48 protein-coding genes and 2 tRNA genes (1 of these 50 cut by a window edge) are annotated in these 56,425 nt (G+C 64.0%); 29 read left to right on the forward strand and 21 right to left on the reverse strand.

Annotated elements, in window-relative coordinates; translation table 11 throughout:
• Window positions 1-83 precede the first annotated feature (83 nt).
• Window positions 84-1,352, reverse strand: coding sequence for a multidrug effflux MFS transporter (locus AC1Q5P_RS16870; RefSeq protein WP_039336505.1), 1,269 nt, complete (start codon window positions 1,350-1,352; stop codon window positions 84-86).
• Window positions 1,353-1,438: 86 nt separating this feature from the next.
• Between AC1Q5P_RS16870 and dinB the strand changes: the two genes are divergently transcribed.
• Window positions 1,439-2,575 carry a DNA polymerase IV gene (gene dinB / locus AC1Q5P_RS16875; RefSeq protein WP_492519574.1) on the forward strand — a complete coding sequence of 379 codons (1,137 nt, stop codon included), beginning with the start codon at window positions 1,439-1,441 and terminating at the stop codon, window positions 2,573-2,575.
• Here the strand turns inward: dinB and AC1Q5P_RS16880 are convergent.
• The 5 genes from AC1Q5P_RS16880 to AC1Q5P_RS16900 all read right to left on the reverse strand — a co-directional run bounded on the left by AC1Q5P_RS16880 (window position 2,554) and on the right by AC1Q5P_RS16900 (window position 7,724).
• On the reverse strand, window positions 2,554-3,039 hold the full coding sequence (locus tag AC1Q5P_RS16880; protein WP_492519575.1) for an NUDIX domain-containing protein: 486 nt from the start codon (window positions 3,037-3,039) through the stop codon (window positions 2,554-2,556). The genes dinB and AC1Q5P_RS16880 overlap by 22 nt on opposite strands.
• Before the next feature lie 40 nt (window positions 3,040-3,079).
• Entirely contained in the window at window positions 3,080-4,372 is a 1,293-nt protein-coding gene (locus tag AC1Q5P_RS16885; RefSeq protein WP_039336420.1) for a cytochrome P450, read from the reverse strand.
• A gap of 14 nt (window positions 4,373-4,386) precedes the next feature.
• Complete coding sequence (locus tag AC1Q5P_RS16890; protein WP_492519576.1) at window positions 4,387-5,937, reverse strand: acyl-CoA synthetase; 1,551 nt, start codon at window positions 5,935-5,937, stop codon at window positions 4,387-4,389.
• 158 nt (window positions 5,938-6,095) lie between these two features.
• A complete protein-coding gene (locus AC1Q5P_RS16895; protein ID WP_193827576.1) occupies window positions 6,096-6,656 on the reverse strand; it encodes a fasciclin domain-containing protein in 561 nt (186 codons plus the stop codon).
• Between the two features lie 30 nt (window positions 6,657-6,686).
• Window positions 6,687-7,724: a hypothetical protein gene (locus tag AC1Q5P_RS16900; protein ID WP_492477322.1), complete on the reverse strand. Its 1,038-nt coding sequence runs from the start codon at window positions 7,722-7,724 to the stop codon at window positions 6,687-6,689.
• A gap of 76 nt (window positions 7,725-7,800) precedes the next feature.
• Here AC1Q5P_RS16900 and AC1Q5P_RS16905 point away from each other — a divergent pair, with 76 nt between their 5' ends.
• The 3 genes from AC1Q5P_RS16905 (at window position 7,801) to AC1Q5P_RS16915 (ending at window position 11,754) form a co-directional block, all read left to right on the forward strand.
• Complete coding sequence (locus AC1Q5P_RS16905; RefSeq protein ID WP_492519577.1) at window positions 7,801-8,484, forward strand: spermidine synthase; 684 nt, start codon at window positions 7,801-7,803, stop codon at window positions 8,482-8,484.
• 140 nt (window positions 8,485-8,624) lie between these two features.
• Window positions 8,625-9,569, forward strand: a complete 945-nt coding sequence (locus AC1Q5P_RS16910; RefSeq protein ID WP_492519578.1) for a fumarylacetoacetate hydrolase family protein — start codon at window positions 8,625-8,627, stop codon at window positions 9,567-9,569.
• Between the two features lie 64 nt (window positions 9,570-9,633).
• Window positions 9,634-11,754, forward strand: a complete 2,121-nt coding sequence (locus tag AC1Q5P_RS16915) for an acetate--CoA ligase family protein (protein WP_492519579.1) — start codon at window positions 9,634-9,636, stop codon at window positions 11,752-11,754.
• 26 nt (window positions 11,755-11,780) lie between these two features.
• Here the strand turns inward: AC1Q5P_RS16915 and AC1Q5P_RS16920 are convergent, their stop codons facing one another.
• From AC1Q5P_RS16920 to AC1Q5P_RS16930, 3 genes are read right to left on the reverse strand one after another with little or no spacing between them, the layout of a single operon-like run.
• Window positions 11,781-12,452: a phytanoyl-CoA dioxygenase family protein gene (locus AC1Q5P_RS16920; protein ID WP_492519580.1), complete on the reverse strand. Its 672-nt coding sequence runs from the start codon at window positions 12,450-12,452 to the stop codon at window positions 11,781-11,783.
• A gap of 6 nt (window positions 12,453-12,458) precedes the next feature.
• On the reverse strand, window positions 12,459-12,995 hold the full coding sequence (locus AC1Q5P_RS16925; RefSeq protein ID WP_492519581.1) for an adenine phosphoribosyltransferase: 537 nt from the start codon (window positions 12,993-12,995) through the stop codon (window positions 12,459-12,461).
• Window positions 12,996-13,020: 25 nt separating this feature from the next.
• The gene (locus AC1Q5P_RS16930) at window positions 13,021-13,665 is read right to left on the reverse strand and encodes an HAD-IA family hydrolase (protein ID WP_492519582.1); all 645 of its coding nucleotides are present in this window, start codon (window positions 13,663-13,665) and stop codon (window positions 13,021-13,023) included.
• Between the two features lie 146 nt (window positions 13,666-13,811).
• Here AC1Q5P_RS16930 and AC1Q5P_RS16935 point away from each other — a divergent pair, with 146 nt between their 5' ends.
• The 3 genes from AC1Q5P_RS16935 to AC1Q5P_RS16945 all read left to right on the forward strand — a co-directional run bounded on the left by AC1Q5P_RS16935 (window position 13,812) and on the right by AC1Q5P_RS16945 (window position 17,833).
• Window positions 13,812-14,591: a universal stress protein gene (locus AC1Q5P_RS16935; protein ID WP_039336435.1), complete on the forward strand. Its 780-nt coding sequence runs from the start codon at window positions 13,812-13,814 to the stop codon at window positions 14,589-14,591.
• Between the two features lie 50 nt (window positions 14,592-14,641).
• A complete protein-coding gene (locus AC1Q5P_RS16940; protein WP_052242580.1) occupies window positions 14,642-15,121 on the forward strand; it encodes a COG3650 family protein in 480 nt (159 codons plus the stop codon).
• Window positions 15,122-15,514: 393 nt separating this feature from the next.
• The gene (locus AC1Q5P_RS16945) at window positions 15,515-17,833 is read left to right on the forward strand and encodes a CDC48 family AAA ATPase (protein WP_039336436.1); all 2,319 of its coding nucleotides are present in this window, start codon (window positions 15,515-15,517) and stop codon (window positions 17,831-17,833) included.
• Window positions 17,834-17,854: 21 nt separating this feature from the next.
• On the opposite strand, the gene AC1Q5P_RS16950 is transcribed toward AC1Q5P_RS16945, so the two are convergent.
• Window positions 17,855-19,177 carry a sensor histidine kinase gene (locus AC1Q5P_RS16950; RefSeq protein ID WP_052242581.1) on the reverse strand — a complete coding sequence of 441 codons (1,323 nt, stop codon included), beginning with the start codon at window positions 19,175-19,177 and terminating at the stop codon, window positions 17,855-17,857.
• Window positions 19,178-19,346: 169 nt separating this feature from the next.
• Here AC1Q5P_RS16950 and rpmH point away from each other — a divergent pair, with 169 nt between their 5' ends.
• From rpmH to dapE, 7 genes are all read left to right on the forward strand, one after another.
• Window positions 19,347-19,481, forward strand: a complete 135-nt coding sequence (gene rpmH, locus AC1Q5P_RS16955) for a 50S ribosomal protein L34 (RefSeq protein ID WP_039336437.1) — start codon at window positions 19,347-19,349, stop codon at window positions 19,479-19,481.
• A 37-nt stretch (window positions 19,482-19,518) separates the two neighbouring features.
• Complete coding sequence (rnpA, locus tag AC1Q5P_RS16960; RefSeq protein WP_039336438.1) at window positions 19,519-19,920, forward strand: ribonuclease P protein component; 402 nt, start codon at window positions 19,519-19,521, stop codon at window positions 19,918-19,920.
• Window positions 19,917-20,126, forward strand: coding sequence for a membrane protein insertion efficiency factor YidD (gene yidD / locus AC1Q5P_RS16965; protein ID WP_084278662.1), 210 nt, complete (start codon window positions 19,917-19,919; stop codon window positions 20,124-20,126). Before rnpA ends, yidD begins: the two co-directional genes overlap by 4 nt.
• Before the next feature lie 48 nt (window positions 20,127-20,174).
• Complete coding sequence (gene yidC, locus AC1Q5P_RS16970; protein WP_193827583.1) at window positions 20,175-21,965, forward strand: membrane protein insertase YidC; 1,791 nt, start codon at window positions 20,175-20,177, stop codon at window positions 21,963-21,965.
• Complete coding sequence (gene yihA, locus AC1Q5P_RS16975; RefSeq protein WP_492519583.1) at window positions 21,962-22,615, forward strand: ribosome biogenesis GTP-binding protein YihA/YsxC; 654 nt, start codon at window positions 21,962-21,964, stop codon at window positions 22,613-22,615. Before yidC ends, yihA begins: the two co-directional genes overlap by 4 nt.
• Before the next feature lie 428 nt (window positions 22,616-23,043).
• On the forward strand, window positions 23,044-23,718 hold the full coding sequence (locus AC1Q5P_RS16980) for a glutathione S-transferase family protein (protein ID WP_492519595.1): 675 nt from the start codon (window positions 23,044-23,046) through the stop codon (window positions 23,716-23,718).
• Complete coding sequence (gene dapE / locus AC1Q5P_RS16985; RefSeq protein ID WP_492519584.1) at window positions 23,718-24,845, forward strand: succinyl-diaminopimelate desuccinylase; 1,128 nt, start codon at window positions 23,718-23,720, stop codon at window positions 24,843-24,845. Before AC1Q5P_RS16980 ends, dapE begins: the two co-directional genes overlap by 1 nt.
• A gap of 93 nt (window positions 24,846-24,938) precedes the next feature.
• On the opposite strand, the gene msrA is transcribed toward dapE, so the two are convergent.
• Window positions 24,939-25,475, reverse strand: coding sequence for a peptide-methionine (S)-S-oxide reductase MsrA (gene msrA / locus AC1Q5P_RS16990; protein WP_492477329.1), 537 nt, complete (start codon window positions 25,473-25,475; stop codon window positions 24,939-24,941).
• Between the two features lie 77 nt (window positions 25,476-25,552).
• Between msrA and AC1Q5P_RS16995 the strand changes: the two genes are divergently transcribed.
• The 4 genes from AC1Q5P_RS16995 to AC1Q5P_RS17010 all read left to right on the forward strand — a co-directional run bounded on the left by AC1Q5P_RS16995 (window position 25,553) and on the right by AC1Q5P_RS17010 (window position 27,941).
• Window positions 25,553-26,410 carry a class I SAM-dependent methyltransferase gene (locus AC1Q5P_RS16995; RefSeq protein ID WP_492519585.1) on the forward strand — a complete coding sequence of 286 codons (858 nt, stop codon included), beginning with the start codon at window positions 25,553-25,555 and terminating at the stop codon, window positions 26,408-26,410.
• Between the two features lie 62 nt (window positions 26,411-26,472).
• Entirely contained in the window at window positions 26,473-27,321 is an 849-nt protein-coding gene (aguB, locus tag AC1Q5P_RS17000) for an N-carbamoylputrescine amidase (protein WP_039336450.1), read from the forward strand.
• A 17-nt stretch (window positions 27,322-27,338) separates the two neighbouring features.
• A complete protein-coding gene (gene folK, locus AC1Q5P_RS17005) occupies window positions 27,339-27,827 on the forward strand; it encodes a 2-amino-4-hydroxy-6-hydroxymethyldihydropteridine diphosphokinase (RefSeq protein ID WP_492519586.1) in 489 nt (162 codons plus the stop codon).
• Between the two features lie 38 nt (window positions 27,828-27,865).
• Window positions 27,866-27,941 (forward strand) — tRNA-Lys (locus AC1Q5P_RS17010).
• Between the two features lie 134 nt (window positions 27,942-28,075).
• Here the strand turns inward: AC1Q5P_RS17010 and AC1Q5P_RS17015 are convergent.
• From AC1Q5P_RS17015 to AC1Q5P_RS17025, 3 genes are read right to left on the reverse strand one after another with little or no spacing between them, the layout of a single operon-like run.
• Window positions 28,076-29,029: a TauD/TfdA dioxygenase family protein gene (locus tag AC1Q5P_RS17015; RefSeq protein WP_427467256.1), complete on the reverse strand. Its 954-nt coding sequence runs from the start codon at window positions 29,027-29,029 to the stop codon at window positions 28,076-28,078.
• A 36-nt stretch (window positions 29,030-29,065) separates the two neighbouring features.
• Window positions 29,066-30,427, reverse strand: coding sequence for an MFS transporter (locus tag AC1Q5P_RS17020; protein WP_092960293.1), 1,362 nt, complete (start codon window positions 30,425-30,427; stop codon window positions 29,066-29,068).
• A 10-nt stretch (window positions 30,428-30,437) separates the two neighbouring features.
• Window positions 30,438-32,846, reverse strand: a complete 2,409-nt coding sequence (locus AC1Q5P_RS17025) for a TonB-dependent receptor (RefSeq protein WP_492519587.1) — start codon at window positions 32,844-32,846, stop codon at window positions 30,438-30,440.
• 696 nt (window positions 32,847-33,542) lie between these two features.
• On the opposite strand from AC1Q5P_RS17025, the gene AC1Q5P_RS17030 reads away from it, so the two are divergent.
• Together AC1Q5P_RS17030 and AC1Q5P_RS17035 are read left to right on the forward strand one after the other, a co-directional pair.
• The gene (locus AC1Q5P_RS17030; protein WP_062347540.1) at window positions 33,543-34,955 is read left to right on the forward strand and encodes a sulfatase family protein; all 1,413 of its coding nucleotides are present in this window, start codon (window positions 33,543-33,545) and stop codon (window positions 34,953-34,955) included.
• A gap of 168 nt (window positions 34,956-35,123) precedes the next feature.
• The gene (locus AC1Q5P_RS17035; protein WP_492519588.1) at window positions 35,124-36,497 is read left to right on the forward strand and encodes an alginate export family protein; all 1,374 of its coding nucleotides are present in this window, start codon (window positions 35,124-35,126) and stop codon (window positions 36,495-36,497) included.
• A 69-nt stretch (window positions 36,498-36,566) separates the two neighbouring features.
• On the opposite strand, the gene AC1Q5P_RS17040 is transcribed toward AC1Q5P_RS17035, so the two are convergent.
• The gene (locus tag AC1Q5P_RS17040; protein WP_039336463.1) at window positions 36,567-37,184 is read right to left on the reverse strand and encodes a TetR/AcrR family transcriptional regulator; all 618 of its coding nucleotides are present in this window, start codon (window positions 37,182-37,184) and stop codon (window positions 36,567-36,569) included.
• A 164-nt stretch (window positions 37,185-37,348) separates the two neighbouring features.
• On the opposite strand from AC1Q5P_RS17040, the gene AC1Q5P_RS17045 reads away from it, so the two are divergent.
• Window positions 37,349-39,679, forward strand: coding sequence for a TonB-dependent receptor (locus AC1Q5P_RS17045; RefSeq protein WP_492519589.1), 2,331 nt, complete (start codon window positions 37,349-37,351; stop codon window positions 39,677-39,679).
• Between the two features lie 168 nt (window positions 39,680-39,847).
• Window positions 39,848-40,603 (forward strand): YkgJ family cysteine cluster protein, encoded by a 756-nt coding sequence (locus tag AC1Q5P_RS17050; RefSeq protein ID WP_052242583.1) that lies wholly within the window; start codon window positions 39,848-39,850, stop codon window positions 40,601-40,603.
• Here AC1Q5P_RS17050 and AC1Q5P_RS17055 read toward each other — a convergent pair whose 3' ends face one another.
• Window positions 40,604-41,569: a complex I NDUFA9 subunit family protein gene (locus AC1Q5P_RS17055; RefSeq protein ID WP_492519590.1), complete on the reverse strand. Its 966-nt coding sequence runs from the start codon at window positions 41,567-41,569 to the stop codon at window positions 40,604-40,606.
• A 222-nt stretch (window positions 41,570-41,791) separates the two neighbouring features.
• Here AC1Q5P_RS17055 and AC1Q5P_RS17060 point away from each other — a divergent pair.
• From AC1Q5P_RS17060 to AC1Q5P_RS17070, 3 genes are all read left to right on the forward strand, one after another.
• Window positions 41,792-41,878, forward strand: a tRNA-Leu gene (locus AC1Q5P_RS17060).
• Window positions 41,879-42,044: 166 nt separating this feature from the next.
• A complete protein-coding gene (locus AC1Q5P_RS17065) occupies window positions 42,045-43,271 on the forward strand; it encodes a tyrosine-type recombinase/integrase (RefSeq protein ID WP_287213238.1) in 1,227 nt (408 codons plus the stop codon).
• Window positions 43,272-43,549: 278 nt separating this feature from the next.
• Window positions 43,550-44,350, forward strand: coding sequence for a hypothetical protein (locus AC1Q5P_RS17070; RefSeq protein WP_007683848.1), 801 nt, complete (start codon window positions 43,550-43,552; stop codon window positions 44,348-44,350).
• On the opposite strand, the gene AC1Q5P_RS17075 is transcribed toward AC1Q5P_RS17070, so the two are convergent.
• Window positions 44,316-44,702 (reverse strand): hypothetical protein, encoded by a 387-nt coding sequence (locus AC1Q5P_RS17075; protein ID WP_492519591.1) that lies wholly within the window; start codon window positions 44,700-44,702, stop codon window positions 44,316-44,318. The two genes, AC1Q5P_RS17070 and AC1Q5P_RS17075, sit on opposite strands and share 35 nt — an antisense overlap.
• Between AC1Q5P_RS17075 and AC1Q5P_RS17080 the strand changes: the two genes are divergently transcribed.
• Window positions 44,634-47,663, forward strand: a complete 3,030-nt coding sequence (locus AC1Q5P_RS17080) for a DEAD/DEAH box helicase (protein ID WP_492519592.1) — start codon at window positions 44,634-44,636, stop codon at window positions 47,661-47,663. The genes AC1Q5P_RS17075 and AC1Q5P_RS17080 overlap by 69 nt on opposite strands.
• A gap of 60 nt (window positions 47,664-47,723) precedes the next feature.
• Here AC1Q5P_RS17080 and AC1Q5P_RS17085 read toward each other — a convergent pair whose 3' ends face one another.
• A complete protein-coding gene (locus AC1Q5P_RS17085; RefSeq protein WP_421885328.1) occupies window positions 47,724-48,737 on the reverse strand; it encodes a hypothetical protein in 1,014 nt (337 codons plus the stop codon).
• 132 nt (window positions 48,738-48,869) lie between these two features.
• Here AC1Q5P_RS17085 and AC1Q5P_RS17090 point away from each other — a divergent pair, with 132 nt between their 5' ends.
• On the forward strand, window positions 48,870-49,046 hold the full coding sequence (locus AC1Q5P_RS17090) for a hypothetical protein (protein WP_492519593.1): 177 nt from the start codon (window positions 48,870-48,872) through the stop codon (window positions 49,044-49,046).
• Window positions 49,047-49,195: 149 nt separating this feature from the next.
• Here AC1Q5P_RS17090 and AC1Q5P_RS17095 read toward each other — a convergent pair whose 3' ends face one another.
• The 3 genes from AC1Q5P_RS17095 to AC1Q5P_RS17105 form a co-directional block, all read right to left on the reverse strand.
• On the reverse strand, window positions 49,196-50,425 hold the full coding sequence (locus tag AC1Q5P_RS17095; RefSeq protein ID WP_226019592.1) for a phospholipase D family protein: 1,230 nt from the start codon (window positions 50,423-50,425) through the stop codon (window positions 49,196-49,198).
• A gap of 262 nt (window positions 50,426-50,687) precedes the next feature.
• Window positions 50,688-51,269 (reverse strand): thermonuclease family protein, encoded by a 582-nt coding sequence (locus AC1Q5P_RS17100; protein WP_226019591.1) that lies wholly within the window; start codon window positions 51,267-51,269, stop codon window positions 50,688-50,690.
• Window positions 51,270-51,329: 60 nt separating this feature from the next.
• Window positions 51,330-51,887, reverse strand: coding sequence for a lytic transglycosylase domain-containing protein (locus tag AC1Q5P_RS17105; protein ID WP_370631727.1), 558 nt, complete (start codon window positions 51,885-51,887; stop codon window positions 51,330-51,332).
• A gap of 270 nt (window positions 51,888-52,157) precedes the next feature.
• Here AC1Q5P_RS17105 and AC1Q5P_RS17110 point away from each other — a divergent pair, with 270 nt between their 5' ends.
• On the forward strand, window positions 52,158-52,967 hold the full coding sequence (locus AC1Q5P_RS17110; RefSeq protein WP_492519594.1) for a DUF7146 domain-containing protein: 810 nt from the start codon (window positions 52,158-52,160) through the stop codon (window positions 52,965-52,967).
• Window positions 52,968-53,041: 74 nt separating this feature from the next.
• Window positions 53,042-56,425: the 5' portion of a strawberry notch-like NTP hydrolase domain-containing protein gene (locus AC1Q5P_RS17115; RefSeq protein ID WP_226019588.1), read on the forward strand. 858 nt of this gene lie beyond the right edge of the window; only the first 3,384 of its 4,242 coding nucleotides appear in the window; it begins with the start codon at window positions 53,042-53,044; the stop codon falls past the right edge of the window.

Consider the following 56,425-nt stretch of genomic DNA (forward strand, 5'->3'; position numbering starts at 1 on the left):
CACCCATTCAGGATACTTGCGTGGGTGGCCGGGCGGGGGAGCGGGCCGGTGCCGCACGAACCTCGCCGGTGGCGAGGTTCAGATCAATGCTCCAGCACGATCGGGCGCGGCGTGCCCGGCGGGTGCAGGCGGCGGAACAGTTTCCCCTTTTCGCTGAACAGCACCAGCAGCAGGCTGAGCACGCCTGCTGACAGCAGCGCGAGCGCCAGCGGATGCGCCGTGCCGTCGTAGGCCTGGCCGACGAAGATCCCGATGACCGAGCCGATCACCATGCGCAGGAAGGCGTGCATCGAATTGGCGCTCCCTGCCGTGCGTTCGAACGGCTGCAGCGCGATCGAGCCGAAGTTCGCGCCGATGAAGCCGATCAGGATCATGTTCGTGATCATCAGCGGCATGAACTGCCACAGCGTCTGCCCTTCCAGACTCGAGGAGAAGGTCTGCAGCGCGCTGACGAGGATGAACGCGATTACCGCCGTGTGCGAGACGCGGCGCGCGCCGAAGCGCTCGACGATGCGCGAGTTGGAGAAGCTGGCGCAGGCCATCATCAGCGCCGAAAAGCCGAACAGCACGGGGAACATCTTGCCCGCGCCGAAGTGTTCGCCGACGAGCTGCTGCGAGGAGTTCACATAGCCGATCATCGCCCCGAAAGTGAGCGAACCGCCCAGCACGTAGCCGATGGCCGAGCGGTTGGTGGCAGCGTGCCCCATGTTCTTCGCGATCGTCATCGGGCGGATCGCCTGGCGATATTCGGGGTGCAGCGTCTCAGGCAGGCGGATATACAGCCATGCCGCCATGCCCGTGGCCAGAACGGCCAGCAGCACGAAGATCCAGCGCCACCCGGCAAACAGCAGCACGACCTGCCCAATGCTCGGCGCAAGCATCGGCACGACCATGAAGATCACCGAGATGATCGACATCTGCTTGGCCATCTGATCGCCCGAGAAGCGATCGCGGATGATGGCACCGGGCAGAACGGCAAGCCCGCCGCAGCCGATCGCTTGCCCCACGCGCATCGCCAGCATGCCGTCGAACGAAGTGACGAGCGCGCAGGCCAGCGAAAACAGGATGTAGATCGCCATGCAGGTCAGCAGGACCGGGCGGCGGCCATAGCGATCCGCCAGCGAACCCGGGAGCAGTGAGGCAAAGCCCGAGGCGAGCAGGAACGTGCCGACCACCAGCTGGCGGCGGTTGGGATCGGCAACGCCAAGATCCGTCGCAATGTCGCCAAGCGCGGGCAGCATGGCATCGACGGCGAGCGCCTGCATCGCCATGACGAGCGCCATCATCGCGATGGTCTCGCGCTCGCCCATCGTGCGCGGCGCGCGCAGGGTGTTGGAATCGTTAGCGGGCATAATCACCCTTTGAACGAGAATGGCTTCAAATCCCATCCCCCAAAACCGGGTTTATGTTGCAATGCGAAACGGAGTATCGTGGGCACATGGAATTTGCGCGAGACCAGGACGAGCCTGACCGTCAGGCGATTGCCTTGCGCAAGATCATCCATGTCGACATGGACGCCTTCTTCGCCAGCGTCGAGCAGCGCGACGATCCCTCGATCCGGGGCCTGCCCGTGGCGGTCGGCGGATCATCGGGGCGCGGCGTGGTGGCTGCGGCGAGTTACGAGGCGCGCAAATTCGGGGTGCGTTCGGCCATGCCCTCGGCCCGTGCGGTGCAATTGTGTCCGGACCTGATCTTCAGGAAACCGCGCTTCGATGTCTACAAGGCAGTGTCGCAGCAGATCCGCAGCGTTTTCCTGCACTTCACGCCGCACGTCGAGCCGCTCTCCCTTGACGAGGCCTACCTCGACGTGACCGATGATGTGCGCGGGATCGGTTCGGCCACGCGTATCGCCGAGCTGATCCGCCAGCGCATCAGGGCCGAGACCGGCCTTACGGCAAGCGCCGGGGTGTCCTACAACAAGTTCCTCGCCAAGCTCGCCAGCGACCAGAACAAGCCCGATGGCCTCTGCGTGATCCGTCCGGGCGAAGGGGCGCAGTTCGTCGGCTCGCTTCCGGTGCGGCGCTTCCATGGCATCGGGCCGCGCGGCGCTGAGAAGATGGCCAGGCTGGGCATAGAGACCGGCGCTCACTTGAGGGCCAAGGACCTGGCTTTCCTGCGCGCCAACTTCGGGAGTTCGGCAGACTATCTCTATCGCGCGGCACGGGGGATCGACCTCAGGCAGGTCAAGGCAGACCGGCCGCGCAAGTCGGTCGGCGGCGAGCGGACGTTCGAGCGGGACATCTCCTCCGGCCCCGCGCTGCGCGAGACACTGGAGCGGATCATCGAGATCGTGTGGGAGCGGATCGCGCGCAGCGGGGCAACCGGGCGAACGATAACGCTCAAGATGAAGTTCAACGATTTCACCCCCTGCACGCGCGCCAGGTCCCTGCCGCGCCCGATCGCAGGGAAGGAGGAGTTTGCCGCACTCGCCCGCGACCTGCTCGATGCGCAATTGCCGCTGCCCAAGCCGATCCGGCTGATGGGGCTGACGCTCTCGGCGCTGGAAGGCGAAGAGGCCGAGGACGGCGACGAGGGCGCCGCAGCGCCGGTGCTTCAGGCCGAACTGCCGTTCTGATCGGCCAGCCAGCGCGCAACCATCTCTCGCACCGGGCCGCTGGTGTTTGCCGGGAGCGCCTCGGCCGCAAAGAAACGTGCTTCCTCGATCTCGCGGTCATCGGCGGCGGGCAGGTCCCCTGTCGTCCCGACGACGAGTTCGATCGCATTGGTCCAGCCCTTGCGGTCCAGCACCACCGTGCCAAGGTGACGCGGCGCATCAAGGATGCAGCCGGTCTCCTCCAACAGTTCGCGTGAGGCTGTCACTTCCGGGCGCTCGTCACGGCCCAGCCCTCCGCCTGGCAGCATCCACGTGTCGCGCGCGTGGTAGCTGTGCCGGACGAGCAGCACTTCGCCTGCGGCATTGACAGCGATCACGTTGCAGCCGCGCACGCGCTTGCGCGTGATGCGCCAGTACCACAGCCGCGCGGCATGGGCAGTGCGCAGCAGGGTGCGGTGGAGCGGGCCGGGAAGGAAGTGCAGCACCAGCCCATTGTGAGGCCGGTGCTGCCGGTTGTCACCCCGGTTACGCCGCCTTCCAGCGCAGCGGCAGCGCCTTGAACCCGCCGACGAAGGTTGAATTCACGCGGCGCGGGCTTCCCGCCAGTTCGAGGCTCTCCACCCGGTCGAGCAGCACATCGAGCAGGATGCGCATTTCCAGGCGGGCGAGGTGCAGGCCGAGGCACTGGTGGGACCCCGCACCGAACGCAGCGTGCCGGTTGGCCGGGCGCGTCGCGTCGAACTTGCGCGGTTCCGGGAACTGGGCGGGGTCGTGATTGGCCGCGACGTAGTTCAGCATCAGCCAGTCACCTTCGGCGATCTGCTGGCCGCCAAGTTCGGTGTCGCGTGCGGCGGTGCGCATGAAGTGCTGCACTGGCGTAGTCCAGCGGATCGCCTCTTCCACGATGCCCGGCAGCAGGCTGCGGTCGGCCTTGGCGCGGGCAAACAGGTCAGGGTCGCGGGCAAGGGCAAGCACGGCTCCTGCAGAGGAGGCCGAGGTGGTGTCGTGCCCGGCGCTGGCGACGATGATGTAATAGCCCGCCGTATCGCGATCGCTCATCGGTTCGCCATCGATCACGGCATTGGCGATCACGGTGGCAACGTCCTCCCCGGGGTTCCGGCGGCGCTCGGCAGCAAGCCCGGCAAAGTAGCGCTCGAACTCGGCCACGGCGCCGGCGACGATCTGCGAAATCTGTTCGGGCGGCAGGTCCTTGATGCCGGACTTGTTCATGTCCTCGTCCTGCCCGCCGAACATCTGCTGGGTCAGGAACAGCATCTTCGGCTCGTCCTCCGGCGGCACGCCGAGGATCTGCATGACAACGTGGAGCGGATAGGGCGCAGCGACCAGCGGGATGAAATCGCCTTCCTCGCCCGCCGCCAGCATCCGGTCGATCGATTCGTTGGCGATCTTGCGGATCTCGCCATCAAGCTTCGACAGGTTCTTGGGCATGAACCAGTCCTGCGTCAGGCGGCGCAGCTTCGGGTGCTTGGGCGCGTCCATGGCGACGAGCGAATCCACCAGATGCGGGCTCCCGCCGGTGATCGAGCGGGCCAGCATGTCTCCGACGCGCAGGGTGAAGACGGCCGACTTGGGCCGGTTGAGGAAAGTCGCGTTGTCCTTGCTGACCTTCATCACTTCGTCGAAGCCCGAAACCAGCCAGAACGGCTCGTGCTCGTCTTGCGGCGCGACGACCCGGGCCACGGGCGCCTTGGCGCGAAGGGCATCGAACTGGTCGAGCAACGGGTCCCACGTGCCGTAGGACTTGGGGTCGATGACGGCGCGGCCCACTTCGGCCGGAACCACTGGAACGCTTGCCATTGTCCTGTCCTCCCTCAGACCGTGGCCGCTTGCGCGGCTTCGTAGGCCTGCTTGTATTCGTCGCGGAGCAGGCGCTTGAACAGCTTGCCGGTGGGTTCGCGGGGCAGCTCCTCGCGGAAGTCGATCTGGCGCGGCATCTTCACGCGCGAAAGCTGCGGGTTCAGCCACTCGGTCAGCTCGGCTGCAAGTGCCGGACCAGCCTCGGCCATGTCGCGCGGCTGGACGACCGCAACGACTTTCTCGCCCATGTCGGGATCGGGCGCGCCGATCACGGCGACGTCGGCCACCTTGGGATGGGTGACGAGCAGGTTCTCGATCTCCTGCGGGTAGATGTTCACTCCACCCGAAATGATCATGAAGCTCTTGCGGTCGGTCAGGAAGAGGTAGCCGTCCTCGTCGACCCAGCCCACATCGCCAAGGCTGGTCCAGCCGTGCTTGTTGGTGGCGTCGCGCGTCTTGTCGGGGTCGTTGTGGTAGGTAAAGGCATTGCCGCCTTCGAAGAACACCTGGCCTTCGGTGCGCGGCGGAACCTCGTCGCCCTCCTCGTTGCAGATGCGGATCGTGCCAAGAATCGCGCGACCGACCGAGCCGGGACGCTGCAGCCAGTCCTCGCTGGCGATGAAGGTGAAGCCGTTGCCTTCGGTGCCGGCGTAGTATTCGCGCAAGGCCGGCCCCCACCACGCGATCATCGCCTGCTTTACCGGCACCGGGCAGGGCGCAGCGGCATGGATCGCGCACTTGAGGCTGGAGATATCGTACTTCGTGCGGACGTCATCGGGCAGCTTGAGCATGCGCACGAAGTGCGTCGGCACCCACTGGCTGTCGGTGACCTTGTACTTCTCGATCAGTTCGAGGGCATACTCGGGATCGAACTTCTCCATCGCGACCACGGTGCCGCCCATGCGGTGAATGGTCATCGACCAGCGCAATGGCGCGGCGTGGTAGAGCGGAGCGGGCGAGAGATAGACCGCATCGCCGGTGATGCCGAAAGCCTGGTTCGCAATGCCGATCAGCGAATTGACCGCGCCGATCTCGGGGTCTTCGGGAAGCGGAATGCGCACGCCCTTGGGCTTGCCCGTGGTGCCCGAGGAATAGAGCATGTCGCAGCCGGCGCGCTCGTCCGCGATGGGCGTGGCAGGCTGCGCCGCCAGCGCGGCGTCGAGTGAAAGGGGGCCTTCGGTATCGAAGCGCAATTGCGGCACCTCAGGGGCCAGCTTTGCCACTTCGTCGAGCACCGGGGCGGTGTATGCCGAACCGATCAGCAGGCGGCTGCCACTGTCCTGCGCGATATAGGCGATCTCAGGCGCGGCTAGGCGGCACGAGACGGCGACGTAGACGAGGCCAGCCCGCTGCGCGCCCCAGGCCAGAGCGAAGAAATCGGCCCGATTTTCAAGGCACAGTGCGATCGTATCGCCGATCTGGAGCCCGTGCGAGCGCAGCAGCTGCGCGAACTGGTTCGATTTGGCCTCGAGCTGCGCATAGGTGACCACCTCGCCGCTGCCGCCCATGATCACAGCGGCGCGATCGGGATTGCGGGCGGCATGATACTTGGGGTGGAAATGCACCGGCCTTGTCCTCTCGCAACTGGCGGACTCAGGCCGCCATTTGCGAGGAAGCTTAACCGATCAGTTAAGGGGTGCAACCGGGATTTGCGAGTCCGGTTGCACCACCTTGCTGCAATTCTTGCCCGATCCTTTCACAGCGGAATCATCCGCTAAGGCCGTTACTGCGGCGCGGGCAGGACGCGGTCGATCGGATAGATCACGCCATTGCGGGCAACGATCGGTTCGCCGACCAGTCTGGGCGCGTCGTCTCCGCTGCCGAGGCGGATGGTGTCGCCGCTGCGGGTGAGCGTGAGAGGCTGCCCGCCGAGACTGGCGAGGCGCACCGTGCCGTTGGCGCGCTCGATACCCTGCTCCAGATCGGCCCGCGCGACATAGCCCGGCGAGAGGTGCTGGCTGACGAGAGCGAGGAGTTGCACCTTGCCGTCCTCGCTTTCCAGCGCCTTGCGATCGGCTTCGGGCAAGGCCTTGATCGCTTCGTTGGTCGGCGCGAACAGGGTGTAGCTGCCGACGCCCTCGAATGTCTTCTCGAGCCCTGCTGCCTTGATCAGCCGGGCCGATTCCGAAAGATCGCTGCTGTCGTCGAGAGCATCGAACAGGTCCTTGCTCGACGCCTCGGCGACTGCGCCGCTGCTCTTGGCATCTGGCACATCGCTCTTTCCGCAGCCGGCAAGGGCGAGCGCTGCGACCAGCACAGTCCCCATCATCTTATGGCGCACCATGGAAATCCCCTTCGTGTCTTCGAGTGCAGGTCAGGCGATCAGTTCGATCACGGCGCGGACCAGCTGGGTGGTCGGGTCGACTTCGTAGACGTAGCCGTCGCTATAGCGGTACCAGCTGTCGGGCGTGTCGGCGTAGCGGCCGCGCCAGTCAGGGGGTACGTTGTAGAAGCCGTAGCCGGCCGGCATCGGCTGGCCCACTACCCACGGATCACCCGTCAGCAGCGCGGCAATGCCCTCGATCACGTTGGACTGCGGATTGACCTCGAAGATGGCGTTCTGTGCGTAACGATAGTCATAGCCATCGCGGAAGCCATAGTAGCGGTCGTAATAGCTGGGTACGGCGTAGTCGCTGTACTGCGTGGGCCAGACCTGCCCGCCGAACAGGGCACCGCCAAGCAGGGGCACGATACCCGAGACCAGCCCGCCATTGCCGACGCGGTACATGTAGCCGTTGCCGTAGCGCCAGTCATAGTTGTTGCCGAGGTAGCGCACCGGGTACCAGTCACCCCAACTGCGCGAGTCCCGGATCTGGCGGGCCTGGCCCGGCGGCAGGCAGCCGTTGTTCTTCTTGGCAAGGCCGGGAGGGCAATCGCTCGCGACCGGAATCAGGAAGCGGCGGTCGTCGTAACGATAGCGGCCGTCCTGCCATTGGCGGCTCGCCACGCGGATGACGTTGCGGTCGTCCCCTCGGTCAACGCGGCCGTCGCCGCCGCGGTTGACCTGGCGTTCGACCTTATCGAAAGCCTTCGCACCGTTGTCGCGGCCCCAGTCCTTCCCGGGGTCCTTGTCATTGTTGCCGCGCATGGCCTGCTGGGGCATTTGCCGCGCGTCGTTGCCGCGGGACTTTTCCGGGCGCATTTCGGCGCGCTTGTCAGGGCCCTTCGCCCTGTCAGGACCCTTGGCCTTCTCGGGGCCTTTCTGGCCCCCGCGATCCATTTTCTCGGCCTTGGCCGGGCCGCCGCCGCCCTTGCTGTGGCCGTTTCCGTTGCCGTTCCCATTGCCTTGGGCGAGGGCCGGGGCACTGGCCGCGAAAGCGGCGATACCGGCCATGAGCATCATCTTGCGCATCGTCTTGTCTCCGAATCCGTCGGTTGAGGCAACGTGCGCCTTGTGGCTGCGGTTCCCGCAGACTAGGGCTTCAGAGATGATAGCACGCGAACTTCTCGGCACGGCTCGAGTGCCCGATGGTGAAGAGCTGAAGCTCTACAGGCACGACCGCGATTTCATGATCGTGCTCGGCCACAACGAACTGATGAGCACGCGGCAGAACGGTTCGGAGATTGCACTCGCCACGCAAAGCATCGCCCGGATTGTCAGGGCGCAGCGGCCGGCGATGCTGATCGGCGGCTATGGCATGGGCTTCACCCTTCGCGCCGCGCTGGAGAAGCTTCCGGCCGACGCGCACGTGACCGTGGCCGAACTGGTGCCCGAAATCATCCAGTGGGCCAAGGGGCCGATGGCGGAACTGGAAGCAGGCTGCCTCGGCGATCCGCGCGTGCGGCTGGTGATGACCGACGTGGCTGACGTGATCTCGGCCAATGCGCTGTCGGTGGGCGGGACCGGGTACGATGCCATCCTGCTCGATGTCGACAACGGACCTGATGGGCTGGTGCGGGCGGGCAACAACCGGCTTTACACGATGCGCGGGCTGCGCACGGCGATGGATGCACTGCGCCCCGGCGGCGTGCTGGCGATCTGGTCTGCGGCAAGGGATGCCAATTTCACCCAGCGCCTCAAGGCAGCAGGATTCAACGTCGATGAAGTGGAAGTGCGCGCCCGCACCAATGGCAAGGGTGCAAAGCACGTGATCTGGTTTGCCAGCGCTTGAGGGGTAGCCCAGGGCGAGACTGCGCACGCGAAGGCTCACGTTTCATTCACGGCGTTTATGCCGGGCAATAAATACCATTCCTTTGCTGTCTCGCCCGGCGCGGACTAGGCGTCGGGGCAAGACAGCATCGGGAGAATGACATGCGCCTCGCCACAATCGACAACGGTACTCGCGACGGGCGGCTGATCGTGGTCTCGCCGCAAGGCGATGCCTTCGCCTATGCTCCGGCCGCGACCTTGCAGGAATTGGTCGAGGGCTGGGAGGCGTTCTCGCCGGCATTGCAGGCCATCGCCGCGTTTCCCGAAGCGCTTGATGATGCAAGGCTGCTCGCACCGTTGCCCCGTGCCTGGCAGTGGCTGGATGGTTCAGCCTTCCAGAGCCATGGGGACTTGATGGACGCGGTGCTGGGGATCACCAAGCCCAAGACCGACGTGCCGCTGATGTACCAGGGCATGTCCGATACCTTCATGGCGACGGGGACCGAAGCGCGCTTCCCTTCGACCGACCTCGGCATCGATTTCGAGGGCGAGTTCGGGGTGATTGTCGATGCCGTGCCGATGGGGACAGGCGCTGCCGAGGCGATGCAGCACATCCGGCTTGTCGTTCAGATCAACGACTGGTCGTTGCGCACGCTCGCGGGGCCGGAAATGAAGACCGGCTTCGGCTGGGTCGGTGCCAAGCCAGTCTGCGCGATGGCGCCCTTCGCCGTGACGCCCGATGAACTCGGCGATGCGTGGAGGAACGGGCGCGTCTGCCTCGACCTGCTGGTCGACTGGAACGGGAAGCGCTTCGGCGCCGCCAATGGCCATGCGATGGGCTTTGGATTCCACGAACTCGTCGCCCACGCCGCGCGCACGCGCGATCTGGTGGCGGGCACGGTGATCGGATCGGGTACGGTCTCCAACGAAAACTTCCGCGAGATCGGCTCGTCCTGCATTGCCGAGCGGCGCGGAATCGAAGTGCTGGACGAAGGCGAACCCAGGACCGCATTCATGGCCTTTGGCGATACGGTGCGGATGGAAGCGGTCGATGCCTCGGGCCGCGCACCGTTCGGTGTCCTGCACCAAAGGGTCGTGCAGGCCTGACCACAACGCCCACTTGCCGTCCTTCCGATAATTGTTATAGCGCATAGCGAAATCGGAGGATGCCATGGCCGTTGTTGCGAGTCTGTCCCACGCTGCGCTTGATCGTTTCCTGCGCCCGAAGTCCGTCGCCGTCGTCGGCGCATCGGACAAGCCCGGCGCGCTTGGCGCAACGCTGCTGACCAATCTCGATCGCAACGGCTATGCCGGTGCCGTCTATCCGGTGAACCCCAAGCGTGACGAGATCATGGGCAAGCGCTGCTTCGCCTCGGTCGACGCGCTTCCCGAAGGTGTGGATGTGGCCGTGCTGGCGATCCCGCGCGCCGGCGTGCTGGATGCCGTGAAGGGCCTGGCGGAGCGCAAGTGCGGCGGCGTGGTGATCTTCTCGGCCGGCTTTGCCGAGGGCGGCGAGGAAGGCCTGGCCGAACAGCGCGAGATCGCGCGCATCGCGCATGAAGCGGGCATGGTGGTCGAAGGGCCGAACTGCCTTGGCCTGGTCAACTATGTCGATCGCATTCCGCTGACCTTCGTGGAAACCAATGCGGTGCCCCCTGCCGGCAAGCGGGCGATCGGCATCGTTTCGCAATCGGGCGCGATGGCGGCGGTGCTCGGCACGATGCTGCTCGCCCGCGATGCCGGCGTCTCCTACTCGGTCTCGACCGGGAACGAGGCAGCCAGCGGGGTCGAGGACTATGTCGATTGGCTGGTCGACCAGGACGATACGCACGTGATCGCGATGATCGTCGAACAGTTCCGCAAGCCGCAGGCGTTCCTCGCTGCGGCGCGGCGGGCGAAGGCGGCCGGCAAGCCGGTGGTCCTGCTGCACCCCGGCAAATCGAGCGCGGCGCGCGAATCCGCAGCGACGCACACCGGCGCAATGGCGGGCGACTACAAGCTGATGCGGGCCATGGTGGCACGTGCCGGCGTGATCTTTGCCGAAACGCTGGAAGAACTGGGCGACATTGCCGAGATCGCGGTGCGCTGTCCGGCGCTGCCTTCGGGCAAGACCGCGGTGCTGGGCGAATCCGGGGCCTTCAAGGCGCTGACGCTCGACCTCGCCGAAGAGCTCGACCTTCCGCTGGCCGATCTGCACGACGAGGATTCGCCACTGCTGCGCGCGGCCCTGCCGCCGTTCGTGCCGGTGTCCAATCCGCTCGACATCACCGCGCAGGGTCTGTCCGAGCCGGCTATCTACACCCGCTGCGTCGAGGCCCTGCTGGACGACGACCGCGTCGGCACGGTCTTCGCCGGGATCATCCAGGCCGAACCGATCACCTGCAAGATCAAGTTCCCGCCGATCCTCGCCGCTGTGGAAGGCAAGACGCTCACCAAGCCGGTGATCTTCGCCGGGCTCGACGAAGGCGCCGAGGTTCCGGCCGAGCGCATCGCCGCGCTGCGGGCGGCCGGCATTCCGTGGTTCCCCACCACCGAACGCGCACTGCGTGCCGTGACCCGGCTGACGCACTGGTCCGCTCAGGACCTTTCCGCCAACGACCTTCCGGCAACACCGCTGCCCGGCCTTGCCGATGTCCACGGCGTGATCCCGGAATACAAGTCGAAGGAACTGCTCGGCCCGCTGGGCGTGAGCTTCCCCAAGGGCGGCTTTGCCGACAGCGCCGATGCCGCGGTAGCGGCTGCCGATGCCGTCGGCTACCCGGTGGCGATGAAGGCGCAGGCCGCAGCGCTTGGGCACAAGAGCGATGCCGGCGGCGTGATTCTCAACCTTGCCGATGCCGCTGCCGTGCGCGAGGCGTGGGACCGCATCCATGCCAACGTCGCAGCCTACTCCGCGTCGATCCGCTTGGATGGCGTGTTGATCGAAGCGATGGGCAAGCGCGGCATGGAGATGATCGTCGGTGCCAAGAACGATCCCGAATGGGGTCCGGTCGTGCTCGCAGGTTTCGGCGGCGTGACCGCGGAGATCCTGCAGGACGTGCGCCTGCTGACTGCAGACCTGACGCAGGCTGCGGTCGAGGCCGAACTGATGAAGCTCAAGAGCTCAGCGCTGCTCAGCGGCTATCGCGGTTCACCCGCGCTGGACGTTCCGGCGCTCGCGGCCCTGATCGTAAAGGTTGGCCAGGTCCTGCGCGCCGAACCCTCGATCCGCGAGATCGACCTCAACCCGGTGATCCTGCACCCCAAGGGTGAGGGCGTGGTAGCACTCGACGCGCTGATGCTGGTGGAATGAGTAGGCGCGATGTGGTCGCCGGAGTTTCAGACTCCGGCCCACTCAAGGCCGTTGGGTAAAGCCAAGGCCGAGTAATCGACTTGCAGCACCCGGCGATGCATCGGCTGGGTGGCAGCGTCTGACGCGTGAAGAATGAGTGTCGAATAAAGCCAGACGTCTCCCCTCTCGGCGAGGCACGTCAGGATTTGGCTTTGCTCGACGATCGCAGCCACTTGCCGTTCCGGGATTCGACCAAGCCGATGTGATCCGGAAGCGACCAGCAACGGCGCATTGGTTTCCGGCACGGCATCCAGATGAATGCGCAGCGTGACCATGTCCCGCAAGATGCTTTCAGGCGGGGCGACGTGAACCATGCCCTGCTTGTTGGTCCAAGGACCGAAGCCGGGCGTCTCGATTCTCTCGGCCACACAAATCGTTCGGTCCTGATGCCAGCCCAAGGCCCAGTTCGTCCGTTCGCTCTTGTCGAAGAGGAGTGCGCGGACAGGTTGGGCATGCGCTCCAAGCGCGTGACATGCCGCTTGTCCTATCAAACTCCGATGATCGAGCAGTGGCCGCAGGCCAGGTTGTCCGTTCAGTCGCAGTCCTGCGCGCTCGGTCGGTAGATCGCAGACCACAGCCTCTATCGCTGACAGTAACGGCAGAGCCAGTTGCGGCAGTCTTACCGCGCCTGTCAGCTGCAGTTCTTCCAGATCAAACACGGCAGTTCAGTGCCCTGGAAAATCCATCAGCGCCTCTACCGTCAGCCCGGCGTCGCGCAGGCGGGCGGCGCCGTGGAGGTCGGGAAGGTCTATCACGAAGAGCGCGTGAGTGACGTGCGCGCCTGCCGTGCGCAGGAGTTCCGTTGCCGCAAGGGCAGTACCGCCCGTGGCGATCAGGTCATCTATGATGAGCACGCGCTGGCCTGCGGGAATGGCCGTAGGATCGATCTCCAGCCGGTCGCGCCCGTATTCGAGCGCATAGTCGATGCCGATGGTCTTGACCGGCAGCTTGCCGGGCTTGCGCACCGGCACGAAACCGAGGCCCATGTGCGCCGCTACCGCAGCACCGAAGATGAATCCGCGTGCCTCCATCCCGGCGATTGCCTCGGCACCGGCGTCCTGCGCCATCCGCGCCAGGTGGCCGATGCTGGCGGCAAGCCCGGTCCCGTGCGAGATCAGCGTGGTGATATCGCGGAACAGGATGCCGGGTGCGGGAAAGTCCGGCACGGTGCGGACAAGGGCCTTGAGCTCTTCGGGTGTCATGCCTCCAGCCTAGCCGCCATGCAGGTCAAAAGGAAAGGCCGAGAACCTGCCCGAGGTCGGCCAGGGCCTGTTCGCCGCTGGTCACCTTGATCGCCTGCATCCCCAGCGCGGCGGCCGGTTTGCAGTTGATGCCGAGGTCATCGAGGTAGACGCATTGCGCCGGGGCGAGGCCCAGCGTCTCGCACATCATCAGGTAGATGCGCGGATCTGGCTTGCGCACGCCCGCCTTGCTGCTTTCGATGACGTGTTCGAAGCGGGCGAAGATCTGTTCGAGCTCGTCGTGCGCGTCGGCGCTGCGGGCCATGCCGGCGCCGTGGCCGGTGGGCACGTTGTTGGTGATGCAGCCAAGCCGGTAGCCTTCTGCCTTCAGCCGATCGAGCGCCGACACCATCGCCGGACGCACCGCGCCGGCAAGGACGGCCAGGACCGACGCGCCATCAAGCTCGTGGCCAAGCGCCCGGGCCTCTTGCGCAAAGCGGCGGTCGAATTCGGCGCTGTCGATCTCGGCGCGTTCGAACAGCGCCCAGGCGTTGGTATCGCCGTTGCGGGCATTGACGGAACGGACGAAGTCCTGCGGCAGGCCCCGTTCCGCCTCGAGCCGGTTGAACGCCTCGAACGGGGAGGAGGTGATCACTCCGCCAAAATCGAAAATCACCGCTGCGTACGCCATCGTGCCTCCCTTTGTGTGGCGCGCAGCCTTAACCGATCGGTGAAATCGGACAAGGCCATCGGATTTTTCCTCCGTTTTGATGTGGATCATCGTATGTTGACGGCGGCGAAGGCAGACTTTTCCCATTGAAGGACAGGAGGATCCCGATGCGCTCCATTCTTTGCCCCGTCGAAAAGTCCGAAACCCTGAACGACCGCGTGGAAACTGCGCTGGCGCTGGCCCGCAAGACCGGAGGGCATGTCACCTTCGTGATCGCGACTCCGTTCGCGCAAATGGCGGCGTGGGAGCCGTTCGGCGGTGCCGCCATTTCCGCTGCCGCAATCAACGAAGCGCGTGAGGCCGACGAGGCGTTTGCGCGCGAGCTCGATGCCCGGCTGGCTCCGCAGGACGTCGCTTTCGACGTCGCGATAGACGACAACGGCCGGGTCGAAGCTGCAGCGGCCGCCGCGCGCTTTGCCGACCTGATCGTGGCCACGCTGGACGATCCCAGCGTCGAGGAACTGGTTCTTGGCGTGCGCAGCCCTGTGCTGGCGGTGCCACGCGGCGTGCCGATGCTCGATTTCGCGGCACCGGTGCTGATCGCCTGGGACGGCGGGCATGAATCCGCCAACGCCCTGCGCGCTGCCTTGCCGTTCCTGGCGATGGCGAAGTCGGTGCATATCCTGACCGTGCGCGAGAAGGACGATACCTTCCCGGCGGTCGATGCGGCCTGCTATCTCTCGCGCCACGGAATCCATGCCGAAGTGCATGAACAGGAGCGCAACGGTTCGATCGCCTTCACGATCGAGGAATGCGCCCGCAGTCTCGGCGCCGGCCTCGTCGTCATGGGCCTGTTCGGGCACAGCCGCCTGCGGGAACTGCTGATGGGCGGCGTGTCGCGCGAAATGCTCGACCGGTCGCAGATTCCGCTGCTGCTGGCGCATTGACGCCTGGGGCCCGGTTGCGACGCAGCCCGGGTGCGAGCCAGAATGCGGCAATGACAACGATCCGCTCGCTTCCCGCGCTCGCCCTGATGGTCACTGTCTCGCTTGCGGCCTGCTCTCCGGAGCCGGCAACCGGACCGACCGGCGTGGCGGGGGAAAGTGCAGCCGCAGTCGAAGCCGATTCCATGCCGCCTGCCGAGCCGCCTGCGCTGGTAGCAACCGAAGCGGCCGCAGTGATGCCAGCGCCGGTGCCGCCATCTTTTCGCGCCATCGGCACCGAGCCGTTCTGGTCTGCGCGGGTGGACGTGGACAAGCTCTCGTGGTCCACGCCCGAGCAGCCCGATGGACTGGTCGTTCCGGTGAAACGGCAGGATGTCGAAGGGAAGGCGATTCTCTCCGGCCAGGTCGAGGGGAGGGCGCTGGTGCTTGAAGTCAGTGCAGGGTCCTGTTCGGACGGCATGTCGGACACGGTCTATCCCTTCACCGTGACACGGCGTCTCGGCAACGACACCCAGCGTGGCTGCGCGCGCTGATGGTATCCAAATCACGCTTGTGCGCTGCACAACGACGAGTCGCACGACATGCCTGCAAACAATTGCGAACGGAACGACCTGGTATCGTTACGCTTGAAACAACTGCAAAATCCCTGTGAAACAGCGGTTTATGCGATAAATTGCAAAAACTGCAACCAATCCCGATCATTTCGCAATTGCACAATATGTGTGTGCAGTGCATACAGAACCTGCCTTTCAGGCATCCTCTCCCAAAACTTTCCGACCCGGCGGGCAACTGCCGGGTCTTTTTTGCCTGCGTTCCGGGCGGAGCGACGCTCTTCGCAACCTTCGCAGGCCTCCCGCGTTTGAAATCCTGATTGCCGGTTCCCACATCGGAACCCGTCGATAGCTCAAGGGGATTTCTTAAAGCTCATGGCAGATGCGGCAACCGAAGCCCGGACCGATGCGCGCACCGTGCGCCTTCAGGTTGCGGGTGCTCGTCAGGAAGAAAGCGGCCACGGCATTGCCCGCATCAGTCGGCATGTGATGTCGCAGCTGGGCGTGACCGAAGGCGACGTCATCGAGATCGTCGGCAAGCGCGCCACGGCGGCGCGGGTGATCCAGCCCTATCCCGAGGACGAGGGGCTGGAACTGATCCGCCTCGATGGCCTCCAGCGCGCCAACGCCGATGTCGGTTCGGGTGAGCACGTGGAAGTGCGCAAAATCGATTCGCGGCCTGCGCAGCGCGTCGTCTTCGCGCCCGCGCAAAAGGAACTGCGCCTGCAAGGACCGGCCGTGGCGCTGAAGCGCAACTTTGCCGGGCGTCCGCTGGTGACGGGCGATCTCGTGGCGACCGCCGGGCAGCAGCAGGTCAACCGCACCGACATGCCGCCACAGCTGCGCCAGATGCTCAATGCGCCTGCCTTCGCGCTGACCCAGATCCGCCTGACCGTGGTCTCGACCAGCCCGAAGGGCGTGGTCCATATCGACGAGAACACCGAGGTGGAACTGCGGCCCGAATACGAGGAGCCACGCTCGAGCCGTGCCGACGTCAATTATGACGACGTCGGCGGCATGGGCGATACCATCCGGCAACTGCGCGAGATGGTCGAACTGCCGCTGCGCTATCCCGAACTGTTCACGCGCCTGGGCGTCGATCCGCCCAAGGGCGTGTTGCTGCATGGCCCGCCGGGGACCGGCAAGACGCGTCTGGCGCGTGCCGTGGCCAATGAAAGCGATGCCTCGTTCTTCACCATCAACGGCCCCGAAATCATGGGATCGGCCTATGGCGAGAGCGAGAAGCGCCTGCGCGAGGTCTTCGAGGAAGCGACCCGCAACGCGCCCTCGATCGTGTTCATCGACGAAATCGATTCGATCGCGCCCAAGCGCAGCGAGGTTCACGGCGAGGCGGAGAAGCGGCTGGTTGCGCAGTTGCTGACGCTGATGGACGGACTGCACAGCCGGTCCAACCTTGTCGTGATCGCGGCGACCAATCGCCCCGATGCGATCGACGAAGCGCTGCGCCGGCCCGGCCGGTTCGACCGCGAGATCGTCGTCGGCGTGCCGGACGAATCCGGTCGCCGCGAGATCATCGGCATTCACACCCGCGGCATGCCGCTGGCCGAGGACGTCGATTTGCAGGAACTGGCCCGCACCACGCATGGCTTCGTCGGTGCCGACCTTGCCGCGCTGGCCCGCGAAGCGGCGATCGAGGCAGTGCGCCGGATCATGCCGCAGCTCGATTTCGAGCAGCAGACGATCCCGCAGGACGTGCTCGACAACCTGCGCGTGGAGCGCGACGACTTCCTGCAGGCATTGAAGCGCGTGCAGCCATCGGCGATGCGCGAAGTCATGGTGCAGGCGCCAACCATCGGTTGGGCCGACATCGGCGGCCTCGACGATGCGCAGGACAAGCTGCGCGAGGGCGTCGAACTGCCGCTCAAGAATCCCGAGGCCTTCCACCGCCTCGGCATTCGTCCGGCCAAGGGCTTCCTGCTCTATGGTCCGCCCGGCACCGGCAAGACGCTGCTGGCCAAGGCCGTGGCGAAGGAGGCAGAGGCCAACTTCATCGCGATCAAGTCGTCCGACCTGCTGTCAAAGTGGTACGGCGAGAGCGAGCAGCAGATTGCCCGGCTCTTTGCGCGCGCGCGCCAGGTCGCACCTTGCGTGGTGTTCATCGACGAGATTGACAGCCTCGTTCCCGCGCGTGGCAGCGGGCAGGGCGAACCGAACGTCACGGCGCGGGTGGTCAACACCATCCTTGCCGAGATGGACGGGCTGGAGGAACTGCAGTCGGTGGTGCTGATCGGCGCGACCAACCGCCCGAATCTGGTCGATCCGGCGCTCCTGCGTCCGGGCCGCTTCGACGAGCTGATCTATGTCGGCACGCCGAGCGTCGAGGGCCGCGAGCACATCCTTGGCATCCACACCCGCAACATGCCGCTGGCTGGCGATGTGGACCTTGGTCGTATCGCGCGCGAGACCGAGCGCTTTACCGGTGCCGATCTCGAAGACGTGGTGCGTCGCGCTGGCCTTAACGCCATTCGCCGTGCGGGCGGCAATGTCGATCAGGTCACCGCGGAGGACTTCGCCGGTGCACTGGAGGCGTCACGCGCGACGGTGACCGAACAGATGGAGGAAGAGTACGGCCGGATGAAGGGCGAGCTGAAGAAGCGCGCCATGAATCCGGGACCGCTTGGCTTCATCACGCCGGGAATGGTCACGCCCTTGCGCGAATCGAAGCACGGCTGACGGCAACGCGGGCGGAGAGGTTCAGGCCTCTCCGCCTTCCAGCGTGAAGTCCATTTCCACGACGATGCCGCGTGCTTCGAAGCGGCGGACGATCGTTCCGCCCAGCTGACGCTCGGACGAGCGGATCAGGGCTGAGCCGAAGCCTTCGCGGCCTTGCTCTGTCGGTCCAGCCGCTTCGCCGGCGGCAATCTCTTCCCAGATCACCTTGGCGCGCGAGTCCTCGCTCTCCCAGCGGATGCGCAGCAGGCCGCCGGGAGCGGACCAGGCGCCGTACTTCACGGCATTGGTCGCCAGTTCATGCAGGACGAGGCCCAGCGGCACCGCGTGCCGACCCGGCAGGTTCACCGTGCCGCCGTCGAGTTCGCACCGCTCGCTGGAAGAACGGTACGGCGCGATGACCTTGCCGATCAGCTCGGCCAGGTCGACCGTCTGGTCCTTGCCCGACCCTTGCGTGACCTCGTGCGCGGTGACGAGCGCGTGGATGCGCTTCGCGATGCGATCCACCGCGGGGGCGGCCGCAGCATCGCCCCGCGCGCTCATCTTGACGATGGCGAGGATCACCGCGAACAGGTTCTTGACGCGGTGGTTGAGTTCCTTGGCCAGCAGGTCGGCCCGGTCGCGCGCTTCGGCAATGGCGGCGGCGCCCTCTGCCAGAGCCTCGGCCTCGGCCTTGCGGATCGCCTGCCACAGCCCCAGCGCCAAGGCGCAGACGATCACCACGAACAGCGCGGCCAGCGAAGGCAGGATGCGCGCCTCGGCATTGGCCGCGCGCTGCGCCGCCTGATCCAGACGCACGCGCTCGATGTCTTCCAGCCGGGCCACGGCCTTGCGCAAGCCGTTCATGGCGAGCTGGCCTTCGTCGGACAGCAGCCGGGCGTGGGCGTCGGGAATGCGGCGTTGTTCGACAAGGTCGACCACGCCGGCCATCTCGGCCCACTTGGCGTCGCCCAGCCGCGCAATCTCGGCAACGAGATTCGCCTGCTCTGCCGGCAGGTCCGGCCCCATGCGGTCACGCAATGCGCGCATGCCGGCGGCATAGCGGCCCTGGCCTTCGCGGTAGGGTTCGAGGTAGCGGGTGTCGCTGGTGATGAAGTAGCCGCGCTGGCCGGTCTCGCCGCTCATCGTGGCGCGCACGATCTCGTCGAGCGAAGCGATGATGCCGCTGGTGCGGGCGGCCTGCTGGCGCTGGGTGCGTTCGACCTCGACCGTGGCAATGATCAACGAGAAGGTGCCGATCAGCGCCAGGGCGACGACTGCGAACAACGCAAGCGTGGGGATCCGCGGCGCGCGTTGCCACCAGTGCAGCCTCATCTCCTTGAGGAGGGATTCGTTTTCCCTGTTCATCCGGGGGGCCTAGACCCTATGGCTTGCATCGGCAATGTATTGAAGCGCTTGTGCCTTTGCCTGCAGGGTTGACGCAAATCGCCTTGTCGCCTATCGGCCACCCCCTGATTCCGGCGCTTTGTCCCGCGGCAAGTGCCAGTCCACAGATTCGATATAGAAGAGAAAAGCCATGAAGCGCACTTTCCAGCCCAGCAACCTCGTGCGTGCCCGCCGCCACGGCTTCCGCGCCCGCACCGCCACTGTCGGTGGTCGCAAGGTTCTCGCCGCCCGCCGTGCGCGTGGCCGCAAGAAGCTGTCGGCCTAAGCCTTTCAGCATAGATCCGGTTCCGGCGAAGGCGGGGATGACCCGAATCGCCACCATCCGGAAACGGGCAGACTTCGTTGCTGCCAATCGCGGAATCCGGGTCGCAAGGCCCGGATTCGTGCTGTTGGTGAACCGCGACGTCGTGCCTGCCGAAGAGGCCGACCTTCGCTTCGGCGTTACCGTCACCAAGAAGATCGGCAACGCGGTCGTCCGCAACCGCATGAAGCGCCGCTTCCGCGCCCTGCTGCGCGAAGCCCTGCCTGATGCCGGCATTGCCGGCGCAGACCACGTGATGATCGGCCGTGAAGGCGGCGTCGAGCGCGACTTTGCCCTGCTGCGCGAGGAACTGGCCGTCGCCCTGTCCCGCGCCGCTGCAGGCAAGGGCGACCCGCCGAGAAAGCGTGGCGGTCAGCGTTCCAGCCACGGCAGGGGCAAGTGAAGCGCCTGCTCATCCTCATTGCCCGAGGCTGGCAGCTCGGCCCTTCGCGCGTGCTTCCGCCATCCTGCCGCTACAGCCCTTCGTGCTCGCAATATGCGATCGAAGCGCTCGAAAAGCATGGCGCGATTAAGGGTGGCTGGCTCGCGGCGAAGCGGCTATTGCGCTGCCATCCCTGGGGCGGGCACGGCTATGATCCCGTACCTTAGGCCGGGTGCCCTGACCAAGACGACTTCTAGATTTAGGACGCGAACACGGTGCAGAATCAGCGCAACGTCATAATGGCAGTGATCCTGACGGGTCTGCTGCTGATCGGCTGGGAAGCGGCCATGCGCTGGTTCTACCCCGCGCCGCCGGCAAAGCCACAGGCGGCAGCGACCGCTGCCAGCACCGATGCCGCAAAGCCCACGCGCGAAGGCGGACTGCAGAACGCGGCTGACATCGCGCTCGAGAAGAAGGACTTGCGCGCCGAACTCGCCGCCGGCAACCGTGTCGCCATCGACGCGCCGGGCCTCAAGGGTTCGATCAACCTCAAGGGCGCGCTCGTCGATGACGTGACGCTGGTCCGTCACCGCGAGAACGTCGACAAGAACAGCCCGCCCGTGCGCCTGTTCTCGCCTGCGGGCACGCCAGCGCAGCACTATGCTCAGATCGGCTGGGTGGGCGAGGGCGTAGCGACGCCCGACACCAACACCGTCTGGCAGGCCGATAGCGCAAGGCTGACACCGCAGACCCCGGTCACGCTACGCTGGACCAATCCCACCGGCCAGACTTTCGCGATCAAATACGCTATCGACAGCGATTACATGATCACCGCAACGCAGAGCGTCGCCAACACCGGCGCCGCACCGGTCGTGGTCAAGCCCTTCGCGCTGGTCAATCGCACCGACAAGACGGCAAGCGTGGATACCTGGCAGCTCCATTCGGGGCCGATTGCCGCGCTCGATGGCTCGGTGAACTTCGACAACAACTATTCCACCGTGACCGAAGCCCCCGGCCAAGCCGTCGCGCTCAAGGGTGCAACCAACTGGATCGGGTTTACCGATATCTACTGGCTCTCGGCGCTGATCCCGGATGCCGGGGCCAAGGCCGAAGGTTCGCTGCGTTCGCTTGGCAACAACGTGTTCCGCGCCGACCTGATCTATCCCGGCGTGTCCATCGCCCCGGGCAAGGCGCAGAGCCAGACGGTCCGTCTGTTTGCCGGTGCCAAGGAAAATTCGGTTCTCGAGAAGTACGAAGCCACTGGCGTCACCAATTTCAGCCTCGCGATCGACTGGGGATGGTTCCGCTGGTTCGAAAAGCCGATCTTCTGGCTGCTCGATTCGCTGTTCAAGCTGGTCAAGAACTTCGGCGTGGCGATCATCCTGCTGACGCTGATCGTGCGCGGTGTGATGTTCCCGATCGCCCAGCGCCAGTTCGCCTCGATGGCGGCGATGCGCGCGCTGCAGCCCAAGATGAAGGCGCTGCAGGAACGCTACAAGGACGACAAGCAGACCCAGCAGCAGAAGATCATGGAGCTGTACAAGACAGAGAAGGTCAATCCGCTGGCCGGCTGCCTTCCGATGTTCCTGCAGATCCCGGTGTTCTTCGCGCTCTACAAGGTGCTGACGCTGGCCATCGAAATGCGGCACCAGCCGTTCGCGCTGTGGATCAAGGACTTGTCCGCGCCCGATCCGCTGCACGTGCTCAACCTCTTCGGCCTGCTGCCGTTCACCCCGCCCAGCTTCCTCGCCATCGGCGTGCTGGCGATCCTGCTCGGCATCACGATGTGGCTGCAGTTCAAGCTGCAACCGGCGGCGATGGACCCGGCGCAGCAGCAGGTCTTCGCGATCATGCCGTGGATGATGATGTTCGTGATGGCGCCGTTTGCGGCGGGCCTGCTGATCTACTGGATCACCTCGAACATCCTGACCATCGCGCAGCAGAAGTACCTCTACAGCAAGCACCCGCAGTTGAAGGCCCAGGCCGACAAGGACCAGCTCGATGTCGACCGCTCGGTTGCGCGTGAGCAGAAGCCTGCTGCCAACCGGAAGCCGAAGACGCGGTGACACCTGAAGAACAAGCTGCCCGCGCCGAACTGATCGAACAGGCGCGCCTCCTCTTTGCGGGGCGCGTCGAGTTCCTCAAGTCGGCCCCTGCGCTCAAGCACCTGCCCGATCCTGACGTGCCCGAGATCGCCTTTGCCGGCCGATCGAACGTCGGCAAGTCGTCGCTGCTCAACGCGCTGACCGGGCGCAAGTCGATTGCGCGCACCTCGGTCACGCCGGGGCGCACGCAGGAACTGAACTACTTCGAAGTGGGCGAGCCGACGCGCCTGCGCCTGGTCGACATGCCGGGCTATGGCTTCGCCAAGGCCCCGCCCAAGGTGGTCGAGCAGTGGCGCCGGCTGGTCCGCGATTTCCTGCGCGGACGTGTCGTCCTGAAGCGCACGCTGCTGCTGATCGACAGCCGCCACGGCGTGAAGCCGGTGGACGAGGACATGATGCAGATGCTCGATGAAGCGGGCGTCGGCTATCGCGTCGTGCTGACCAAGGCAGACAAGATCAAGGCCAGCGAACTCGAAGCCGTCACGGCCGAGACCATCGCTGCAGCGCGCAAGCGCACGGCCGCCTATCCCGAAGTGCTCGTCACCTCTTCCGAAAAGAAAATGGGCATCGAGGAACTGCGCGCAGCCGTGCTGAAGGATTCGTTAATCTAACATCTCTCTTTTCTGAATGACGAGCGCGTCAGTTATTCCTCCCCGGCCGCAGGCGGGACGGGCCTAACGCAATCTCCCCTCCCGCAAGCGGGAGGGGTCGGGGGTGGGCAAGCGGCGAAAACCGCCGACCATTTCCAACACCGCACCATTCCGGAACGATAAGCGCTGTCCTACAGCCGCGCGCATGACGCAGCCTTCGCGCCATGCCCTACCGCGATCCGCTCCTCCCCGCCCGCATTTCCTTCGGCCAAACCTTGCGCGAAGCCGTGACGGCGCCCGCTATGCTGGCCGAATATCGCCTCCACGAAGCTCTACGAGGGATCGAGACGATACACGCCCTGAACTGTGTAAACCGTGTAAACCCGTTCACGGTCGACACAGCGAACCTGAACGGCTACGCGGCTCGCAGGCGTAACAGGGCGAATACGATGAAGCTGATCATCGGCAACAAGAACTACTCCAGCTGGTCGCTGCGGGGCTGGCTGGCGTGCAAGCAGTCCGGCCTGCACTTCGAGGAAATCACCGTCCCGCTCTACGGCGAAGACTGGGACGAAGCGCGCCGGACGGACGAACTTGCACCATCTTCGGGCAAAGTGCCGATCCTGTGGGACGGCGATGGCGAAGACGCACCTGTGGTTTGGGACAGCCTCGCGATCATTGATTATCTTGCCGACAAGGTCGGGCGGGATCGCTTCTGGCCCAAGGACGAAACCGCGCGCGCCATGGCCCGCTCGATGGTGGCCGAGATGCATTCGAGCTACCTGCCGCTGCGCCGCAGCCTGCCGATGAACATCCGCAAGCGTGTCGAGGGCGTTGAGATCAGCGCCGAGGTTCGCGCCGACATCGTGCGCATCCTCTCGCTCTGGGCCGAGGCGCGGGCGCGGTTCGGCAAGGGCGGGCCGTTCCTGTTCGGCACCTTCTGCGCCGCTGACATCATCTATGCCCCCGTCGTCTCCCGCTTCATGACCTACGGCGTGCCTGTGCCCGGCTTCGCCATTACCTACATGGAAGCGGTCTGGACGCACGACTGGATGCAACAGTGGATCGAAGCCGCCGAGAGCGAGGGCTGGACCATCGAGCAGTTCGAGGAGCCCGCGCGCTGATGTCTCTTGATCCTGTAATCCTGGCCGAGCAGCTGATCGATTGCGAAAGCGTGACGCCCGCAACCGGCGCGGTATTCGACTGCCTGCAAGGAATGCTCGAACCGCTAGGGTTCGCAATCCATCGCTTCGTGGCGGGCGAAGCACCCGACGGCCCGGTCGAGAACATGTTCGCGATCCGGCGTGGTCCTGAAGGCTCGCGGCACTTCGCTTTTGCCGGGCACCTCGATGTCGTCCCGCCGGGTGAGGGCTGGACGACTGGTCCCTTCAAGGCCGAGCGCCGGGGCGAGCTGCTCTACGGGCGCGGCGCGGTCGACATGAAGGGCTCGATCGCCGCGATGGTTGCCGCTGCGGCCGAGGTTCCGGCCGAGGCCGGAACGCTAAGCTTCATCATCACTGGCGACGAGGAAGGCCCGGCGCGCTACGGCACGGTGCCGCTGATCGAACTGATCCGCGAAATGAAGACAGAGCCGGACCTGTGCCTGGTAGGCGAGCCGACCTCGGTCCACCGTCTGGGCGATATGGTGAAGATCGGCCGTCGCGGTTCGGTCAACATGTGGATCACCTGCAAGGGCGCGCAGGGCCACGTTGCCTATCCGCACCTCGCCGACAATCCCATCCCGCGACTGATTACGCTGCTGGCTGACCTTGACGCGCTGGTGCTGGACGAGGGCACGGAGTGGTTCCAGCCGTCGAACTTAGAGATCACCGACCTTGAAGTGGGCAACAAGGCGACGAACGTGATCCCCGCCGAGGCGCGCGCGCGCATCTCGATCCGCTTCAACGATCGTCACACCGGGGCGGGGCTGGTCGCGATGGTCGAGGACGTGGCGCGGCGGCACAAGGGTGAGGTTCGTGCTGTCATTTCCGGCGAGAGCTTCATCACCCTGCCGGGCGATTACTCGACGCTGATCGCCGAGGCGGTGAAGGCCGAGACCGGCCTCGACCCCGAACTCTCGACCAGCGGCGGCACGTCGGACGCGCGCTTCCTGCGCAGCCTCTGCCCGGTGGTGGAATTCGGCCTGTGCAACGCGACGATGCACAAGAAGGACGAGGCGGTGGCGCTGGAAGACCTGTCCGTCCTCCAGCGCATCTACCGGCGTATCACGTTATCTGCGCTGCGCGCGTGAGGCGGCACCGGCCCACTCCCCCACCCGGCCACCCACGAGAGTACCCTGAATGGGTGGCCGGGTGGGGGAGCGGGCCGGTGCCGATCAAAGGCCTCAGCCTTTGACTTTCGACGCGAAGCTCTTGCGCAGCTTCATCAGTTTGGGCGGAATTACGGCGAGGCAGTAGGGGTTCCGCTGGCCTTCGCCTTCCCAATATTCCTGGTGATAGTCCTCGGCCGGATACCAGGTTGCCATCGGTTCGATCGTGGTGACGATGGGCCCCGGCCAATCCGGCTGGGCGCGGGCAATGGCGGCTTCCATCGCGGCCTTCTGCGCCTCGTCTGCCGGGAACATGGCCGAGCGGTACTGCGTACCGACGTCGTTCCCCTGGCGGTTCAGCTGCGTCGGATCGTGCGTGGCGAGGAAGATATCAAGGATCTGGTCGAGGCTGATCGTTTCGGGATTGAACGTCACGCGGATAGCTTCGGCATGTCCGGTGTTGCCGGAACAGACCTGCTTGTAGGTCGGGTTCTCGACCGTACCGCCGATGTAGCCGCTTTCGACATTGCTCACGCCGATGACGTCGCGGAACACTGCCTCGGTGCACCAGAAGCATCCCCCTGCGAGGATGGCCGTTGCTTGTTCGCTCATGCGCTATATTCTCCTGAATTGAGTAAGAGATAAGTACGCCTCCCCCGCTTGTCACCGGCCCGAAGGAGAATCTCCCCATGCGTTCATTGAGCCTTGCCTTGCTTGCTGCCGTTGCTGGCAGCAGCCTTGCCAATCCCGTAATGGCAGAGACTGCGAAGACGGCATCGGCCATGATCGACCCGGCCCTTGCCGCCGCAGTCGCTGACCCCTTGCGCGAAAAGGACCGTGCCCGTGACGTCCATCGCAAGCCTGCGGAGACGCTGAGCTTCTTTCAGGTTTCGCCGACGATGAAGGTGGGCGAATATGCGCCGGGCGGCGGCTGGTATTCACGTCTGCTCGGGCTCTATCTCGGCCCGAAGGGCAAGCTGGTCGGCTTGTACTTCGACCCCACGTCGAGTGCGTTCGGCGACAAGATGAAGGCGGGCATCCGCGAAGGCGCGACCAAGTATCCGGCGGAGGTTGCGGAATGGTCGGGCCAACCGGCTGAGCGCTTCTCGGCCTTCACCCTCGATGTCCTTCCCGACAGCGAAAAGGGCACGTTCGACCGCATCCTCGTCATGCGCATGATGCACAACCTGCTGCGCTGGAACCTTGCCGCGCACGAGATCAAGCAGATGCGCGAGCTGCTGAAGCCCGATGGCATGATCGGCATCGAGCAGCACCGCGCCAAGCCTGATGCGCCCTACTCCTTCACCGACGGTTCGAAGGGCTACCTGCGCGAAGCCGACGTGATCAAGTTCATGGAGATCAACGGCTTCACCTTTGTCGGCAAGAGCGAGGCCAACGCCAACCCCAAGGACCCGGCGAACTGGCCAAACGGCGTCTGGACCCTGCCACCGCAGCTGGGCGGCAATCCGGACGAGGCCACCAAGGCCAAGCTGCAGGCCATCGGCGAGAGCGACCGCATGACCCTGCTGTTCCGCAAGCGTCCCTGATCTTGCGTTGATCGCAAACGGCGGCGGTTGAATTGCCGGGGCAGGGGCCTTAGGTCCCACCCATGACCACGATCTCCGTCGCCGCCCTGCAACTCGCCCTTCCCGGGGGCGAGGCCGAGAATATCGCCGCCACTGCCGCGCTGGTGGAAGAGGCCGCGCGTGGCGGCGCGCAGATCGTGCTGCCGCCCGAACTCTTCGCCGGGCCCTATTTCTGCAAGGTCGAGGACGAGGCCCTGTTCTCGATGGCCTATCCGCTCGATGCGGACCCGTCGGTGCGCGAGATGCGCAAGCTCGCCAAGGCGCACGGCATTGCCATCCCCACCAGCTTCTTCGAGCGCGACGGGCACCACTACTACAACACGCTGGCGATGATTGGCCCGGATGGCGAAGTCATGGGCATCTATCGCAAGAGCCACATTCCCGATGGCCCCGGCTATGAGGAGAAGTACTACTTCCGCCCCGGCAACACCGGCTTCAAGGTGTGGGACGTTTTCGGCACGCGCATCGGCGTGGGCGTGTGCTGGGACCAGTGGTATCCCGAATGCGCCCGCGCCATGGCGCTGATGGGGGCAGAGCTGCTGTTCTACCCCACCGCAATCGGCAGCGAACCCTATGACGCCGATCTCGACACCAGCCGCATGTGGCGCCGCGCGATGATCGGCCATTCCGTCTCCAACTGCATGCCGGTCATCGCCGCCAATCGCATCGGGACCGAAGATGGCCAGCGTTTTTACGGGCACAGCTTCATTTCTGACGAATGGGGCGATTACCTTGCGGAGTTCGGCGCCAGCGAAACCGGTGTGCTGCACGGGACGATCGACCTCAAGCGCGCTTCCACGCACCGTGCTGGCATGGGCTTCTTCCGCGATCGCCGCCCGCAGCTTTACGGCCGGCTTGCCGAGGACATCTGAGCCTGCACCGCTACATCGTGGCGCTCGGCTCGAACCAGCGCCATCCGCGCCATGGCGATCCTTCGGCGATCCTGTGGGCGGCGCTGGATGAGATCGGGCGGCGCAACTGCAGGATCGGTGCGGTGTCCCCGACGATCCGCAGCAGGCCGATAGGTCCGTCGCAGCGCGTCTATTGCAACGGCATCGCTGTGGTTTCGACCGGTCTCGAACCCCACGAGCTGCTGGACGAACTGCAGGCTGTGGAAGCCCTGTTCGGACGTCGCCGACAAGGGCAGCGCTGGCGCTCGCGCACGCTCGATCTCGACATTGTCTTGTGGTCCGGCGGGTGCTGGGCGGACGAGAGCCTGATCATCCCGCACCCCGAATTCCGCAAGCGCGATTTCGTGCTGGGTCCGGCGGCGCGCGTTGCCGCTGGCTGGCGCGATCCGATTACCGGACTGACAGTGCAGCAGTTGCATCACCGGCTCGCCAAAGGCTTGACCCGCTCGCCCACGCCCCCTAGGTGACGCGCCACGCCTGACGCGCGATCCGCGTCAATGCAGGCGGGCCCTTAGCTCAGTCGGTAGAGCAACTGACTTTTAATCAGTAGGTCGCTGGTTCGAACCCAGCAGGGCTCACCATTACAGATCCGCAGTGATGCCGAATTGCAGAGCTATCGCAAGTGGCCTGCTGGTCGCTCGAAGCCGGACTCTTTTCCATCTCCCGTTTGCCACGGGAATGGGGCGACGGTGAGGGCCGCCGCCCCTGCCGGCCCTCAGGCAGGCTGGTATTCCGTGGCCTTTTCCTTGCGAACGGTGCGGCTGTTGCGACCGTCGATGCCAACCGGCACTTCGCCCGCGATTGTCGCGCGGCGCAGGGTGCGGCGTTGCAGGCCGAAGTCGGCGACGGCGCGGTGCTGGGTCGACTGGTTGTCCCAGAAGGCCACGTCACCGGGCTGCCAGCGCCAGCGCACGACGTTCTCGGGACGGGTGATGTGGTCCTGCAGGATCTGGAACAGGCGCGAAGAGTCAGCCTGGTTCAGCCCGACGAACTGCTTGACGAAATGGCCCAGCAGCAGGCTGCGCTGTCCCGAGACGGGATGGACGCGGACCACCGGGTGCTCGGTTTCGTAGACGGTCGAGGCGAAGACATTCTTCTGGAACAGCTGCCGTTCCTTCTCCACCGCGTCACCCTTCGGCGCGTTCGAGAGGACCGCTGCGTAGTCGTAGAGGTTGGTGTGGACTGCCCAAAGGTTGTTCACCAGCTGGCGCAGCGTTTCAGGGAGGCTTTCGTAAGCTGTCTCGCCATTGGCCCAGACGGTATCGCCACCGGCTTCGGGAATGGTGATCGCGCGCAGGATCGAGCCCTTGGGATAGGCATCGACGAACGTCACGTCGGTATGCCAGCTCGAGGCGGCGTAGCCTTCCTTGCTGTCGAGTTCGAGCAGGTAGCGCGAACCCTCGGCCACCGGCACGGTGGGATGTGCCACCGGATCGCCGAAAAGCGAGGCGAAGCCTTCGTGGCGTGCGTCGTCCAGTTCCTTCTGGCCACGGAAGAAGACGACCTTGTGGCGCACGACCGCGTCCTTGATCGCCTGCACGGTCTCCGCGCCAAGATCGCCGGAAAGGGTCACCCCGCGGATTTCGGCACCGATCGTCCCGGTGATCGGAACGATGTCGAGCGGGGAGTTCGGGTCCTTGGCATTGGCATAGGTGGTGATGGCATTCATGTGGGTTACTCCTACTTGGGGTAAGGATTTGGGGTGTTATTCGGCGGGCTGGAGCGCGGGGTCGGCGGCGGTGTCCAACTGGCGGCGAATGGCGTTGTGCTGTTCGGCATCGAGCGCGAAGCCCGATATGACGGCAGCGGAGATGGCATGGGCGAGGGCCGGTCCGGTCGCGAAGACAAGCAACAGGCCGTTCAACGCCTCAGGAGAGTTTGCGGCGGACTTCGGATCGAAGCCCAGCCACGCGATCAGCGGCAGGGCGATGCCTGCGGCAAGCGCACCGCCGATCTTGTCGGCCAGGGCAAAGACTGAATAGTAAAGGCCGGCGCGCTCCTCGCCGGTCTCGGCGCGGTGCTTGTCGGCAACGTCGGCGACCATCGAGCGCAGCATGATGTTGCCTGAGCCCTGTGTGATCCCCTGAGCAAAGGCGAGCGCAAGGACCAGCCAGAACCGGTCGGGCGTGGTCAGCACCAGCGCGAGGTTGATCAGTGCCTGCAGCACTTCGGCGAGAATGGCAGCCCGGCGCTTGCCCAGGGATACACCGATGCGCTGCCAGATCGGCGCGGCGAGCATGCCGAAGGCGTATTGGAACAGGAACAGTCCTGCACCCCATTCAGGCCTTCCGAGATAGAAGGTCACGTAGAACAGCAAAAGCGTCGTGCGGATGCCCTGTCCTGCCCGGACTGCGGCGTCCGAAGCGAGGACGCGCAGCAGCAGCGGGTTGCCGAGCACCGCGCGCGCGGCGGCCAGTGGCGACAGCGGGAGTGCCAGAGCAGCAGGCGCGCTGTCATCGCGATTGGACAGCGTCAGCCACAGCGCCGGGATAGCGGCAGCGAGGACAAGCGAACCGAACAGCGTCAGTTGCAACTGACCGTCACCGGGTCGCAGATGCTGGGCGAGTGCCGCCAGCGCAAGGGCACCTACCAGCGCAATCGACTGCCACAGTGTAAAGGTTGATGCCGCGCGGGTCCGGTCGTGATAGCCGGTGGCGATCTCGCCGCTCCACGCCAGCAGCGGCGTGGAGAGAAGCGCAAGGCCGATGTAATAGGCGGCCAGTGCAGCAATCAGCCAGCCAACGCCGAGGTTCGCAGGCGGGAAGAACAGCATAGCGCTGCCAGCGACGAACAAGGATCCCCCGCCCGCTACCCACGGTCGCCGCCTGCCGAAGCGGCTCTGCGTGCGGTCGCTCAATGCGCCGACTATCGGGTCGAGCGCGCAGTTGAGCAACTGGCCCGCCAGATACAGCGTCCCTACCAGCGTGAGTGGCACGCCATAGTCTCGCGCAAGAATGGCGGGGAGCCAGGCAGCAACTGGCTGAGCAGCAGCGGTGACCGGCACGTAGATCGCAGCAAGGCGGTGGTAGCTACCAGAAGGCGAACTGACGGGGGATCCTGTTGTCATGCGGCCAGCCTCACAGTCGCGTCCGCAACGTCACACCATAAGTGCGTGGCTCGCCCACCTGGGCAGTGACCACGCCGGTGTTGCCGGCGGAGAGGTTGAGGAAATAGTCTTCGTTGAGCAGGTTGCGCGCCCAGACCGACAGGTCCCACAACCCGTCGTCGGTCTTCAGCCCGATGCGCGCATTGGCGATGCCGAAGCCCGGAACCTGCGCCCATGCGGAGTTGGTTGCAGATGTATTGAAACTCGAGCGGTGCGCGTAGTCGGCGTGGGCGTAAAGGCTCAGTTCGCGCCCGCCGAGCTCACCCAACGGCGTGTTGCCGTCGGCACCGACTGACCATGCGAACTTCGGAACGCCCGAAAGCGGTTTGCCTGACAGGTCCTGGATACCGCCGAGGTTGAGGTTCTCCACCGCCTGCGGTGCGTTGGCGTACTCGACGTATTTGGCGTCGGTGTAGCTTGCCGATGCGGTGAACGAGAGACTGTCGCTGGCCTGGAAGGCAAGGTCGCCCTCAACTCCGCGCGAACGCACCTTGGGGATGTTCGCGATATATTGGCGCACGTTGACGGTGTTGGGCACCTGTTCGGTGATTGCCGTCTGATAGTCGCGGATCTCGGTCCAGAACGCAGCAGCATTGAAGGTGGCGCGCCGATCGAGGAACCGGGATTTGAAGCCCAGCTCGAACGCATCAACCTTTTCCGGGGCGACTTCGGGCGCAATGCCGGCGGGCAGCGCCGTCAGGTTCAGTCCGCCCGACTTGTTGCCGCGCGAATAGCTGCCATAGACGCTCGCGTCCGGCGCAACCTTCCAGTTCAGCGTGACCAGCCCTGACAGGCTGTTGTCGCTGAATTTCGTCGCGAAGCTTGTCACCGGGTTGAACTGGGTGCGGATCGCGTTGATCGCGGTGACCTGCGCCGGGGTGAAGCCGGAAAGATCGGCACCATCCACCCAGAACTGGCTGAACGCGCCCGCCTTCTTCTCGTGCGTCCAACGCAGGCCGGTGGTCAGCGTCAGGGCATCGGACATGTGCCAGTCGGTCTGCCCGAACAGCGCGAATGTGCGCGTTTCCGGCGTCGAGGTCGAATTTGCCTCGAACCCGTTCAGCGCCGCATTGGCGAGGGTCTGGTCGGCCGCAGGCAGGTTCCACAGCGCGGCAGCCGAGCCATAGCGGGTGGCGCCATAGCCCTTGACGACCTGCCAGAAGTAGTACGCGCCGATCACGTAGTCGACCGTGCGGTTGCCCATCGAGGCAAGCCGCAGCTCCTGGCTGAACTGGCGCTGGCGGTTGGCTTGCTGGGCCTTGGTGGTGATGGGCAGCGAGGTGCTGTCGCCATCGTTGGCCGGGTTCCAGTCCCACCAGCGATAGGCGGTGATGGAGGTCAGGGCCGCGCTGCCGAAGTCCCAGTTGACCTCGCCTGAAACGCCATAGCCCGACATGTTCGACTGGTAGTGGCTATCGGCCTCGCCGATGCGGTCGAACGGCCTGAAGGCGGGGAGGGTGTAGCCAGGGAACCGGGCAGCTCGCAGGGCAAAGTTGTTGGGTATCGTCGCGCCATTGGCATAGGTCGTGTGCAGGTCGGCGAAGACCGAGAGCACGTGATCCTGCTCCTGCTTTGCGTAGTCGCCGATGATCCGCACCTCGAAGTCCGGGTCCGGCGTGAACAGCAACTGGCCGCGAATGCTCTCGTTGCGGTAGTTCTGGGCGCGGGTATTGGTGGTCTTGTTGAACAGGAAGCCGTCGTTCCCGCTGATCGCGCCGGAGATGCGCACGGCGAGCAGATCGGGCAGGATACCTGCCGAGGCCGAAGCCCGGACTTGCCGGAAGCCGTAATTGCCGATGCTCGCCTCGCCCGAAAGCTCGGGATCGAAGCTCGGCTTGCGCGAGGTGATGTTGATGACGCCCGAGGTGGTGTTCTTGCCGAACAGCGTGCCCTGCGGACCGCGCAGCACTTCGATGCTCTGCAGGTCGACGAGGTCGAACTGTGAAAGCCCGACGCGGCCGTAGTAGACGTTGTCGATATAGAAGCCGACGCCGTTCTCGAGCCCGTCGTTGGTCAGCGCGACGTTCGAGCCCAGGCCACGGATGTTGATGTTGGTATTGCGCGGATTGAAGCTGAACACCTGCAGGCTCGGTACCTGCTGCTGGATCTGGCCGAGGGTGAAGTCGCCACGCCTTTCCAACGCGTCGGCGCTGATCACGCTGATGGCGACCGGCACGTCCTGGACATCCTCGTCGCGGCGGCGCGAGGCGGTGACAACGATGGCTTCACCGGCCTCGCCGGCGTCTTCGGCGGCAACTGCCGGAACCTCGACATCGGCAGGCTGCTCGGCGGCGAAAGCCGGAGCCGCGCCGATGAGCGAGCCCAAAGCCACGCCTGCAAGGATAAGCTGGCGCTGCTTGAAGAGAAAAACCCTGTTCATTCCATTACTTCCCTGAACCCAAGTGGCTTGCCGCGTCGGGGCGGCGATTGAAGGCAGCGGGAACGGGCACGGCTTCGCGCACGGGGTCGCCGGGGGCGACGCCGCAAAGGGCAACGATCGACTGTTGCAGGGACGCGGGATACCGGGCCAGTTCCGCAAGGTCGGAGCTGGTTAGCGGTCGCATGACGCATTCCTCCGGGCGGCGACCGCAAGGGCCGCGCCGAACTGGCGTTATGGTGAGAGAGGCGGACGAGAGCGGACCGCGCCCGGTCGGGGCGGCAGGTCCGTCAATCGTGTCCGGTGGTTTGCGCGCTCTAGGCGCGCGTCATGGGCTTGTGCATCGTATCACCTCTTGATTGGAGGGGAACACGATGCCTGGCGCCGTCGCCCCAGCATCGCGCGCTTTAGCGGTTGTTCACGCGGAGCAAGCTGCTTCCCATCAAATGCCGCGGATCAGGACCCTGGATGTGCAGGCCGACCTGATCGTCGGATGTCCTGCGGGTTAATCTCTACTTATCTGGTTGAGTCTTCTCGGTCAACCCGGACCTCACCCGTTTGGCGCAAAAGGAAAACTTCCCGACGGACAAGATGAATTGTCTATCGATGCAATAGACATTGATGGGGCTGGCGATAAGTTCATATTGCCTTACGCGACCACGCGCGGGTCCACCTGCAACTGCAATCACGGACCGCACCATGACCTCGACCTACAGTCTTACCCGCCGCGCGACCCTTGCAGGCGCCGCCGCCACTCTGGCCGTCGGCTCTGTGCCCGCGATTGCCCGCAAGCGCGTGCGGCAGCCCAACATCCTCTACATCATGGCCGATGACCTCGGTTACGCCGATCTGTCCTGCTATGGTCGCCGCGATTTCGAGACGCCGGTGCTCGACAAGCTGGCGGCGCAGGGCCTGCGTTTCACCAATGCCTACGCCAACAGCGCCGTCTGCACGGCCACGCGCGTCGGCCTGATCACAGGCCGCTATCAGTATCGCCTGCCCGTTGGCCTCGAGGAGCCGCTGGCCTACCGGCCCAACATCGGCCTGCCGCCTTCGCATCCGACGCTGCCGTCACTTCTCGCCAAGGCTGGCTATCGCACCTCGCTGATCGGCAAGTGGCATCTTGGCAGCCTCCCGGACTTCGACCCGATCAAGAGCGGCTACCAGTCTTTCTGGGGCATCCGCAGCGGGGGCGTCGACTATTACACCCACGCCACCAGCAACGGTCAGCCCGACCTGTGGGATGGTCCCACGCCCGTCGACAAGGCGGGTTACCTGACCGACCTGCTTGCCGACCGCGCGATCGCGGAAATCCGCCAGGCGTCGTCAGCCAAGGCGCCGTGGTTCATGTCGCTCCACTTCACTGCGCCGCACTGGCCGTGGGAAGGGCCTGACGACGCCAGCGAATCCGCTCGGATTGCCGGACTGAAGGACCCCAAGGCCCTGTTCCACTTCGACGGCGGCAGTGCGGCGATCTACGCCGCCATGGTCCGCCGTCTCGATTACCAGATCGGGCGCGTACTCGAAGCCCTCAAGGCAAACGGCGCCGAGCAGGACACCATCGTCGTCTTCACCAGCGACAACGGCGGCGAACGCTTCTCCGACACCTGGCCCTTCAGCGGCCGCAAGACCGAGCTGCTCGAAGGCGGCCTGCGCATTCCGGCCATCGTACGCTGGCCGGGCGTCACCATGGCATCGACGATCAGCGATGCACAGATCATCTCGATGGACTGGCTGCCGACATTCCTTGCCGCCGCCGGTGCAGCGCCAGATCCCGCATTCCCCAGCGATGGCGAAGACATCACCGCAGCCCTGTCGGGCCGAGCCTTGCCCGGACGCACGCTGTTCTGGCGCTACAAGAACCACGCCCAGCGCGCGGCCCGTCGCGGCAACCTCAAATACCTGAAGATCGGCGGGAACGAGTTCCTGTTCGACGTCGTTGCCGACCCTCTCGAGCGGGCCAACCTGAAAGACCGGCAGCCCGAAGCCTTCACCTCGCTCAAGAAGGCGTGGGAGGACTGGAACGCCCGAATGCTGCCGCTGGATGCGCAGTCCTACACCCACGGTTTCGGGCCTGGCGAACTGGCGGATCACTTCAACCCCGAACTCTGACAAGCCTCCGGCAGCCGGCAACATTTGGCATTGCTGGGAAACACTTGTCTTGAAAGCAGAAACATTGCATCAGCCGTCCAACCGGGTCAGCGCAACCTCCCGGTCAAGCGCAGCGCGCGCTCAAGTGTTGCTTCATTGGACGGCCGCTTGGCCGCGATGGAGCCTGCCTTGAAGTCGTTCGCGTTCCTTTTGCCAGTTGCTGTCACCGCAGTTTTTCTACCGTCCGGCAGCGCACTCGCCGACACGCCCCGGCTCCAATCCATGCTCGGCGCGCCGCCGAATATCGCGGTCAGCGGCTCGGTCCGTCTGCGCTACGAGACCCTGACCGGACAGCCGCGCGTAAACCTGCCGCCCGCCGACGAGCAGCTCGCGCTTCGCACGACACTGGCCATCGAATACAAGGCCGCGCCGAACGTCCGCATCGGCGCGGAGATGTTCGACAGTCGGGCCTGGCTCGGCAAGCCCGGCAGTTCGGTCAGCGCCAACGACGTCAACACGCTCGAAATCGTGCAAGGCTATGTGGCCGTCGATCTTGCGCCCGCACAGGGCACCAGGCTCACGCTCGAAGCCGGGCGTTTCGTTCTTAACCTCGGCTCGCGACGACTGATCGCGGCAGACGACTATCGCAACACCACCAACGGCTACACCGGCCTGCGCGCGGACCTCAAGGCAAGTGATGGCACCGCTGCTACATTGATTTACACCTTGCCGCAGATCCGCAAGCCCGATGATCAGGCATCGGTGTTGTCCAACCGCCATGGGTTGGACAAGGAGAGTTTCGACCTCCGGCTCTGGGGTGGTCTGGTCTGGCATCCCAGGACCGTCGTAGGTGCCATGGCAGAAGCATCCTACTTTCGCCTGCAGGAACGCGACAGCCCGTCACGCGCCACGCGGGACCGCAACCTCCACACCGTTGCCGCACGCCTGATCCGCGAGCCGAAGGCTGGCAAGCCCGATTTCGAGATCGAGGGCGGATGGCAGTTCGGAGATGTCAGCGAGACAACGCGGCCCAATGCCCGCAAGCTCGATGTCGATGCCTGGTTTGTCCATGCCGATGTCGGATACCTGTTCCCCGGTCCGGCGCGGATGCGGCTGTCAGTCGAATACGATTACGCCAGTGGAGACGGTCCTAGCGGCTCCTATGGCCGCTTCGACACGCTGTTCGGCATGCGACGCGCTGACTTCAGCCCCGCAGGCGTGCTCGCCGCGATCGGCCGTAGCAACATCAACAGTCCCGGCATGCGCGCCGAAGTGGCCCCCGGCAAGCGCTTCGACGCGTTCGTCACCTACCATCCGCTTTGGCTCGCCGAAAAGACGGACAGCTTCGCCACGACCGGCGTGCGAGATGCGAGCGGCAAGGCAGGCTCCTTTGCTGGCCATCAGGTGGAAGGACGGATGCGCTACTGGATCGTGCCAGGCATCCTGCGCGGGGAGATCAATGCGTTCTGGCTCGCAAAGGGACGGTTTATGCGCAGGGCTCCCAACGCACCGGCTTCAGACAACACGACCTATGTCAGCTCAGCCCTGTTGGCCTCATTTTGATGTTCGAAGACAAATGGGATCTTGATTGCCAATGGGGCGTCCCTTGCGCCCAGCAGGGCTCACCATTCCTCATCCTTGGCGCGCGCGGAGCCCTTCGCCCAGCAGGTCTGCGGCCACTTCGGCGATCTCTTCCACCGGACGGCTGTCGTCCCAGACGCCGAAGCGCAGGCCGAGGAAGACGTTCATGCCCATGATGGCCCATGCCCGCACGTCCTGTTCCCCATCGCGCAGCGTGCCGGACGCCACGCCGTCGGCCAGACGCGCGGCGATGCGAGTGGCGGTGCCTTCGTAGTGGTCGCGGTAGCTTTGCGGATCGGCAAATTCGGCCTCGTCGATAATCCGGTAGATTTCCTTGTGATCACGCGCAAAGTGCAGGAACCCGACCAAGGCTTCGCGCTCACGCTGCAAGCCGGTGGCGCCTTCGCTTACGGCGGCGGCGGCGGTCGTTGCCACCCTGGCTGACATGTCACGCACCAGCGCGGTGAAGATCGCGTCCTTCGAATCAAAATAGGTGTAGAAGCTGCCCAGGGCCGTCCCGGCGCGCCGGGTGATGCCGCTGATCGAGGCTTCGTGAAATCCGCGCTCGCCGAACTCTGCGGCAGCGGCGTCAAGCAACTTGCGCAAGGTTTCGCGCCCGCGCGCAGTGCGCGGCACCTTTCCCGGACTTGCAGCGCTCGTCTGCGCCATGTGCGATCCTCCCCGCAACCGCCCACCCCACACGCGTGTTGCCGTTTCGCCACGATTCGTAGCGACAAACGGGCAATCTCACAACGAGAAGTTGAAAGGTGGTTCAACTTTCAATATCAGGGTGCTCGAGCGGACGGAGCAGTCCGCGAGAGGGAGCCTGTCTGATGACCCGTATTTCCACGCGCGCCGCCCTGGCCGCCACAGTTGCGCTGTTCGCCGTGCCCGCCATGCCCGCCTTCGCACAGGAAACGCCTGCTGCCGAAGATGCTTCGGATATCGCTACCGGGAACGAGATCACCGTGATTGCCCGCCGCCGCGAGGAACGCCTGCTCGACGTGCCGATTGCCATATCCGCACTGAATACCGATGCACTCGAACGTGCCGGTGCGAAGGACCTTTCGGGCATCCAGGGCGCCATTCCCAACGTGAACATCGTGCAGGGCCGCGGTTCGGCCAGCAGCGCCAACTTCTACATTCGCGGCATCGGCCAGCCTGATGCGCTGCAGACATTCGACCCCGCAGTCGGCGTCTATGTGGACGGGGTGTACCTGAGCCGTATCCAGGGCGCGCTGCTCAACCTGTTCGATGTCGAGCGGGTCGAAGTGCTGCGCGGGCCGCAGGGTACGCTCTACGGCAAGAACACGATCGGCGGTGCTGTCAACGTCGTGTCGAAGAAGCCCCATCTCGATACCGTGAAGGGCGAGGCTGCGTTCACCTACGGTCGCTTCGATGAAGTGACGGCGAAGGGATATGTTTCGGCCCCGCTGGTCACCGACAAGCTCGCGCTGTCGCTTGCCGGGGTCTATGACGACCGCGACGGGATCGTCACCGACCCGCGCACCGGCCGCAAGTACAACGATCGCAACAATCTTTCCGGCCGCGGCATCCTGCGTGCCAAGCCGACCGATACGGTCGAAGTGCTGATCTCGGGCGATTATACGCGCCAGCGCAATGCGGCCACGCTTGGCTATCTTACGGCACCGTTGATCCAGACCGACTTTGCCCGCGGCGCGGTCGTGCTTGCTCCGGCAGAACCTTATGGTCCCTATGACTACAAGGCATCGACCAGCCTTGCCCCGGATCAGGGCCAGAAGCTTGATCACTGGGGCGTTTCGGGCACGATCAACGTCGATCTCAGCGACAGCTTCCAGCTCACCTCGATCACTGCCTACCGCAAGCTCAAGACCGACTTCTTCATCGACATCGACGCCACGCAGTTCGAGCTGGGCGACGTGTTCGTCGGCGTTCGCCAGGACCAGTTCAGCCAGGAACTGCAGCTCAAGTACGATGCCGACAAGCTCAAGGGCGTGTTCGGCCTTTACTACCTCAACGAGAACGTGAGCTCGCATCAGGAAGCCTACGCCGACGGTCTGTTTGCCTTCAACGGCGCGCCCATTACCTTCCTGCGCACGATCGACGACAAGCAGGTGACCAAGAGCTATGCCGCCTTCGGCCAGCTGACCTACGACTTCACCGAGCAGCTCTCGATGACTGCCGGCCTGCGCTACACGCACGAGAAGAAGACCTACAACCGCTGCACGGTTACTGCCTCGACGCTCGGCCTGCTCAATAACATCCGTTACTGCTTCCCCGACAACCTGCCCGCGCCCTTCACCGGCGACAACGACGTCAGCTACGATGCGTGGACGCCGATGGTCAGCCTTTCCTACAAGCCGACGCCTGACACCCTGCTCTATGCCTCGGCCAGCCGCGGCTTCAAGGTGGGCGGCTTCAACGGCCGCGTCAACTCGAACGGCGATATCTCGGTAACGCGCAATGGCGTGACGACGGTGGTGCCGAACTTCGAACCCGAAACGGTCTGGTCCTATGAAGCGGGTGCCAAAGGCACCTTCCTCGACGGCCGCGTCAATGTTTCGGCTGCCGCCTTCTACACCGACTACAACAACTTCCAGGCCCGCGTCGGCAATGGCACCAATGTCGGGCTCGGCGGAAGCTTCCCCGTGCTCAACGCCGGCAAGCTGCGCATCCAGGGCTTCGAGTTCGACATCTCGGTCCGCCCGGTCCAGCCGCTGACGCTTTTTGCGTCGGTCGGCTACCTCGATGCCGATTACAAGCGCTTCGACGATCCGCGCCGCTTGCCGCCTGCCGGTGGCGCCGCGTTCAGCTGCAACCCGACAGGCACGCAGATCACCTGCCGACCGGCCTTCGCGCCACCGCTTACGCTGCGGGCGGGCGGCGAATACCGCGTCTCGCTCGGCGATGCTTCGCTGACGCTGGGCGGTGACGTCCGCTTCGTCGACAAGCAGTACCTCTCGGTCGACAACCGCCCAGGATTGACCGAAGACGGTTACCTGATCGGCAATCTCTATGCCCAGGTCGACTTCGACAAGTTCTACCTTCGCGGCGCGGTCAAGAACGTGGGCAACACGCTCTACAAGACCGATGGGCAGGAATTCAGCTCGGTGGGCAACATCCAGACCGTCTACTACGGCGATCCGCGCACGTGGAACGTCACGGTCGGCGTCCGCTTCTGATGTGACACAAGACCTCGAGCGGGGCAGGCGCCCTCAAATCCCTCCATCGCCTGCCCCTGCCGCCGAAGCCCCGGTCCGACGTGGCCGGGGCTTTTGGCAGGTTTGGACTGCTCCATACCTGTTGGTTCTTCGCTTTGCGGACGAAGCGCGTCCCGCTCTATTGACGGCATGGAACTGCACTTCGAATGCACGCAATGCGGGCGCTGCTGCCATGATCTCAGGTTGACGCTTTCGGTAGCAGAAGCCTGTGCCTGGGCTGGCAGAGGCCATCAGGTTGACCTGCTGACGGAAGCCTGGCCATGGCCCGACGATGGCGCTTCTTCCGATGCCGGGATGGCGTGGCGGAAGGCGACCAGCTTCGCTGTTCGCGTCGGGGACGTTCCATTCCGGATCAATCTCAGGCTGGTTGCGCGGCACGAGGGCGCTTGCCCCCATCTGCTGCCGGACATGCGCTGCGGGAACTACGAAGCCCGTCCTCGCATCTGCCGCATCTATCCGCTCGAAAGCCGCCCCTTCGAAGCGGTGGAGCCCGTGCGTCGGAAGTGCCCTCCCGAAGCCTGGCACGATGATCTGCCGCTGCTGGAGCGCGACGGTGAACCGTCCGACAGCGCAGCGGGCGAAGTGCTTGCGGCGCATCGCCAGGCCATGATCGATGACGTCCCGGTCAAGGCGCGGCTGGCGTCGGCACTGGGATTTGCCGAGACGGCTTTTGCCGGGGAGGGCATGGCAGTGTGTGAAGTCGCTCCGCTCGCCTTGCTGACGGTTGTCGAGGAAGTGTCCTCCGGTCGCTGGGATGTTGCGCAGGGCTGGGCAATCGTCACGAACCGGACATCGACGGCGCAGATGCTGGCCAATCTCGATTGCCCGGTGCGGTTGGTGTCGGCCGGGCCCGCTTACCTGCCGGCCTTTGCTGACGAGGCTTGATCAGGCGGACTTGGCGCGTGCGCCGAAGCGACCGAACTTGCGGTAGCGCGTCATCCAGCGGGCGAGAAACAGGCCCAGCGGCCGCGGAGTTACGCCGAGTGCCTCGATTCCGGGCAGGTCGCCCGAAGCCACGTTGCCAGCCTTCAGCAGCTTCCACTGGTCGGTGCTCATCGGTGCGCCCGGCAGCCATCCGGTCAGCGAAGCGAAGGCGCCCGAAACCGCGTCGGGCAGTTCGACCAGCATGGGCGTGCGGTCCGCAGCCTTGGCGATGCGGCGGTTGAGCTCGCCCATGGTGATGACTTCGGGCCCGGCCAGCTCGTAAGTCTTGCCGCCATGCGCGTGCGGGTTGGCCAGGGCATTGCCGATGGCTTCGGCAGCATCGTCCACGAAAACCGGCTGCAACCTGGCGGCAGGGCCGAATACCGGCAGCACCGGCAGCTTGGCTACCAGACCGCCGAACATATTGAGGAAGTTGTCATCCTCGCCGAACAGGATCGAAGGGCGCACGATCGTCGCTGTGGGGAAAGCAGCCAGCGCGGCCTTCTCGCCCTCGGCCTTGGTCCGGGCATAGGGCATGTCCGATCCGGCATCGGCCCCAAGCGCGGAGACATGGACAAACGCGCGCGCGCCCGCAGCCTTTGCAGCTTCGGCCACGCGGCCTACGCCCTGTCCCTGCAGCGAATCGAGATCACCGGCAAAGGCACCCACCAGGTTGACCACGGCGTCTGCGCCGGTCAGGGCAGCTGCGACGGTGTGCGGCTTGGTGACATCGGTGGCCACGAACTGGATCTGTCCCAGCGTGCCAAGCGGGCGCAACTTGAAGGCGCGCTCGGGATGACGGCTGCACACGCGCAGGCGCGCGCCGCGTGAGAGCAGTTCCTGCGCCAGATGCGTGCCGAAGAAACCGCTGCCGCCCACCAGTGCCACCAGCATGCCTTCGAGATCGCGCGTCCTGCCGTTTGCCATATCGAGCGTGTCCTGAATCATCTTTGCCCGCCAATCCGGGCCATTTCACGCGACGCCTTTGGCACAGCAGCGGGCGCAGTTTCAATGAGGAAACACCCCTCTGCCCTGCCAGTTGCAAAAAGAGTTACCCTCGCGTGGATTTGCCCCGTTGACACCCCGCCGCGCCTGTCCTAGTGGCGCGCTCCTACCCGGCGAGACGGCGCTTCAGCCCCTCGCCTCCGTGCCCAGATGGCGGAATTGGTAGACGCACCGTCTTCAGGTGGCGGCGCTGGAAACGGCGTGGAGGTTCGAGTCCTCTTCTGGGCACCATTTGTTCTTCTCAGAAGAACCCAGCAAGTGTATTAAACCCGCAGAAATCCAAGGGAATTGGCCCTTGGATCGTGCCGGATCGTCCCGCCTTTTCTCGGGGGTTCCGCACATTTTTGCGGGCCTTTTACGGGCCTTTGCGAAAACCACATTGGGAAAAGGCCCGCCCATGCCTCTGACCGAAACCCGGCTTCGCGCACTCAAGCCAAAGGACAAACCGTACAAGGTCGCCGACGACCGCGGATTGTACATCGAGGTGTCTCCATCGGGCGGAAAACTTTGGCGATTCCGCTATCGAATCGGCACCGTTGAAAAGAAGCTCTCGATCGGCTCCTATCCCGAAATCAATATCAAGGACGCACGCCAAGCGGCCTATGAGGCGCGGGTCAAAGTCGCGGCGGGCGGTGACCCGGCGATGGAGAAGCGCAAGCAGAAGATCCGTTCGGAATTCCTTTCCGCCCAGACATTCGAAGCGGTGGCACGCGAGTACATCGATGAGATGATGGTGCAGAACGGTCGCGCGGATGCGACCATCATCAAGGCCAACTTCTTCCTCGACCAGCTGACGGCCGCCATCGGCAGCCGTCCGATCGATGAGATTGAGCCGTTCGAGGTGCTGGCTCCCCTCAAGCGCCTCGAAGCGAAGGGCAAGCACGAGACCGCCAAAAAGACCCGATCCTTTGCGAGCCGCGTGTTTCGCTATGGAGTTGCCACGACGCGCTGCAAAGGCGACCCGACGACGATGCTCCGCGGGGCGCTGATCACGCCCAAGGCAAAGCACTATGCAGCGATCCTTGAGCCGAAGGATCTTGGTGGGCTGCTCCGTGCGATCCAGGACTACACTGGCAACTTCATCACCCGGTACGCCTTACTCATTGCACCCCATGTCTTTGTACGCCCTGGCGAGCTGCGGCATGCCGATTGGAAAGAGATCGACCTCGAAGAAGGCGTCTGGCGCATCCCAGAGGGAAAGATGAAGGCGCGCCGCCCTCATGCCGTGCCGTTGTCCAAACAGGTAGTCGGGTATCTCAAAGAACTTGCCGAGATGGTCGGCACTGAAGGGTACGTGTTTCCGTCAGCCCGCGCGTCCGTCCGCCCGATGAGCGAAAACACCTTGAACGCCGCTTTCCGGCGGATGGGTTTCACGAAGGACGAAGTCACCGCGCATGGTCTTCGGGCTACGGCCTCCACCATGCTGAATGAAAGCGGCCTCTGGAATCCGGACGCGATTGAACGCGGCTTGGCGCACGGTGACAGTAATGCCGTTCGCGGTGTTTATCACCGCGGCAAGCACTGGGAGGAACGTGTCCGCATGGCGCAGTGGTGGAGCGACTACCTCGATACGATCCGGGAGGGCGGCAAGGTCATCAAGGGCGCGTTTGTGGGAAGAGCCTGACCAGGATTTCGAATACCGGTAGGGTATAGCTGGAACTGGGACTTACCAGTCATTCCGCCGCCACAAGGCCAACGACAGGTCATTCGCCAAAACCAGACATCCGCACCGACCTGCCCCCGAGTGTAACCCGCACTTCTAGCGATCAATTGCATCCAACTTGATCTGCTTGAGCTTAGATATGTTCTCATTGGAGCCGCCGATCTGTATATCTCTCCGAAGGCCGTGTTCGGCATCACTTGGGAGGGGGCCATGGACGGGTTAGGGTCTTCAGAGGCGCGATGCCTCTCACGCTGATACCGATATCGCATGGAACTCTTTGTCACGGCTCGCGGTGGACCGTTTCCGACGAGGACGATCTTGCCAGCAAGGTCGCGCGCTTGGCGCTTGGGCAGACGCGACATGTAGCAGCGATCCTGACCGGTATCGACAAACGGCCGCCTGTCACCCGCGCGGACACGGCGGCCGGTGCGATCAAACTGCTGACCGTGCCGAAGGATAAGCCCCCGTATCATCGCGATGGCTGGGTTTTCCAGGCGATCTCATGGATCGCGGCGCACCGTGCCGATGCCGGAGCGGTGATCCGCGCGCCGCATATGATTCATGCGCACAAGGGCTTTGATGGCTTCCAGTTGAAACTCGATGAGTCCGGCCAGACCGTCTCAGCGGTGGTGATTTTCGAGGACAAGGCGACGGAGAACCCGCGCAGCACGATCGCTGGAGATGTGTGGAAAGGCATCCGAGATCTGGAAAGCGGACTGCGCATGAACGAACTGATCCCGGAGGCTGGCGGCCTACTCGAAGCCCACCAGCAACGATTTCCCGAACTCGATATTGACGGTGCGGTGGAACGGATAGCCTGGGAGGAAGCCCGGCATTTTCGTGTCGCGGTCACAGCCGACATAGCTCATGACAATGACGACGCGCGAGCTGCACTGTTTAAGGGGTTTGACGAGGTTGCGCCTGGGCTCGCGAGTCGCCGCCAAGCGGAAACCATTGCGATCCCGAAGCTGCGCGACTGGATGAAAGCTTTTTCGGCTAAGGCGATCAAGCAAATCGAGGCATGGCGGGACGATGTTTGATCCTGTCACGATCGACCTTATCAGGGGCGCACCGCCACTTGGCGACCTCGACTTTTCCGAGCTGCCCCAACGCTTCACCAATGCCTTCGCCGAAATCGTCGCAGCGCGAGTCCGGCTGCGAGGTGCCGCAACGGTCGAGCAGCGCGGCGAAGCCTTTATTGAGCTGCTTTCGGAGATGCGCCGTCTGGCGGCGGCGCAGGAGCTGCTCGTCGCAACTGCGCCGGAGCGTGCCGACCGCGCCTCGGCCGCATTCGTGGCCGGCACCGCACACCAGCTGTGCCTCATGGCCGAGACCGTCGTAGCCGAAGGCGAGCCGTGTTTTTCCAGCATTAACGCTATCCATGCCGATCATGACATCTGCGCGACGCTGCTGTTCTTGATCGCGGACTCGCAGAGCGACGCTGCCGAGATGGCCAAGCGGCTCAAGCGTCCGGACGGCGACCTGAGCGCCGAAGGTCGACTGGTCGCCGCGATCGCCGACTTGGCTACTGGCCGTCTGCGCGAAGTGATCACAAGCGAGGTCGACGAAGACAATTTCGAATTCTACGATCCTCCGTCTGATACGACCGCCAGCGGTATCGCAGTGGAAGCGCTTCTTCGCCGGCTGCACGCGGGCGTCATCCAGCTCGCGCGTGAGCTGCTCGTTCCACCACACGAGGGCGTCGCGGCGGATGCGATCCCGGAATCGCGCCGCATTTTCGCCCAGGTGCGCGACCTTTCCGTCACCCCGATTGAAGGTGTGTTCGAAGAGGATGGTCCCGAGGTCTTCAGTTCCTTTCCCGGTCCGCTCCACATCGCCAAGCTGCTGCTGGCGGTGTCGGGCGATCTGGCCGAAGCAGCACTTTGCCGGGTTCCTGCGCCGAATGGCATCGACCCAAGCGCGTGGTGGCAGGTCATTCGCCGGGCCGCGCGCAAGCGCCCCTATCTCTGGCGAAATCACCGCGAGGCGCTGGAGAAGGGCTATCTCGCGAAAGGCGTTTCGGCGGCGGTCAGCTTCCCAACCGGGGGAGGCAAGTCGACGCTGGCAGAACTTAAGATCGCTGCGGCGCTGCTTGGCGGCGGACAGGTCGTTGTGCTCGCGCCGACACTGGCGTTGGTCGACCAGACCGCCTTCACGCTTGGCAATGCGTTTAAGGACTATACCGTTCTCGGCGATCTCGACGACGAGATCACCTTCTCCGACGTCCTCGAGCTTCCGGAGATAATCGTCACCACGCCCGAGCGCTGTCTCGTGCTGCAGTCGATACAGCCGGAAGCATTCGCGCAGGTCGCGCTCGTGGTGTTCGACGAGTGCCACCTCATTCATCCTCGCGAATCCGACCGCAGCCGGCGGGCGATCGACGCAATGCTGTGTATCCTAAATCTCACTAGCTATGCGCCCGGTGCCGACCTGTTGCTCGTATCTGCGATGATGCAGAACGCCGAAGAGATGGCCGGCTGGGTGGCCGAGCTCACCGGCCGCCCTTGCCTCCCGCTCGACCTCGCTTGGAAGCCGACCCGCCAGGCCCGCGGCTGTGTGGCCTATGAAGCCGCGCGCATCACCGAGCTCAACGAACTGCTCGCCACGGAACAGCTCACCGCGACCACTAAGGGCGTGCCCAAGCCTCTCGCAAGCCGCCTCGATGCGGCGCCCTTTGCCTTTTTCTGCCTGCGGCAGACCTGGGCGACCCGCAAGCGCGACGACTATGCGCTGATGGCGCTGCTTGACGAGGCGGTGCCGTTCGCGACCGGCGTGTCAGAAAAATCCGGCGACTGGTATATGACGCCGAACGGCAACATCGTCGCGGGTACGATCGCCGCGGCAGCAGCCGAGGACGGCCTAAAGACCCTGACCTTCGTCCAGAGTACGATCGCCGCCGAATCCACCGTCCGGCATTTTCGTAGCCTGCTGCCCAAGCGTCGCGTCGTGCTCACCGAGGAGGAGCAAGGTTGGCGCAAGCTGGTCGAGGAAGAGATGGGCGGGCCGCAGCACTGCTATCTCAAGCTAGACGCTTCCGGCCAGGTTGATGGGAGCGCCACCAGCCATCACGGCCAGCTGCTTAAGCCCGAGCGCATGCTGCACGAGTCGTTATTCAAGCGGCGTGACGGTGTCGACGCCCTGTTCGCCACTTCGACCCTGGCGCAGGGCATGAACCTGCCGAGTGACGTGGTCCTGATCGCCGGCGACAGCCGCTGGGACGTGTCGGACGACAAGTTCAAGCAGCTGGACGCGCACGAACTGCTCAATGCCGCCGGCCGGGCCGGGCGTGCGGGCGAAGGCGGCCAGGGCTTTGTGCTGGTGGTGCCGAGCAAGATCATAAACATCGATGATGATGACAATACGATCCATCGCCACTGGATGTCGCTCCAGAGCATCTTCTCGCAGTCGGACCAGTGCTTGAAGATCGATGACCCGATAACCGGCCTGCTGGATCGCATCCACATGCAGGCGCACGAAGGCAATGAGGACTATTTCCTTGCCCGACTGCCAGTCGGCGAGTCGGATGCGCCCGACGAACCCGCCAAGGCCATGATCCGTCGATCCTTCGCCGCGTACCGCAAGCGCCAGGAAGGCAAGGCCGAGTGGATTGAAAGCCGCATCGTCGCAGCGCTTGCGCGCCGTGACGAGCTGGCGCCGAAGCAGGACCTGAACTGGTTCGAGCGAGTGGCTGCCTCCGCGGGGCTACCCTATGAGGTCGTCGCCAGCCTGGCTGCGCTGATCGAGGCGGGGGCGTTTGACGGTGACAGCACGGACTGCATGAATACGTTGTTTGACTGGATCGAGGCCAACCCGACCTGGTTGATGCACCTGATCAGGCCCAACGACATCGAAGGGCTGTTTGGGAAGGACTATCGTGCGATCGCCGGCAATGCCGCCAAGGCGAAGGTCGCCTTGCCGCAGATCAGGCCGCTGCTGACCGCATGGATGGCGGGAAAGCCGCTCTGCGAACTCGAACGGGCGATCGGAACCAAGGAGCATCTTATCAAGACCTGCGAGACCGCGCGGCACTTCGCGGTTCGCCTTGTTCCGGACTTGGCCTTCGTCGCCGGCCTGCCGGCACGCATACTCGCGGCAAGAGCCGTGGCGGCTGGAAAAGAGCCTGTCATGCCGATTGTCTTGCAGACTTTGAGCGGCGTGGTCCGCAAGGGCTGCGCAAGCGCTGAGCAACTCGCGAACGCGGTGCATCTGAACTCGGATTCACGGCCCGCTGCTCGTGCGCAGTTCCTGCAGATCGAGCGCCATATTCCAGCGGGCGAACCCTTCGAGACTTTTGACACCGTCCTTGAGCGGGTCCGGCATGCTCATCTGCTCGCAATGTTCGACGAACTCTAGCAACTCTGGATCAACCAATCAGCCTAGCCGGCCGCGACCGGGGGTGACTCATGGCGACGGTCAAAGCGTGAGCATGTCGGCATAGTCCAACATTGGCCCAATCGAGAGAAAGACGGGCTTCAACGGAGCCGACGGCCTGCGCTTTGGCCGGAAGACAATCCGTGCCTCCTTTTGGTAGGCGTACCCGAAGTGCTTCGCCATTTCGGGCACCCTGAACTTCGAATAATCTCGGTACGGATCGTAATAGATCACGCTGCCTTCCATCGGCTCGTAGTCCGGGTTCGATGCGAGGAAGGTAGAGATCAGCCGCTGCTTGAAACGAATGGGATCGTGGATCACGATCGCCGCGTCGGCCTCAAAGTCCGTCGGCATCCGATAGTGGATGTGTTCGCAAAGGCTGACGAGAAAATAGTCATCGAACACGAGGGGCAGGACGATGTCGTCGTCGTTGAACTCAAAGCGGTGCCCTTGGACATCTAAATACGTCCGATTCTCCATCCGCTCCCGCCAAGTGGGAATGAAGAACGTCCGGCTGGTCTCGTCGTCGCGGACAGCGCTGAGGAGGTTTGCGTCGTTATAGAGTCCCGCGTTAGCGATCCTCATCTCGCCATGCTTAAACATCGGTTCGAGGAACTGGCGCTTGCCATATTTGACGAGGATAGGCCCTGTCGGGGTCGAGTAGCCTTCAAAGAGCGTTACACCGACCGGCGTCCCCTTCTCGAAATATTTGAGCAGCGGCGCACGCGCCCTGCCGATCACCTCGTCAGGCGGCATGCCATTTCGTCTTGCCCCGTATTCCTCGAGCATATGGGTGAAGACCTGCATGTATTCGTCGGTCTCCGACATCGCGACCATCGTGATCTGGCCTTGCGGACTGACCTCCATGGCGTTCATAAAGATGTTGCAGAAGCGCTCAGCCACCCGGTCCTCTGGCGCCCCGAGTAGGTAGGGCCGCGCGAGATACGCGTGACGCCAGACCTCATGGAGAGCCAAGCGGCCAGGCTGCTCCGACTTCCACTCATAGTGGCGGCGCCTGGCCTCTACAGCCTCATGCCGCTCGCGAATCTGCTCCACGCTCACTTTCATAGTTGATTAGATAGCATCTCCGTCGCACCGAGCATCACATGCGGTGCGTCAGGATCACCACGGCAGTTCTTCGATAAACAGGATCAATTCCTGGAAATCCGCGGGCCCAAATCCAAAGGCATGCCCGCTCTCGTTAGGGGAAAATCGCGCGACTGCATCGATCACGGCGGCACTGAACCCTTCGTGGCGGGGATCGTGTTCGGCTTGCCATGCGCTGAGCGCCGCGAGGCGCGCAACGTAGCCGGATGGTTTCAAAACGACGAAGTCGTTCTCGCGTTGCCCGAGGGTCCGGTGTGATCGAGGACCAGACGTTCACCGATGACGGAGTGGGCGACCAGCTTTGGGTCGCGCGCTGCCGGAATCAGAACGCCGCAACATGGGACAAAACTGCCATTCGCCGCCGCTACCGGAGGCGTCCAATTATGCCAGGGGAGAACGGCAGCCGATCAGTCCTGGTCATCGCCTTCATCGTCATCGGGCCGATCCTCATGCCAATAAACGTAGTTAAATAGTGCATCGAGTTCGGTGAAATCGCGAAGCCCGAGCGCCTTGCGCACAGCGTCCGCGTGATCGCAATAAAGCTGATAGATGTCGGGGCTCAGGCTTCCCTTCGATGGGTGAAGCGGAAATCCATCGTAGCCAGCGAGACGCAGGCCCGCGACCGCATTCTGATTCATTACCGCGAAACGTGTGTTGTCCAGCGTGTGCAAAATCTCGGTAAGGAGATTGATCCCAGCACCTTTGATGTTCGCAAACGCCGCGTGGAGAGTGGCGAACGCATCACGCGGCGACAAATCAGCGTGATCGATGATTGACGCCACCGCGCGGACAAAATCCTCTCGCTTGTCAGTAATGCGCGTCTTTGCGCGGTCGAGGCCGCCCGAATGGAATGACCCGATCAGATGCTCATATTCGGTCAGGAAGCCACGCGCTGTTTTCCCCTTCCACGCCGCGATGGAACGAAGCTGTGTCGGCGCAACCGCAAGATTGTTCCGTCTGACTTCCATCTGAGCATTGAACGGCGATGATGCGCCACCTTGCTTCATCATTCGCAGGAAACCGGCTAGGACATCGAGTGACGCTTCGCCGGAATCAACAGCGCGCGTGGCGCGACGCCTTGCAAAACGGGCCCATGCAGCGTTGATCGCATGATCTTTTGCATAATCGTCAATCAGCGGCTTCGTCGCCAGCACAATCTCATCATTGTCGGTCAAGTCATCGAAATGCTCTGTGATCTTTTCCATCATCGTGCCGCTCTCATCGTCGATGAGAACCGACGCTTCATAATTTTGAAGCAGTCCGCCTTGTGTGAAGTTCGCCGATCCCACGACGACCTTGCATTCATCGTCGTACTCGAAGGCATAAATCTTGGGATGAAACGTACTCTCGGAATTGCTGAGGTATAATTCCAGATCGTGCTTCTTGCTCAACCGGAAGAGGGATCGAAGCAACGCGGGATCAGTGTGATAAAAATCCAGGCCAACCGCGAGCCGCGCTGTCATGCCTTTGGACAACGCCTTTTCCAGCGATGCCTTCATTTCCTTCCAGCCCGACATTTTTGCGAACGCGACCATGCACTCGAAACGCCGTGCGTTCCTGAACAGCGCGCCAATCTCCGTCCGGTGATCCGTGCTGTCGTCATTGAGCAGAAGTTGGATTGATTGCGCGTTTGCCATGATGCCCCCATGAATTCAGGGGGATATGTAACGTCTTAGCGCACAAACGAAAGAAGGCGGTGGCAATAGCAATGGTTCGTCATCTCCCTGTCACTGGCGAGCTTTTCAACCAAGGCGCCAGCGATCAGAGGCGAGGCGCCACACGTGACCGGTATTTCGCGTAACCGCACCTTCCCAGCGCTGCGAGTTAACGGCGATAGTTGGTCGGATCCTGCCGATCAATCCTGCAACAAATGTTGACCGGTCAGTGGCACGGTCACTGTCAGCACCACGGTTCCCGACGCCCGGTCCATGTGCGAGCCAGCCCCTCACGCACAAGCTGATCCCCAAGTGATTGGCCGCCCCGAACAACGACCCGAAGCTTACGTCCAAATCGGTCTTCATCGCGGTTTCCAATCGGCCTGACCTCGAAAGTGCCTTCGTTCAAAAGGTCGCGAAGCCGGTAAGTCGCCTTCATACCAAGCTGATACTCAGAATCGCACTTGGGCTCGCTGATCTCGGGGGTGTCGATGTCTGCGATCCTGATCTTCTCACCCTCAAGCCAGAAGGTATCTCCATCAACGACGCAGGTCCGACGTGTAACTCCGCAAAGCTCGAAGCGCGGTGAGGCGCTTCCGGCCATCAGCGAAAGTTTAGGCGGGAGTTCTGACGGGGCGGTCGAGGTCAGACCGGACACGGGCCAACTCAATGCCAACATCCCGGCAGCGACGACGATCGAGAATGCGCCTAGACCAAACATCCAATCCTTGCGCCGACGCTTGTCGTGCTGCTTCTTCAGTTTGTCCCGGAAATCGAAGCGAACGACGTTGTCATCCTTTGTGCCTCGACCTTCTTTTCGAGCCATCAAACTTGGCCTTCCCTACTCAAGCAATCGCTTCTTCATTTATCCATAGACGAACGCCTTTCATATGCGCGAGCCAATTGCTTGCCATCGTTCGAGCACGCTGCGGACATAGTCGGGCGTCTCGCTGTTTCTGGGAATGCCACCAGCTCGCGAAACCGCTCCAGGTCCAGCATTATAGGCAGCGAGGGCGAGATGTATCTGCCCAAACTTGTCCAGCATCTCGCGCAAGTAGCGTGCCCCGCCATCAATGCTCGCAACAGGATCATGCCGGTTCGTGATGCCGAGGTAGCGAGCCGTGCCTGGCATCAGCTGCGCCAGCCCCGCCGCGCCAGCGGGGCTGATCGCCATCGGATTGAAGCGCGATTCAGTCCAGATCAACGCCTGCAGCAAGCCAGTGGGTAGGCCATATCGAAGCTCTGCCTCCCGCACATTCGCCAAATAGATCACCTCGCGGAACGAGGGCGCGAGCGCCGCCTTGCGCAGACTCAAGTTCATCTCACCGTGTGCCGGGATGGCCGGCTTGACAGCCTCAGGCTCTACAGGGGTCGGTCGATGTTCGAATATCGCGAAGGATGGCGTGTCTGCTTGGGCTGAAACCTGCACCGCGGAAACGCTCATAAGGATCATCCCTATCCTTCCAAATCTGATCATCATCCATCTCGTCGCATTGCCTCGAATCGAATCGGAACGTATGGTGAACAAAGAGGTGTAGGAAAGTGCTATTACGCGCGCGATAGGGAGGAGAGGTCGCTCGCAAGGGGGCGGTATTTAGAGCTTGAGGAGCCCCGCATGTCCCACGCGTTATCCAGTCCTCCCAGCTTGTCCCTTGCTTCAGCAGCAAAGCAGCTTTGCGAGGAGCTGGGAGGGTATTGGTCCGGCTGCAAGGGCATGGCGCGATGTCCCTCCCACGATGATCGAACGCCCTCGCTCAGCGTAACTTTGGGACGACGCGCGATCCTCTTTCACTGTTTCGCGGGCTGCAGCCAGCATCAGGTGCTGACTGCACTTGCCGCTCGAGGTGTTTCGCCGGGGAGCTTCTTTGCTGGGAAGGTCGAAGTCGAGCCAAGTGCCAATGTCTGCAAGCCAGCATACAATGCGTTTGCAGAGCGAATTTGGCGTGAAGCAACGCCAATCGACGGTACTCCCGCCAAAACCTATCTCCAGGCCCGCGGCATCCGCGCCGTCTCTCGCGCGCTCAGATTTCACCCTCATACCCCGCTCGGACCGAAGGGGAACACGCAATACTTGCCTGCTCTGATCGCGGCAGTGACGATGGATCATGGGCTGGTCGGAATTCACCGCACGTTTCTCAACCCGCTGAGGCCCGCGGTGCCACCTTTCGCCAACCCAAAGCGCGCACTCGGGAGCTTGGCATCAGGCGCAGTTCGCCTCTTCGAACCTATCGACGGGCGGCTCGGCCTTGCCGAAGGTATCGAGAGCGCGCTCGCTGCCAAGGCCTTGACCCAGATCCCTTGCTGGGCCTCGCTCGGCAATGAGCGTTTTGGCCTCGTGTCGATCCCGGAAAGCGTGAGCGAATTGCATCTGTTCGTCGACCATGATGCAGGCGGCGACATTGCCGAGGAACGCGCGCGCAGCGCCTACGCCTGTGAGAACCGAACGATCGTCACGCGTCGCCCGCGCGGTCACGGGAAAGACTGGAACGACGCCTTGCAAGCGTGGCTGCGGTCCAAGTCCTGACGTGAAGAGAGGGGAGAAGGCTTTTGGCCTGATGAAGCCCGGCCAGTGGACTGGGCTTCGTCAGGAGGTTCCAAATGCTCAGCTCTGTTCCCGCTCTCTTGCTTCCCCCACCATCTGAACCGCTAGTTCTGCTAGCTGCTCGCACCATCGCTGCAAACCTAGCATCCGGCGAACCGATCACGCGTCGGCAACTGCATACGCTTCTGACCGATCATTTCGGCGGCACAGACGCAGATGGGCGCTGGTCGGTGCGCGATGCGCATATCGCCTTGGAATTGGCTCAGACTGAATTCCTGCAGGCCACCCCACAGATCGACCTTGCCGCTTCGGCAGCCGACGCCGACCGGATGTTTACGGCGTTGGAATCCGTGCTGCCGACCCAGACCAATCGCAGCGACGAGCAGATCGAATGGCAGCAGTTCGCAACACCGCCGGGCATTGCCTGGCTTGCCGCCCGGGCGTGTGCCCTGGCCACGGGCGAGCTCGTCCTGGAACCCTCGGCCGGAACCGGAATGCTCGCGGTCTGGGCGGCCAAGGCTGGCTCGCGCCTTGCTCTCAACGAAATCTCGCCGCTTCGCCGCGACTGCCTGAGCGCCTTGTTCCGTGCGGCCCGAGTGACCGGCCATGACGCTGAGCTGATCGACGAACTGCTCGATCCAGCCATCATCCCGAGCGTCGTCTTGATGAACCCTCCCTATTCCCACGGCATTGAGCGAGGGCACGATAGTCGCACTGGCTCGCGCCATCTGCGGTCGGCCTGGAACCGTCTGGCGTCCGGGGGGCGGCTTGTCGCGATCATGCCTGAATGGTTCGACTGCGCGAAGTGCCTGGCGGGGCTGAAGGGACCGATCTCGCTGCGGCTCAATGCCGCCGTCGAACGCGCGTTCGTCAGGCAGGGCACCGGCATCACCACGCGGCTGTTGGTCTTCGACAAGGTGGAAGGCTCCTCGGAGGCGGTCACTATCCGCACAAACGACTTTCGCCAGCTGGTCGATTTTGTCGATGCTTTGCCGGCTCGCGCCAGCTTGGAGGCTGTTACCGAGCAATCGAGCCTTCCGGCTCGTGCGCCGTTTCGCCTGGTGGCGGTGCCGCGCAGGCCGCTGCCGACACCAGCCAGGATCACGCCTCCAGCCTCCGCCATCGGGTCGCTCACCTACCAGTCGCTCGAAACCCCTGCGCCGCTTGCCCCTCAGGTCGGCCACTATCTGCCCTATCGCCCGAGCAGGATTGTGATCAATGGCGCGGCCGAGCATCCGACGCAGCTCGTCGAGTCTGTTGCCATGGGGTCGATCGCCGCACCGATGCCCGAAGCTGTGCCGCAGCTGCCCAATGGTCTGGTTGCCAAAGGGCTGCTGTCGGCTGCCCAGGCAGAGACTCTGATCTACGCGGCAAGCGCCCATGCGCGCGATCTTCCCGGCCGGTTCGAGCCCGAGGACAAGGGTTGTTCGCTCAAGGCATCTGCGGAAGGCCAAACGTACCGGCAGGGCTATTTCCTTGGTGATGGAACGGGCGCCGGCAAGGGCCGCCAGGTTGCGAGCGTCATCCTCGATCGCTGGGTGCGCGGGGAACGACGCCATATCTGGGTCTCGAAGAACGAGGCTCTACTGGAAGATGCCCGGCGCGACTGGGCTGCGCTTGGCGGCCTGCCGATCGACATCCAGCCGCTTGCGTCCTGGAAACTCGGCACGCCCATCGCCATGCGCGAGGGAATTCTCTTCGTGACCTACCCGACCCTGCGCTCGGGCCGAAACGATGCGACTCGCCTCGACCAGATCCTCGCCTGGGCTGGGGACGACTTCGACGGCGTCATCGTATTCGACGAGGCGCACGCCATGGCCAATGCTTCTGGCGGCGAAGGATCGCGGGGCAAGGTAAAGGGTTCTGAGCAGGGTATCGCTGGCGTGCGCCTGCAGAACCTCTTGCCCCGCTCACGGGTGCTCTACGCTTCGGCAACCGGCGCGTCCGACGTCAACAATTTGGCCTACGCGACGCGTCTTGGCCTTTGGGGACCTGAGACCGCCTTCGCCAATCGCGAGGCCTTCGTGGCCGACGTTCGTGACGGCGGGATAGCAGCAATGGAGCTGGTCGCCCGGGACCTCAAGTCGCTCGGCCTCTACACCGCGCGAGCATTGTCCTTCGCCGGCGTCGAATACGAGATCCTCGAGCATCGCCTGACCGAGGATCAGATCGCGGTCTATGATGCCTACGCTGAAGCCTGGGCGATCATCCACGCCAACCTGCGCGAAGCGCTGGAGGCCACGAGGATCGTCGATAGCGAAACCGGCGGGACGCTCAACTCGGGCGCCAAATCCGCAGCGCTGTCCATCTTCGAAGGAACCAAGCAGCGCTTCTTCGCGCAGCTGCTTCTGTCGATGAAGCTGCCCAGTCTGTTACCAGCCATCGACGCGGCGATTGCCGATGGAAACGCCGCAGTCGTCCAGCTGGTCTCGACCGCAGAAGCCATGCTCAATCGTCGGCTTGCCGACCTCTCGGAAGAGGAACGCGAAGCGCTTGAGATCGATCTGTCCCCGCGCGAATATGTGATCGACTACCTCGCCAAAAGCTTTCCTGTCCGGCTGATGGCGGTCTTCACCGACGAAAACGGCAATCCCCGCTCCGAGCCGATGAGCGACGAGCACGGCGCGCCGGTGCTCTGCCGATCAGCACTGGCCGCGCGCGACCGGATGATAGAGCAGCTCTGCGCCTTGCCGCCGATCGCGACAGCACTTGATGCTATTATCGAAAGCTTCGGCGTCGAGCAGGTGGCGGAAGTGACTGGCCGGACGCGCCGGCTCATCGTCGGCCGCGATGGTCGTCAGAAGCTCCAATCCCGTTCGCCTCGCGCCAACGTCGCCGAAACCCAGGCTTTCATGGACGGCACCAAGCGCATCCTCGTCTTTTCCGATGCCGGAGGAACGGGGCGCAGCTACCATGCCGATCTCGCCGCCAGGAACCAGGCCCGCCGCGTGCACTTCCTGCTCGAACCGGGCTGGCGCGCTGACGCCGCGATTCAGGGTTTGGGGCGGACCAATCGCACCAATCAGGCATCGGCGCCGCTGTTCAGACCGGTAACGACCGATGTGCGCGGCGAGCGGCGCTTCATCTCGACGATCGCGCGGCGCCTCGACGGCCTCGGTGCATTGACGCGCGGGCAGCGCCAGACCGGCGGTCAGAACCTGTTCGATCCGGCCGACAATCTCGAGAGCATCTACGCCAAGGAAGCGCTCCACCGCTGGTTCGGCCTCTTGTTCACCGGCAAGCTCGAAGCGGTCTCGTTAGGGTGCTTCCAAGAGCTGACCGGCCTCAGGATTGAAGCACCCGACGGGTCGATGGTCGATGATCTTCCGTCGATCCAGCGCTGGCTCAATCGCATCCTCGCGTTACCGATTGCCCTGCAGAACGCGATCTTTGACGAGTTCATGGGGCTGGTCGAGGCGCGGATTGATGCCGCGCGTCAG

Source organism: Novosphingobium sp. GW835-FHT14H07, from assembly GCF_058793515.1.

What these genes read in the sequence shown, in the direction of transcription:
- AC1Q5P_RS16870 (WP_039336505.1), bottom strand. Translation starts at nt 1,352, where the DNA reads ATGCCCGCTAACGATTCCAACACCCTGCGCGCGCCGCGCACGATGGGC.
- dinB (WP_492519574.1), top strand. Translation starts at nt 1,439, where the DNA reads ATGGAATTTGCGCGAGACCAGGACGAGCCTGACCGTCAGGCGATTGCC.
- AC1Q5P_RS16885 (WP_039336420.1), bottom strand. Translation starts at nt 4,372, where the DNA reads ATGGCAAGCGTTCCAGTGGTTCCGGCCGAAGTGGGCCGCGCCGTCATC.
- AC1Q5P_RS16895 (WP_193827576.1), bottom strand. Translation starts at nt 6,656, where the DNA reads ATGGTGCGCCATAAGATGATGGGGACTGTGCTGGTCGCAGCGCTCGCC.
- AC1Q5P_RS16900 (WP_492477322.1), bottom strand. Translation starts at nt 7,724, where the DNA reads ATGCGCAAGATGATGCTCATGGCCGGTATCGCCGCTTTCGCGGCCAGT.
- AC1Q5P_RS16905 (WP_492519577.1), top strand. Translation starts at nt 7,801, where the DNA reads ATGATAGCACGCGAACTTCTCGGCACGGCTCGAGTGCCCGATGGTGAA.
- AC1Q5P_RS16910 (WP_492519578.1), top strand. Translation starts at nt 8,625, where the DNA reads ATGCGCCTCGCCACAATCGACAACGGTACTCGCGACGGGCGGCTGATC.
- AC1Q5P_RS16915 (WP_492519579.1), top strand. Translation starts at nt 9,634, where the DNA reads ATGGCCGTTGTTGCGAGTCTGTCCCACGCTGCGCTTGATCGTTTCCTG.
- AC1Q5P_RS16925 (WP_492519581.1), bottom strand. Translation starts at nt 12,995, where the DNA reads ATGACACCCGAAGAGCTCAAGGCCCTTGTCCGCACCGTGCCGGACTTT.
- AC1Q5P_RS16930 (WP_492519582.1), bottom strand. Translation starts at nt 13,665, where the DNA reads ATGGCGTACGCAGCGGTGATTTTCGATTTTGGCGGAGTGATCACCTCC.
- AC1Q5P_RS16935 (WP_039336435.1), top strand. Translation starts at nt 13,812, where the DNA reads ATGCGCTCCATTCTTTGCCCCGTCGAAAAGTCCGAAACCCTGAACGAC.
- AC1Q5P_RS16940 (WP_052242580.1), top strand. Translation starts at nt 14,642, where the DNA reads ATGACAACGATCCGCTCGCTTCCCGCGCTCGCCCTGATGGTCACTGTC.
- AC1Q5P_RS16945 (WP_039336436.1), top strand. Translation starts at nt 15,515, where the DNA reads ATGGCAGATGCGGCAACCGAAGCCCGGACCGATGCGCGCACCGTGCGC.
- AC1Q5P_RS16950 (WP_052242581.1), bottom strand. Translation starts at nt 19,177, where the DNA reads ATGAACAGGGAAAACGAATCCCTCCTCAAGGAGATGAGGCTGCACTGG.
- rpmH (WP_039336437.1), top strand. Translation starts at nt 19,347, where the DNA reads ATGAAGCGCACTTTCCAGCCCAGCAACCTCGTGCGTGCCCGCCGCCAC.
- rnpA (WP_039336438.1), top strand. Translation starts at nt 19,519, where the DNA reads ATGACCCGAATCGCCACCATCCGGAAACGGGCAGACTTCGTTGCTGCC.
- AC1Q5P_RS16980 (WP_492519595.1), top strand. Translation starts at nt 23,044, where the DNA reads ATGAAGCTGATCATCGGCAACAAGAACTACTCCAGCTGGTCGCTGCGG.
- dapE (WP_492519584.1), top strand. Translation starts at nt 23,718, where the DNA reads ATGTCTCTTGATCCTGTAATCCTGGCCGAGCAGCTGATCGATTGCGAA.
- msrA (WP_492477329.1), bottom strand. Translation starts at nt 25,475, where the DNA reads ATGAGCGAACAAGCAACGGCCATCCTCGCAGGGGGATGCTTCTGGTGC.
- AC1Q5P_RS16995 (WP_492519585.1), top strand. Translation starts at nt 25,553, where the DNA reads ATGCGTTCATTGAGCCTTGCCTTGCTTGCTGCCGTTGCTGGCAGCAGC.
- aguB (WP_039336450.1), top strand. Translation starts at nt 26,473, where the DNA reads ATGACCACGATCTCCGTCGCCGCCCTGCAACTCGCCCTTCCCGGGGGC.
- AC1Q5P_RS17015 (WP_427467256.1), bottom strand. Translation starts at nt 29,029, where the DNA reads ATGAATGCCATCACCACCTATGCCAATGCCAAGGACCCGAACTCCCCG.
- AC1Q5P_RS17020 (WP_092960293.1), bottom strand. Translation starts at nt 30,427, where the DNA reads ATGACAACAGGATCCCCCGTCAGTTCGCCTTCTGGTAGCTACCACCGC.
- AC1Q5P_RS17025 (WP_492519587.1), bottom strand. Translation starts at nt 32,846, where the DNA reads ATGAACAGGGTTTTTCTCTTCAAGCAGCGCCAGCTTATCCTTGCAGGC.
- AC1Q5P_RS17030 (WP_062347540.1), top strand. Translation starts at nt 33,543, where the DNA reads ATGACCTCGACCTACAGTCTTACCCGCCGCGCGACCCTTGCAGGCGCC.
- AC1Q5P_RS17040 (WP_039336463.1), bottom strand. Translation starts at nt 37,184, where the DNA reads ATGGCGCAGACGAGCGCTGCAAGTCCGGGAAAGGTGCCGCGCACTGCG.
- AC1Q5P_RS17045 (WP_492519589.1), top strand. Translation starts at nt 37,349, where the DNA reads ATGACCCGTATTTCCACGCGCGCCGCCCTGGCCGCCACAGTTGCGCTG.
- AC1Q5P_RS17050 (WP_052242583.1), top strand. Translation starts at nt 39,848, where the DNA reads ATGGAACTGCACTTCGAATGCACGCAATGCGGGCGCTGCTGCCATGAT.
- AC1Q5P_RS17055 (WP_492519590.1), bottom strand. Translation starts at nt 41,569, where the DNA reads ATGGCAAACGGCAGGACGCGCGATCTCGAAGGCATGCTGGTGGCACTG.
- AC1Q5P_RS17065 (WP_287213238.1), top strand. Translation starts at nt 42,045, where the DNA reads ATGCCTCTGACCGAAACCCGGCTTCGCGCACTCAAGCCAAAGGACAAA.
- AC1Q5P_RS17070 (WP_007683848.1), top strand. Translation starts at nt 43,550, where the DNA reads ATGCCTCTCACGCTGATACCGATATCGCATGGAACTCTTTGTCACGGC.
- AC1Q5P_RS17080 (WP_492519592.1), top strand. Translation starts at nt 44,634, where the DNA reads ATGGCCGAGACCGTCGTAGCCGAAGGCGAGCCGTGTTTTTCCAGCATT.
- AC1Q5P_RS17075 (WP_492519591.1), bottom strand. Translation starts at nt 44,702, where the DNA reads ATGATCGGCATGGATAGCGTTAATGCTGGAAAAACACGGCTCGCCTTC.
- AC1Q5P_RS17090 (WP_492519593.1), top strand. Translation starts at nt 48,870, where the DNA reads ATGCCCGCTCTCGTTAGGGGAAAATCGCGCGACTGCATCGATCACGGC.
- AC1Q5P_RS17095 (WP_226019592.1), bottom strand. Translation starts at nt 50,425, where the DNA reads ATGGCAAACGCGCAATCAATCCAACTTCTGCTCAATGACGACAGCACG.
- AC1Q5P_RS17100 (WP_226019591.1), bottom strand. Translation starts at nt 51,269, where the DNA reads ATGGCTCGAAAAGAAGGTCGAGGCACAAAGGATGACAACGTCGTTCGC.
- AC1Q5P_RS17105 (WP_370631727.1), bottom strand. Translation starts at nt 51,887, where the DNA reads ATGAGCGTTTCCGCGGTGCAGGTTTCAGCCCAAGCAGACACGCCATCC.
- AC1Q5P_RS17110 (WP_492519594.1), top strand. Translation starts at nt 52,158, where the DNA reads ATGGCGCGATGTCCCTCCCACGATGATCGAACGCCCTCGCTCAGCGTA.